The organism is Pseudomonas sp. EU05-FHT14B02 (assembly GCF_058791055.1).
In genome coordinates this window covers 1-42,633 of sequence record NZ_JBYTDD010000041.1, presented here as the reverse complement: position 1 = coordinate 42,633, position 42,633 = coordinate 1, and the positions used below count along the sequence as shown (strand labels likewise).

The 42,633-nt window shown below is 60.4% G+C and carries 34 protein-coding genes; 20 read left to right on the top strand and 14 right to left on the bottom strand.

Annotated elements, in window-relative coordinates; all coding sequences use genetic code 11:
• Positions 1 to 371: 371 nt before the first annotated feature.
• Positions 372 to 638 carry a hypothetical protein gene (locus AC3WTM_RS27760; protein ID WP_007995656.1) on the top strand — a complete coding sequence of 89 codons (267 nt, stop codon included), beginning with the start codon at positions 372 to 374 and terminating at the stop codon, positions 636 to 638.
• Positions 639 to 750: 112 nt separating this feature from the next.
• Here the strand turns inward: AC3WTM_RS27760 and gbdR are convergent, their stop codons facing one another.
• Together gbdR and AC3WTM_RS27750 are read right to left on the bottom strand one after the other, a co-directional pair.
• Entirely contained in the window at positions 751 to 1,854 is a 1,104-nt protein-coding gene (gbdR, locus tag AC3WTM_RS27755) for a choline metabolism transcriptional regulator GbdR (RefSeq protein WP_007975492.1), read from the bottom strand.
• Between the two features lie 538 nt (positions 1,855 to 2,392).
• Positions 2,393 to 3,769, bottom strand: coding sequence for an L-serine ammonia-lyase (locus tag AC3WTM_RS27750; RefSeq protein WP_102672293.1), 1,377 nt, complete (start codon positions 3,767 to 3,769; stop codon positions 2,393 to 2,395).
• 435 nt (positions 3,770 to 4,204) lie between these two features.
• Between AC3WTM_RS27750 and AC3WTM_RS27745 the strand changes: the two genes are divergently transcribed.
• From AC3WTM_RS27745 to choV, 3 genes are all read left to right on the top strand, one after another.
• On the top strand, positions 4,205 to 5,152 hold the full coding sequence (locus tag AC3WTM_RS27745) for a choline ABC transporter substrate-binding protein (protein ID WP_057712981.1): 948 nt from the start codon (positions 4,205 to 4,207) through the stop codon (positions 5,150 to 5,152).
• A gap of 66 nt (positions 5,153 to 5,218) precedes the next feature.
• Positions 5,219 to 6,064, top strand: coding sequence for a choline ABC transporter permease subunit (gene choW, locus AC3WTM_RS27740; RefSeq protein ID WP_102672295.1), 846 nt, complete (start codon positions 5,219 to 5,221; stop codon positions 6,062 to 6,064).
• The gene (gene choV / locus AC3WTM_RS27735; protein WP_047534342.1) at positions 6,061 to 7,239 is read left to right on the top strand and encodes a choline ABC transporter ATP-binding protein; all 1,179 of its coding nucleotides are present in this window, start codon (positions 6,061 to 6,063) and stop codon (positions 7,237 to 7,239) included. Before choW ends, choV begins: the two co-directional genes overlap by 4 nt.
• Before the next feature lie 259 nt (positions 7,240 to 7,498).
• Here the strand turns inward: choV and AC3WTM_RS27730 are convergent, their stop codons facing one another.
• A complete protein-coding gene (locus AC3WTM_RS27730; protein WP_256586137.1) occupies positions 7,499 to 9,439 on the bottom strand; it encodes a BCCT family transporter in 1,941 nt (646 codons plus the stop codon).
• A gap of 381 nt (positions 9,440 to 9,820) precedes the next feature.
• On the opposite strand from AC3WTM_RS27730, the gene betI reads away from it, so the two are divergent.
• The 9 genes from betI (at position 9,821) to yccS (ending at position 23,566) form a co-directional block, all read left to right on the top strand.
• Complete coding sequence (gene betI, locus AC3WTM_RS27725; RefSeq protein ID WP_007985937.1) at positions 9,821 to 10,414, top strand: transcriptional regulator BetI; 594 nt, start codon at positions 9,821 to 9,823, stop codon at positions 10,412 to 10,414.
• Positions 10,415 to 10,476: 62 nt separating this feature from the next.
• On the top strand, positions 10,477 to 11,949 hold the full coding sequence (betB, locus tag AC3WTM_RS27720) for a betaine-aldehyde dehydrogenase (RefSeq protein ID WP_057712979.1): 1,473 nt from the start codon (positions 10,477 to 10,479) through the stop codon (positions 11,947 to 11,949).
• A 165-nt stretch (positions 11,950 to 12,114) separates the two neighbouring features.
• Positions 12,115 to 13,815 (top strand): choline dehydrogenase, encoded by a 1,701-nt coding sequence (gene betA, locus AC3WTM_RS27715; RefSeq protein ID WP_102672291.1) that lies wholly within the window; start codon positions 12,115 to 12,117, stop codon positions 13,813 to 13,815.
• A 214-nt stretch (positions 13,816 to 14,029) separates the two neighbouring features.
• Positions 14,030 to 15,472 carry a TldD/PmbA family protein gene (locus AC3WTM_RS27710; RefSeq protein WP_102672290.1) on the top strand — a complete coding sequence of 481 codons (1,443 nt, stop codon included), beginning with the start codon at positions 14,030 to 14,032 and terminating at the stop codon, positions 15,470 to 15,472.
• Positions 15,472 to 16,809, top strand: a complete 1,338-nt coding sequence (locus tag AC3WTM_RS27705) for a TldD/PmbA family protein (RefSeq protein WP_102672289.1) — start codon at positions 15,472 to 15,474, stop codon at positions 16,807 to 16,809. The genes AC3WTM_RS27710 and AC3WTM_RS27705 overlap by 1 nt, the downstream gene beginning before the upstream one ends.
• 148 nt (positions 16,810 to 16,957) lie before the next feature.
• The gene (gene mdtD / locus AC3WTM_RS27700) at positions 16,958 to 18,385 is read left to right on the top strand and encodes a multidrug transporter subunit MdtD (protein WP_102672288.1); all 1,428 of its coding nucleotides are present in this window, start codon (positions 16,958 to 16,960) and stop codon (positions 18,383 to 18,385) included.
• A gap of 105 nt (positions 18,386 to 18,490) precedes the next feature.
• On the top strand, positions 18,491 to 19,828 hold the full coding sequence (gene dbpA, locus AC3WTM_RS27695) for an ATP-dependent RNA helicase DbpA (RefSeq protein ID WP_235863953.1): 1,338 nt from the start codon (positions 18,491 to 18,493) through the stop codon (positions 19,826 to 19,828).
• A 146-nt stretch (positions 19,829 to 19,974) separates the two neighbouring features.
• Positions 19,975 to 21,153 carry a BaiN/RdsA family NAD(P)/FAD-dependent oxidoreductase gene (locus tag AC3WTM_RS27690; protein WP_102672287.1) on the top strand — a complete coding sequence of 393 codons (1,179 nt, stop codon included), beginning with the start codon at positions 19,975 to 19,977 and terminating at the stop codon, positions 21,151 to 21,153.
• Positions 21,154 to 21,382: 229 nt separating this feature from the next.
• Positions 21,383 to 23,566, top strand: a complete 2,184-nt coding sequence (gene yccS, locus AC3WTM_RS27685; protein WP_102672286.1) for a YccS family putative transporter — start codon at positions 21,383 to 21,385, stop codon at positions 23,564 to 23,566.
• Between the two features lie 139 nt (positions 23,567 to 23,705).
• Here yccS and AC3WTM_RS27680 read toward each other — a convergent pair whose 3' ends face one another.
• Complete coding sequence (locus tag AC3WTM_RS27680; protein WP_102672285.1) at positions 23,706 to 24,443, bottom strand: substrate-binding periplasmic protein; 738 nt, start codon at positions 24,441 to 24,443, stop codon at positions 23,706 to 23,708.
• 258 nt (positions 24,444 to 24,701) lie between these two features.
• Between AC3WTM_RS27680 and AC3WTM_RS27675 the strand changes: the two genes are divergently transcribed.
• Entirely contained in the window at positions 24,702 to 25,154 is a 453-nt protein-coding gene (locus AC3WTM_RS27675; RefSeq protein ID WP_057712970.1) for a GNAT family N-acetyltransferase, read from the top strand.
• A gap of 108 nt (positions 25,155 to 25,262) precedes the next feature.
• Here AC3WTM_RS27675 and AC3WTM_RS27670 read toward each other — a convergent pair whose 3' ends face one another.
• The 3 genes from AC3WTM_RS27670 to AC3WTM_RS27660 are packed head-to-tail and all read right to left on the bottom strand — an operon-like array spanning position 25,263 to position 28,254.
• Positions 25,263 to 25,559 (bottom strand): winged helix-turn-helix domain-containing protein, encoded by a 297-nt coding sequence (locus tag AC3WTM_RS27670; protein ID WP_102672284.1) that lies wholly within the window; start codon positions 25,557 to 25,559, stop codon positions 25,263 to 25,265.
• A gap of 37 nt (positions 25,560 to 25,596) precedes the next feature.
• Entirely contained in the window at positions 25,597 to 26,085 is a 489-nt protein-coding gene (locus AC3WTM_RS27665) for a YgjP-like metallopeptidase domain-containing protein (protein WP_057712969.1), read from the bottom strand.
• Between the two features lie 45 nt (positions 26,086 to 26,130).
• A complete protein-coding gene (locus tag AC3WTM_RS27660) occupies positions 26,131 to 28,254 on the bottom strand; it encodes a putative bifunctional diguanylate cyclase/phosphodiesterase (protein ID WP_102672283.1) in 2,124 nt (707 codons plus the stop codon).
• Between the two features lie 323 nt (positions 28,255 to 28,577).
• Here AC3WTM_RS27660 and AC3WTM_RS27655 point away from each other — a divergent pair, with 323 nt between their 5' ends.
• Positions 28,578 to 29,246, top strand: a complete 669-nt coding sequence (locus AC3WTM_RS27655) for a polysaccharide lyase family 7 protein (protein ID WP_102672282.1) — start codon at positions 28,578 to 28,580, stop codon at positions 29,244 to 29,246.
• Positions 29,247 to 29,350: 104 nt separating this feature from the next.
• Here the strand turns inward: AC3WTM_RS27655 and fba are convergent, their stop codons facing one another.
• The 6 genes from fba to tkt form a co-directional block, all read right to left on the bottom strand.
• Positions 29,351 to 30,415: a class II fructose-bisphosphate aldolase gene (fba, locus tag AC3WTM_RS27650; RefSeq protein ID WP_007981624.1), complete on the bottom strand. Its 1,065-nt coding sequence runs from the start codon at positions 30,413 to 30,415 to the stop codon at positions 29,351 to 29,353.
• 251 nt (positions 30,416 to 30,666) lie between these two features.
• The gene (locus tag AC3WTM_RS27645) at positions 30,667 to 30,999 is read right to left on the bottom strand and encodes an MliC family protein (protein ID WP_102672281.1); all 333 of its coding nucleotides are present in this window, start codon (positions 30,997 to 30,999) and stop codon (positions 30,667 to 30,669) included.
• A 56-nt stretch (positions 31,000 to 31,055) separates the two neighbouring features.
• Complete coding sequence (locus AC3WTM_RS27640) at positions 31,056 to 31,277, bottom strand: hypothetical protein (RefSeq protein WP_102672280.1); 222 nt, start codon at positions 31,275 to 31,277, stop codon at positions 31,056 to 31,058.
• Between the two features lie 35 nt (positions 31,278 to 31,312).
• Positions 31,313 to 32,476 carry a phosphoglycerate kinase gene (locus tag AC3WTM_RS27635; protein ID WP_102672279.1) on the bottom strand — a complete coding sequence of 388 codons (1,164 nt, stop codon included), beginning with the start codon at positions 32,474 to 32,476 and terminating at the stop codon, positions 31,313 to 31,315.
• Between the two features lie 12 nt (positions 32,477 to 32,488).
• Positions 32,489 to 33,541 carry an erythrose-4-phosphate dehydrogenase gene (epd, locus tag AC3WTM_RS27630; RefSeq protein ID WP_057716543.1) on the bottom strand — a complete coding sequence of 351 codons (1,053 nt, stop codon included), beginning with the start codon at positions 33,539 to 33,541 and terminating at the stop codon, positions 32,489 to 32,491.
• A 185-nt stretch (positions 33,542 to 33,726) separates the two neighbouring features.
• Entirely contained in the window at positions 33,727 to 35,724 is a 1,998-nt protein-coding gene (gene tkt / locus AC3WTM_RS27625; RefSeq protein WP_102672278.1) for a transketolase, read from the bottom strand.
• A 261-nt stretch (positions 35,725 to 35,985) separates the two neighbouring features.
• Between tkt and AC3WTM_RS27620 the strand changes: the two genes are divergently transcribed.
• The 4 genes from AC3WTM_RS27620 to AC3WTM_RS27605 all read left to right on the top strand — a co-directional run bounded on the left by AC3WTM_RS27620 (position 35,986) and on the right by AC3WTM_RS27605 (position 40,640).
• A complete protein-coding gene (locus AC3WTM_RS27620) occupies positions 35,986 to 36,981 on the top strand; it encodes an ArsR/SmtB family transcription factor (RefSeq protein ID WP_057712962.1) in 996 nt (331 codons plus the stop codon).
• An 18-nt stretch (positions 36,982 to 36,999) separates the two neighbouring features.
• A complete protein-coding gene (metK, locus tag AC3WTM_RS27615; protein ID WP_008050251.1) occupies positions 37,000 to 38,190 on the top strand; it encodes a methionine adenosyltransferase in 1,191 nt (396 codons plus the stop codon).
• A 278-nt stretch (positions 38,191 to 38,468) separates the two neighbouring features.
• Positions 38,469 to 40,148 (top strand): NAD-dependent DNA ligase LigB, encoded by a 1,680-nt coding sequence (gene ligB, locus AC3WTM_RS27610; RefSeq protein ID WP_102672277.1) that lies wholly within the window; start codon positions 38,469 to 38,471, stop codon positions 40,146 to 40,148.
• A 96-nt stretch (positions 40,149 to 40,244) separates the two neighbouring features.
• Positions 40,245 to 40,640, top strand: coding sequence for a DUF1090 domain-containing protein (locus tag AC3WTM_RS27605; RefSeq protein WP_102672276.1), 396 nt, complete (start codon positions 40,245 to 40,247; stop codon positions 40,638 to 40,640).
• A 90-nt stretch (positions 40,641 to 40,730) separates the two neighbouring features.
• Here AC3WTM_RS27605 and AC3WTM_RS27600 read toward each other — a convergent pair whose 3' ends face one another.
• Positions 40,731 to 41,180 (bottom strand): c-type cytochrome, encoded by a 450-nt coding sequence (locus AC3WTM_RS27600; protein WP_102672275.1) that lies wholly within the window; start codon positions 41,178 to 41,180, stop codon positions 40,731 to 40,733.
• Positions 41,181 to 41,308: 128 nt separating this feature from the next.
• Between AC3WTM_RS27600 and mltA the strand changes: the two genes are divergently transcribed.
• Positions 41,309 to 42,493 carry a murein transglycosylase A gene (gene mltA, locus AC3WTM_RS27595; protein WP_102672274.1) on the top strand — a complete coding sequence of 395 codons (1,185 nt, stop codon included), beginning with the start codon at positions 41,309 to 41,311 and terminating at the stop codon, positions 42,491 to 42,493.
• Positions 42,494 to 42,633 lie beyond the last annotated feature (140 nt).

The window sequence follows — 42,633 nt, the reverse complement described above, 5'->3', positions numbered from 1 at the left end:
CCGGATAGATGAAAGCAAGCCAAACACGCATCAAAACCAGTATTGCAGAAATGGGGGGATCCATAGATGTGGGAGCGGGCTTGCCCGCGATGGCGTCGGGACAGACAACACAGAAACCACGAGCAAAAAAAACCCCGATCAAGCCGTGACAGGATCGAGGCAGAGGGTACTGTTGAGGAGCTGCCGTGCGAGGGTGACCAAACCTTCGTGAAGCGAGCTGAGTCCAGTGTGCCCCCTCCTTTGGCCGGCAAGTTGCTCGAAAACGACCTGTTCATAGCCAATGCTGCCATTGCGACAATTCGCCCTTGCCGACACCCGGCACCCCTACCAGAATCGAACCAAGACACCGTTCCCTGAAGAAGGATTGCGTCATGATGCACGCCGATTTGATAGACCAGGAAGACCTGTTGGGCCAGCTCAAGTCGTTGGGCTTCGAGGTGCCCACCGGCGCCACCGCCGAGCAAGCCTGCGAGTGTGCGGTACGAGGTTTGAACGATGTACGGGCGATGACCCTGCGGACCATGGTCAAACAGATGTACACCAGCAGCGCGACCATCCTGCCGGCGGTACGCCAGGCGATCGACAAGCAGTTGTTGCCGGCGCTGGCGGAGTATCAGCAGAGCCATACAGGCCGATAAACAGCCTTCGCGAGCAAGCCCGCTCCCACAGGAAATCGGGGTTGAACACAAAATGTGTGAACAATCCGAAAACCTGTGGGAGCGAGCTTGCTCGCGATGAAGGCGCCTCGGTCTAGAGCCTTACACTGGCAAACGTCGACTCGTTACGCGCCTGGCTCAGCGCCGACAACGGCCCGGACAACGGCGACAGCACCAGCGCTTGAGGCAACGGCATCATCGCCACCTGCTGGGTGGTGTTGGACCCTACACGCTCGTCACGTGGCGGAATGCCGAAGTATTCGCGGTAGCACTTGGAGAAGTGCGGCGTGGACACAAACCCGCAAACCGACGCCACTTCGATGATCGACATCGGCGTTTGCTTGAGCAGCTGGCGCGCGCGGATCAGGCGCAGCTTGAGGTAGTAACGCGACGGCGAGCAGTGCAGGTACTTCTGGAACAGCCGCTCGAGCTGACGACGGGACACCGCGACATACACCGCCAGTTCGTCGAGGTCGATCGGCTCTTCGAGGTTGGCTTCCATCAGCGCAACGATTTCCTGCAATTTTGGCTGGTTGGTGCCGAGCATGTGCTTGAGCGGCACACGCTGGTGATCCTGTTCGTTGCGGATGCGCTCGTAGACGAACATTTCCGAAATGGCCGCCGACAGTTCACGACCGTGATCGCGACTGATCAGGTGCAGCATCATGTCCAGCGGCGCGGTGCCGCCGGAGCTGGTGAAACGGTTACGGTCGAGGGTGAACAAGCGGGTGCTCATCGCTACGCGCGGGAAAGCTTCCTGCATCGCCGCCAGGCATTCCCAGTGCACGCTGCAATCGAAACCATCGAGCAGGCCGGCGCAAGCCAGGGCCCAGCTGCCGGTGCACACCGCGCCGAGTCGGCGGGACTGGCGAGCCTGGCTTTGCAGCCAGGACACGTGTTCCCGGGTAACAGTGCGCTGAATACCGATACCGCCGCAGACGATGACCGTGTCCATTGGCGGGGCTTTGTGCATGGAGGCGTCGGGGGTGATTTGCAGGCCGTCACTGGCCCAGACCTGGCCGCCATCGACGGTGAGGGTGGTCCAGCGATAAAGCTCGCGACCGGACAACTGGTTGGCCATGCGCAGCGGTTCTACAGCGGACGCCAGAGAAATCAGCGTGAAATTGTCCAGCAGCAGAAAGCCGATGGATTGAGGCGCACGGTTCTGGGGTTGGGCCCCGGAGTTGAACGTCGTCATCGCGGTATCTCCTCACACAAAGCGGGTGATGGCCTCAGGCGGAGGCTCTTTTTATTGCCATCGTTCTCGCGTGGGAGACGGGCTTTGTAATGACAGAGCAATTGCCATGCCTAAATTTGAATGCGCGTTCAATAACTCCTAAAAACGACGTCGGAATGTGTCTATGTATGTCTTGCAAGGCGTGGGGATTTAAGTGGCCATCAGGACTGGCAAGCGCCCCAGCCCACAAGCTGTGAGCAATTCGGTAGCACTTGTGGGAACGGCGTTTCGCCGCATCGCAGAGGAGTGTCACCGCAAGCACGGGTGACGAATGGTCGAAGCCTTGAATGACCCCGACCGCTGGCAAGACGATTTATCTGTAAGCGACGCACTAAAAGATGGCGCGACTTCGAGCGGGTGTTCACTTGGCGCGCAGTTTTGACTGGTCTGCCGCCTTCGCGAGCAAGCACGCTCCCACAGGGATCGAGGTGAACACAACTTTTGTGACCGACGCAAAACCTGTGGGAGCGAGCTTGCTCGCGATGGGGTCAACGCGGACTCAACACTCCACCGCACTCACCGCCAACCCACCCCGCGATGTTTCCTTATATTTGTCATGCATGTCGGCACCGGTATCGCGCATGGTGCGGATCACCCGATCCAGCGAAATGAAGTGCTGACCATCACCGCGCAATGCCATTTGCGCAGCGTTGATCGCCTTCACCGCGGCAATTGCGTTGCGCTCGATGCACGGCACCTGGACCAGCCCACCCACCGGGTCACAGGTCAGGCCGAGGTTGTGCTCCAGACCGATCTCTGCCGCGTTGCACAGTTGCTCTGGCGTGGCGCCAAGGATTTCCGCCAGCCCCGCCGCCGCCATGGCGCAGGCCGAACCGACTTCGCCCTGGCAACCGACTTCGGCACCGGAGATCGAGGCGTTCTTCTTACACAGGATTCCCACCGCCGCCGCGCCGAGGAAGTAGTCGACGACATTGGCGTCGGTCACGGCCTCGCTGAATTTCATGAAGTAGTGCAGCACCGCCGGAATGATCCCCGCCGCGCCGTTGGTCGGTGCCGTGACCATGCGCCCGCCGGCGGCGTTTTCTTCGTTGACCGCCAGGGCGAACAGGTTGACCCATTCCATGGCGCTCAAGGTCGAGCCGATCACGTTGGGTTTATTCAGTTCCTGCAGGCTGCGATGCAGCTTGGCCGCGCGGCGACGCACGTTCAACCCGCCGGGCAGGATGCCTTCGTGTTTGAGGCCCTGTTCAACGCAATCCTGCATGGCGCGCCAGAGCTTCATCAGGCCGCTGCGGATTTCATCCTCGCTGCGCCACACCCTCTCGTTGGCCATCATTAACTCAGCCACGCGCAGGTTGTGTTTTTTACACAGTTCCAGCAGTTCGGCGGCGCTGGAAAAATCATAAGGCAACACAGTGCTGTCGAGGTCGACGACACCGCTGGAGGCCTGCGCTTCATCAACGACAAAACCGCCGCCGACCGAATAGTAGGTGTCGCGATGCAACTCGCCGTCATCACCCTCGACAATCAGGGTCATGGCGTTGGGATGGAATGGCAGGTTCTCGTCGATCAGGCGCATGTCCCGGCCCCAGATGAAGGGCACCGGCAGGCGACCGTCGAGCAGCAGCGTATCGGTCTCGCGCAGGTTGGCGATACGGATGCCGATTTGCGACGGATCAATCGCATCCGGCCACTCGCCCATCAGCCCCATGATCACTGCATTGTCGCTGCCGTGGCCGATTCCGGTGGCCGACAACGAGCCGAACAGCTGGACTTCGACACGACGCACCTGCTCAAGCAATCCACGCTCGCGAAGGCCCTGCACAAACAACGCCGCCGCCCGCATGGGCCCCACGGTGTGCGAACTGGAAGGACCGATGCCGATTTTGAACAGGTCGAAAACACTGATAGCCATTACTGCCGAACTCCTGGATGGGCCCACTGCGCACGCAAAAACGCACGGTGACGGAGCTGCTACGCTCAAGCTGCAATCCGCCGAGATGACCGCATCATCAAGCTTTTATCGTGTTGTTCGACGTCTCTAACCGACGCACTCATGCCCACCAGCGCCGCGTGTCTTTTACGCCGTGTTTTCGCCGTTTTTTTGCGGTTCAGAAGGCGAATAGGGCCTGAAAAAATCTGTAAACGACGTCACCGACACTGGATGCGACCATCCCTGTACTGGATACGACGCACCCTGTAGGCGTCAGATTTTCACTGGTACATGATCATATCGACTCGATTGCAAGGCGCTGCGGTAGAGCTGTCTCCAGAACGCCATCCAACCGCAACCTATAAGTGCGGTGGTCCAGTCGGAACACTGCCAAAAAAAACACCAAGGAGTCCATCCATGAAAGGTTCCCCGTCGTTGTTGTTGGCCGCCATGCTTAGTCTGCCGGTTCTGGCGCAAGCCGCAGAACCGGCGCAGTGCAGTACCGTAAACTTCTCCGATGTCGGCTGGACCGACATCACCGCCACTACCGCGACCACCAGCGTCGTGCTCAACGCCCTCGGCTACAAGACCAAGACCACCATGATTTCCGTGCCCGTGACCTACAAGTCCCTGGCCGACGGCAAGAACATGGACGTGTTTCTGGGCAACTGGATGCCGACCATGGAAAACGACATCAAGGCCTACCGCGATGCCGGCACCGTGGAAACCGTACGCACCAACCTCAAGGGCGCCAAGTACACCCTCGCCGTCCCTCAGGCGCTGTACGACAAAGGCCTGCATGACTTCGCCGACATCGCCAAATTCAAGAAAGAACTCGACGGCAAGATCTACGGCATCGAGCCTGGCAACGACGGTAATCGTCTGATCCAGAGCATGATCGACAAGGATGCCTTCGGCCTGAAGACCGCCGGTTTCAAAGTCGTCGAATCCTCCGAAGCAGGCATGCTGTCGCAGGTCGACCGCGCACAGAAACGCGACACCGCCGTGGTGTTCCTCGGCTGGGCGCCGCACCCGATGAACAAGCGCTTCAAAATTCAATACCTGACCGGTGGCGATGACTTCTTCGGCCCCGACTTCGGTGCCGCCACCGTGGCGACCAACACCCGCAAGGGTTACGCGCAGGAGTGCAGCAACGTTGGTCAGTTGCTGAAAAACCTGGAGTTCACCGTCGACATGGAAAGCGAACTGATGGGCAACATCCTGGACGACAAGATGAAGCCTGACGCGGCCGCCAAGGCCTGGCTGAAAAACAATCCACAGGTGCTCGATACCTGGCTCGCTGGCGTGACCACCATTGACGGTAAACCAGGCCTGGAGGCCGTGAAAGCCAAACTGGCCAAGTAATCGCTTATGCCGGGCGGCCTCGGCCGTCCGGGCTGTTTATTTCCTTGCATGCGGACGTTCACTACCATGCTGATTGATCAGAAAATCCCCTTAGGCCAGTACATCGCGGGCTTCGTTGAATGGTTGACGCAACACGGCGCCAACACCTTCGACGCCATCGCCGTGTCACTGGAAACGATGATCCACGGCGTGACGTTTGCGCTGACCTGGTTCAACCCGCTGGTACTGATCGGCGTAATCGCACTACTGGCACACTTCATTCAACGTAAATGGGGCCTGACAGCGTTTGTCGTTGCCTCCTTTCTGCTGATCCTCAATCTGGGGTACTGGCAGGAGACCATGGAAACCCTCGCCCAGGTGATGTTTGCCACCCTGGTCTGCGTGGTCATCGGCGTGCCGCTGGGCATCGTCGCCGCGCACAAACCGATGTTCTATACTTTAATGCGTCCGGTACTCGATCTGATGCAGACCGTACCGACGTTCGTGTACCTCATTCCTACCCTGACCCTCTTCGGGCTGGGTGTGGTCCCGGGTCTGATCTCCACGGTGGTGTTCGCGATTGCCGCGCCCATCCGCCTGACCTACCTGGGTATCCGCGATGTCCCGGAAGAATTGATGGACGCCGGCAAGGCCTTTGGCTGCTCGCGCCGTCAATTGCTCTCGCGAATTGAACTGCCTCATGCCATGCCAAGCATCGCGGCCGGCATCACCCAGTGCATCATGCTGTCGTTGTCGATGGTGGTGATCGCGGCACTGGTTGGCGCCGACGGCTTAGGCAAACCCGTGGTCAACGCACTGAATACCGCTGATATCGCCCTGGGCTTCGAAGCAGGTCTGGCGATCGTACTGCTGGCGATCATGCTCGACCGTATCTGCAAACAACCCGACGCCAAAGTAGGGGGTGACGCATGAGCATTATTCGCTTCGATAACGTTGACGTTATCTTCTCCAAGGATCCACGCGAGGCACTCAAGCTGCTGGATCAAGGCATGACCCGTAACGAGATCCTGAAAAAGACCGGGCAGATTGTTGGTGTTGAAAAAGCCAGCCTGGACATCGAAAAAGGTGAGATCTGCGTACTGATGGGCCTGTCCGGCTCCGGTAAATCCAGCCTGTTGCGTTGCATCAACGGCCTCAACACCGTCAGCCGCGGCAAGCTGTTCGTCGAGCACGAAGGCAAGCAGATCGACATTGCCTCCTGCACCCCGGCAGAACTGAAAATGATGCGCACCAAGCGCATTGCGATGGTGTTCCAGAAGTTCGCCCTGATGCCCTGGCTGACCGTTCGCGAGAACATCAGCTTCGGTCTGGAGATGCAGGGTCGTCCCGAGAAGGAACGCCGCAAGCTGGTGGACGACAAGCTGGAGCTGGTGGGCCTGACCCAGTGGCGCAACAAGAAACCCAACGAGCTATCCGGTGGTATGCAACAACGCGTGGGCCTGGCCCGTGCGTTGGCGATGGACGCCGACATTCTGTTGATGGACGAACCGTTCTCGGCGCTCGACCCACTGATCCGCCAGGGCCTGCAAGACGAGCTGTTGGAACTGCAACGCAAGCTGAGCAAGACCATCGTATTCGTAAGCCACGACCTCGATGAAGCCCTGAAACTTGGCAGCCGTATCGCGATCATGAAAGACGGCCGGATCATCCAGTACAGTGTGCCGGAAGAGATCGTGCTGAACCCGGCGGACGACTACGTGCGGACCTTCGTGGCCCACACCAACCCGCTGAACGTACTGTGCGGTCGCAGCCTGATGCGCACCCTGGACAACTGCAAACGCATCAACGGTTCGGTATGCCTCGATCCGGGCGGCGATTCGTGGCTGGACCTGGCGGAAGGCAACACGATCAAAGGTGCGCGTCAAAACGGTTCTGCTCTGGATCTGCAGAACTGGGTACCAGGTCAAGCTGTTGAAGGTCTGGGTCGTCGACCAACCCTGGTGGACTCGAACATCGGCATGCGCGATGCGCTGCAGATTCGTTATCAGACCGGCAACAAACTGGTGCTGCACGATAACAACCATGTAGTGGGGATTCTTGGCGACAGCGAGCTGTATCACGCACTGCTCGGCAAGAACCTGGGGTAAGGCAACAGATGCAAAAACGCCGCGAGAGTATCGCGGCGTTTTTGTTTGTGGGGATATCGGGTGATGCAGCTTTGCGGCTGATGACCCCATCGCGGGCAAGCCCGTTCTCACATGGACGGAGAACAACCTGTGGGAGCGAGCTTGCTCGCGATGAGGGCTTAACATTCAACATGAGTGTTGACTGTCCCTCCGCTATCGCGAGCAAGCTCGCTCCCACAGGGGATTGCGGAGCATTCACTGCACCGCAGTTCCTCACACCTTAGCTATAAACCCGGCCAAGGAGCTGCCGATGGCTTTCAAACTGATCGAGCACGTCACGGGTGATCTGATCCTGGGTGAAGCCCATCAAGTCGTAGTCCTGGCTGCCGTTGTGCAGATACACCTCGGCGCGGTAATAACGCTGACGCGCCTCATCGGATTGAGCCGATTCGGTTGGCGTGGCCAGGTAGCCATCCAGGCTGACTTCGTAGACAAACGGGTTGCCCTCTTCCATCTCGACCCGTACGCCCATGCAACGCTTGGACTTGCCCAGCAGCGTCTGAACCTCCAGACCTTGAGCACGCATTTGCGCCGTCGCATCTTCCAGCGCCGGAGTCACGTGCTTGTCCATGAAGCGCTGCACCACCGACTGGCTCGGTTGCAGGTCCAGCTGGGTCAAGCGCTCAGTGAAACCACGGCGACCACGTGCCGCCAGCTCCGCTTGCTCCTGTTCGATCTGCACGTCCTGGCGCATGGCCTTGTGCAAGCCGAACATGAAGAACACCAGCACCACCGAGAACGGCAGACCGGCCAGCACCACCATGGTTTGCATGGCTTCGAAGTTGCCGGCGAACAGCAGGCCGATGGTCACCAGGGTGATCACCGCCGACCAGAAGATCCGTAACCAGTGCGGCGCGTCTTCATCGACATTGCCGCCCTTGCACGAAAGGTTGGCCATCATCACCGCGCCGGAGTCCGCCGGGGTCAGGAACAGCACGAAACCGACAAAGATCGACACGCCGATCACAACCTTCGACGCCGGGTAATGCTCAAGCAACTGGTAGATCGCCATGGACGGCTGTTCCAGCGCCGTCTTCCCGAGCTCCACCGCCCCATGGTTCATCACCAGGTCCAGGGCAGAGTTACCGAAGATCGACAGCCACGCCAGGGTGAAGCCCAGCGGAATCAGCAGCACGCCGGCCACCAGTTCGCGCACGGTGCGACCACGGGAAATACGCGCGATGAACATGCCCACGAATGGCGCCCAGGAAATCCACCAGGCCCAATAGAACAGGGTCCACAGGCCCAGCCAGCGGTCGGACTTCTCACTGTCGCCTTCGTACACATACAGATCGAAAGTCTTCAGCACCACGCCGTTCAGGTAGTCACCGACGTTCTGTACGAAACCGTTGAGCAGGTGCAAGGTCGGGCCGAACAACAGGACGAAAATCAGCAGGCCGCTGAACAGCACGATGTTGAGGTTGGACAGACGGCGGATGCCGTTTTCCACGCCCGACACGGCAGCGATGGTCGCCACGGTGCTCATCACGATGATCACGATCAGCAGGTTGGTGTTGCTGTGCTCCATGCCGAACAGGTTTTCCAGCCCCGACGACACTTGCAGCGAACCGATCCCCAGGTTCGTCACCAGCCCCAGCAGGGTCACGAACATGCCGAAGCCGTCCACCGCGTGCCCGGCCGCGCCCTTGACCCAACGCTCTCCCACCAGCGGATACAACGCCGAACGCAACGCCAGCGGCTGGTTGTGCCGGTAGGCAAAGTACGCCACGGCCAGGCCGACCAGCGCGTAGATCGCCCAGCCATGCAAGCCCCAGTGCAGGAAGGTCAGTTGCACCGCCTGACGGGCCGCCAGGTTGCTGCCAGCCACGCCTTCCGGTGGGTTGAAGTAATGGTCCAGCGGCTCGGACGCGCCGAAGTACAGCAGCGAAATACCGATACCCGAGGAGAACAGCATCCCCGCCCAGGCACCGTAGCTGAAGTCCGGGGTGTCGTCCTTGCTGCCCAGTTTCAATTTGCCGTAGGACGAAAACGCCAGACCAACGACAAAAAGCAGGTAGGCGGCGATCACCACCATGTAGTACCAGCCGAAGCTGCGGGACAACCAGGCTTGCGCCGTACCCAGCATTCTGCCGGCCTCTTGCGGGGCGATGATCAGAATGGCGGTCAACAACAGAATCAACGCGGTAGAGGTGTAGAACACCCAACCGTTGACCGTCACCTTCTCGGGTGGGGTCTTTATTAGCGAGGCAGAACTCATGGCACAGATGCTCCGGGCAGTGCGAGAGAAGAACGCAAGACAAACGAGTTACCCGACCAATCGGTTAGTGGGCAGCCGACCGGTGGGTGATATAAAGACAGCCCGAAAAAAGCCCGAAACCCCTGGAGCGCCGCAGCGCGTAGGTTTCGAGCAGTTTCGGAAGTCGTTTTTTCCGCCGCTACATGTAGGAAAAATCTGTAGGCAGCGACGATTTGTCGCAGATCTTATTCTTTGTTGATTGAACGTTCAATCAAAACAAAATAGACTGGCCTTCAACCCGGTAGCCGTCATACGTCCACCGGAAGGCCTAAGGAGATGTGCAAGATGCCCAAGGTCGGTATGCAACCCATCCGCCGCCAGCAATTGATCGAAGCCACTTTGCAGGCCGTCGATCAGGTCGGAATGGGGGACGCCAGCATTGCGCTGATCGCCCGTTTGGCCGGTGTCTCGAATGGCATCATCAGTCACTACTTTCAGGACAAGAATGGCCTGATCGCCGCCACCATGGGGTACCTGATGACTGTCCTGAGCGAGAACGTCACCCTGCGCCGACAGGCGCTGACAGATGACAGCCCGAGGGCTCATCTGCAGGTGATCATCGAAGGCAACTTCGACGCCAGCCAGGTCAATGGCCCGGCAATGAAAACCTGGCTGGCCTTCTGGGCCACCAGCATGCACCAGCCGTCTTTGCACAGGTTGCAGCGGATCAACGATCACCGTCTGTATTCCAACCTGTGCTGCCAGTTTCGCCGCGTGCTGCCGCTCAATGATGCGCGCAGTGCCGCCCGAGGCCTGGCAGCGTTGATCGACGGCCTGTGGTTGCGCGGCGCGTTGTCGGGAGATGCTTTCGACACCGAGCAGGCGCAACAGATTGCTTACGAATACATGGATACCCAACTGGCCAAGCGGGTGAGTTAGAGCACACATAAACGCTCAACCACCGAACCGCGCCAGCCACTTAATGCTCTTGCGAGGACTTTATGGCCCGTTTCGAACTGCAAAAACTCTACATCGATGGCGCGTACAGCGACGCCAGCAGCGACGCCACTTTCGAAGCCATCAACCCGGCTAACGGTGAAGTCCTCGCAAAAGTGCAACGTGCTACCAAGGAAGACGTCGAACGCGCCGTCGTCAGCGCCGAAAAAGGCCAGAAAATCTGGGCCGCCATGACCGCCATGGAGCGTTCGCGCATCCTGCGTCGTGCCGTGGAAATCCTGCGCGAGCGCAACGACGAACTGGCCGCCCTGGAAACCCTGGACACCGGCAAGGCCTACTCCGAAACCCGCTACGTCGACATCGTCACCGGCGCTGACGTGCTGGAGTACTACGCAGGCCTGGTACCGGCCATCGAAGGCGAGCAGATTCCGCTGCGCACCACTTCGTTCGTCTACACCCGTCGCGAGCCGCTGGGCGTTGTGGCCGGTATCGGCGCGTGGAACTACCCGATCCAGATCGCCCTGTGGAAATCCGCACCAGCCCTGGCGGCCGGTAACGCGATGATCTTCAAGCCAAGCGAAGTCACCTCGCTGACCACCCTGAAACTGGCCGAGATCTACACCGAAGCCGGCGTACCAAATGGCGTGTTCAACGTCCTGACCGGCAGCGGCCGTGAAGTCGGCACCTGGCTGACCGAACACCCGCGCATCGAGAAAGTCTCGTTCACCGGCGGCACCGATACCGGCAAGAAAGTCATGGCCAGCGCTTCGAGCTCTTCGCTCAAGGACGTGACCATGGAACTGGGTGGCAAGTCGCCGCTGATCATCTGCGACGACGCCGACCTCGATCGCGCCGCCGACACCGCGATGATGGCCAACTTCTACAGCTCCGGCCAGGTTTGCACCAACGGCACTCGCGTGTTCGTACCGGCTCACCTGAAGGCCGCTTTCGAAGCCAAGATCGCTGAGCGCGTTGCGCGCATCCGCATCGGCAACCCGGAAGACGAAAACACCAACTTCGGTCCGCTGGTCAGCTTTGCGCACATGGAAAGCGTGCTGGGCTACATCGCCAAGGGCAAGGAAGAAGGTGCCCGCCTGCTGTGCGGCGGTGAGCGCCTGACCGACGGTGAATTCGCCAAGGGTGCGTTCGTGGCGCCGACCGTGTTCACCGACTGCACCGACGACATGACCATCGTCCGCGAAGAAATCTTTGGCCCGGTGATGGCGATCCTCTCCTACGAAACCGAAGAAGAAGTGATCCGCCGCGCCAACGACACCGACTTCGGCCTGGCCGCCGGTATCGTCACCAAGGACCTGAACCGCGCCCACCGCGTGATTCATCAGCTGGAAGCCGGTATCTGCTGGATCAACGCCTGGGGCGAATCCGACGCGAAGATGCCGGTCGGTGGCTACAAGCAGTCGGGTGTCGGCCGTGAGAACGGCATCAGTTCGCTGAACAACTTCACCCGCATCAAATCGGTACAGGTCGAGCTGGGCGATTACGTCTCGGTGTTCTAAGGCGACATTCTCTTCGCCTGCGAGACCGCTATCGCAGGCAAGCCAGCTCCCACAGGTTTGGTGTCGACCACCAAATCTGTGGTCACCCCGATCCTGTGGGAGCGTGGCTTGCCCGCGATCGAGTGCGAAGCACTCGCCTGACCATTTTCAAAGAGGGTGCATTCAATGTCCCAAGAATTCGACTACATCATCATCGGTGCCGGCTCTGCCGGTAACACCCTGGCGACCCGTCTGACCGAAGACGCAGGCGTCACCGTCCTGCTGCTCGAAGCCGGCGGCCCCGACTACCGCATGGACTTCCGCACGCAGATGCCGGCCGCCCTGGCGTTCCCGCTGCAAGGCCGTCGCTACAACTGGGCCTACGAAACCGATCCGGAACCACACATGGACGGTCGTCGCATGGAGTGCGGTCGCGGCAAGGGCCTGGGCGGTTCCTCGCTGATCAACGGCATGTGCTACATCCGCGGCAACGCCATGGACTACGACGGCTGGGCAAAATTGCCAGGCCTTGAGGACTGGTCGTACCTGGACTGCCTGCCGTATTTCCGTAAAGCGGAAACCCGCGACATCGGCCCTAACGACTACCACGGTGGCGACGGCCCGGTCAGCGTGACCACGCCGAAAGCCGGCAACAACCCGCTGTTCCACGCCATGGTTGAAGCCGGCGTGCAGGCCGGTTACCCGCGCACCGAAGACTTGAACGGCTACCAGCAGGAAGGCTTCGGCCCGATGGACCGCACCGTGACGCCGAAAGGTCGTCGTGCCTCCACCGCCCGCGGCTACCTGGACGTCGCCAAGAAGCGTTCGACCCTGACCATCGTCACCCACGCCCTGACCGACAAGATCCTGTTCGAAGGCAAGCGTGCAGTCGGCGTGCGCTATCTGGTCGGCGCTGCCGAAGAACGCGTTGAGGTCAAGGCGCGCAAGGAAGTGCTGCTGTGCTCCGGCGCCATCGCTTCGCCGCAGATCCTGCAACGCTCCGGCGTCGGCCCGGCCGAACTGCTGAACAAACTCGACATTCCGGTGGTCCACGACCTGCCGGGCGTTGGTGAAAACCTGCAGGATCACCTTGAGCTGTACCTGCAATACGCTTGCACCCAACCGGTCTCGCTGTACCCGTCGCTGCTCTGGTACAACCAGCCGGCCATCGGTGCCGAGTGGCTGTTCAACGGCACCGGCATCGGCGCCAGCAACCAGTTCGAAGCCGGCGGTTTCATCCGTACCCGTCCGGAGTTCGAATGGCCGAACATCCAGTACCACTTCCTGCCGGTAGCGATTAACTACAACGGCAGCAACGGTGTGAAAGAGCACGGCTTCCAGGCGCACATGGGCTCCATGCGCTCGCCTAGCCGTGGTCGCATCCAGGTCAAGTCCAAGGACCCGCGCCAGCACCCGAGCATCCTGTTCAACTACATGGCCACCGAGCAGGACTGGCAAGAATTCCGCGACGGCATCCGCCTGACCCGGGAAATCATGCAGCAACCTGCACTGGACGCCTTCCGCGGTCGCGAGATCAGCCCGGGCATCGAGGTGCAAACCGACGAGCAACTGGACAAGTTCATCCGCGAACACGCCGAAACCGCGTTTCACCCGTCCTGCTCGTGCAAGATGGGCACCGACGAAATGGCGGTAGTCGATGGCGAAGGCCGCGTGCATGGCATGCAAGGCCTGCGTGTGGTCGATGCGTCGATCATGCCGATCATCACCACCGGCAACCTCAATGCACCGACGATCATGATGGCCGAGAAAATCGCCGACAAGATCCGTGGCCGCCAGCCGTTGCCGCGCAGCAAGGCCGCCTACTATGTGGCCGGTGATGCGCCGGTAAAGGGCAAGCCTATGCGTGAAGTGAGCCAGACGGCGTAAGGCATTACACCGCGTCACGCCCCATCGCGAGCAAGCTCGCGATGGGGCCCTGACAACCAACACACATCTTCCCGCCGAACCCGATAATCCCTCCCTACACCGCTCCTCCCTTGATCCTCCCCCCTTGCAGGCCTAATCTAGCGCCACGCAAACGTCTCACATCTTCCCCTCGCAACACCGCTGCGCCGCCACTCCATACCCAGGAGGTTCACGAATGTTCGATTTCTACCCCCAGCTCAAGCAGCGCTTCGCTGCCTTGCGCACGGGTGCTGAATTCTTTTCCCTGCGTTATGTGCGCGAATCCGGGCAGTACCTGTCGGTGCGCAAGAACGTCGCCGAACCACCGAGCCTGAGCCGCGACGAAGGGGCGATGCTGACCGTGCGGGTCAATGGCGTCGAGGCCTATGCGGCCACTAACGACCTGTCGCAACAGGGCCTGCAAGCCGCCCTCGAACGCGCCGAATTCCAGGCCCGTCGACTCAAGCCCCACGCCTTGCTGGACCTGCGCGAGCAGGCTGTTTCCAGCGACCGCGCCGATTACTTTTCACCCAACCTCAACCAGGCCTTCCCGTCCCTGAGCGACTGCTTCCAACTGCTTGGCACCGAGTCGGCCGCCGTGCCCAAGGACGAGCGCCTGGTGAACTGGCAGGTCAGCCTGGGTATCACCCACGTCGAGCAGATCTACCTCAACAGCGCCGGTGCCGAACTGCGCCAGGCCCAACGCTTTGTGTACCCCGGCCTGGACGTCACGGCCTACGACGGCAACGACAGCCAGACCCGCAGCCTTGGCCGCGAGAACTTCGGCCAGCAAGGCGCGGCGGACGTCATCAGCCGCTGCGGGCTGATCGGTGCCGGTGCCCAGGTGGCCGATCAGGCCTTGCAATTGCTCCTGGCGCCAAACACCCCGCAAGGCAAGCGCGACCTGCTGCTGATGCCCGACCAGATGATGCTGCAAATCCACGAGTCCATCGGCCATCCGCTGGAGCTGGACCGCATCCTCGGTGACGAGCGCAATTACGCCGGCACCAGTTTCGTCAAAGCCAGCGATTTCGGCCGCCTGCAATACGGTTCCGGCCTGCTCAACGTGACCTTCGATCCCGATATCCCCGAAGAACTCGCCAGTTACGCTCATGACGACGACGGTACGCCCGCCAGCAAACAGTTCCTGATCCGCGAAGGCTTGTTGCTGCGTCCGCTGGGCGGCGCGCTTTCGCAATTCCGTGCCGGCATGGACGGCGTCGCCAACAGCCGTGCCTGCGGCTGGAACCGCCCCCCCATCGACCGCATGGCCAACCTCAATATCGAGCCCGGCGATCAGTCCATCGAACAACTGATCGGTGGCATCGAACACGGCGTGCTGATGTCGACCAACCGTTCGTGGTCGATCGACGATGCACGCAACAAATTCCAGTTCGGCTGCGAATGGGGCCAACTGATCGAAAACGGCGAACTCAAGGGCGTGGTGAAAAATCCCAACTATAGGGGCATCTCCGCGCAGTTCTGGAAAAGCCTCAGCGCCGTCGGCGATGCCGGCACCCTCAAGGTCCTCGGCACACCAAACTGCGGCAAGGGCGAACCGAACCAGGTGATCCGCGTCGGCCACGCGTCACCGGCCTGTGTGTTCAGCAACGTTGATGTATTCGGAGGAGACGCCTGATGAATCCTTCAAACAGCCAGTCCGCGTCGTTCAAGGCGCTGGTCAATAGCCTGCGTGCAGCCCTGCGCGAGCCCGAGCAGTTCACTCTCAGCTACGCCGCCGAGTCGTCGGCCTTCGTGCGTTTCAACCACGCCAAGGTGCGTCAGGCCGGTCAGGTGCAACAGGCGAGTATCGGCCTGAAGCTGATCAACGAAGGCCGCCACGCCGACCTGAACATCACCCTCGCCGGCGACCCTCAGGTTGATCTGCGACGTTTGACCGAAGGCCTGCAACAGCTGCGGGAAACCTTGCCGCTGCTGCCTCCGGATCCTTATCTGCTGCTCAACCACAATGGCTGGCAGAGCAACAACGTGCAGTCGCATCCACTGCCGGACACCGAACAGGTGGTCGCACAAATCACCCAGGCTGCCGATGGCCTGGATCTTGTCGGTTTCTACGCTGCCGGACCGATCAGCCGAGGCTTTGCCAGTTCTTCGGGTGCCTTCGGCTGGCATCAGGCCAACAGTTTCAATTTCGACTTCAGCCTGTTCCACGAGAACGGCCAGGCCGTGAAAGCCAGCTACGCAGGGCACGACTGGAGCAGCGAAGGCTTTGCCAAACGCTTCCGGCAAGCCCGCGAGCAGCTTGAATTTCTGGGCCGGCCGCTACGCACTTTGGCGCCCGGCCAATACCGCGCTTACCTGGCACCGGCGGCGCTGGAAGAAATCATGGGCATGCTGTGCTGGGGTGGTTTCTCGGCACAGTCGATTGCCAGCAAAAGCAGCCCGCTGCAAAAGCTCTACGGTGGCGACAGCGCTTTCAGCCCGCTGGTCTCGCTGAATGAAAAAGTCAGCGGCTCGCTGAGCCCGGCGTTTTCCGATGAAGGTTATCCACGCAGCGACCTGGGGTTGATCGTGGACGGCAAGGCCGGGGCACAACTGGTCAGCTCGCGCAGCGCGGCGGAATACGGTTTGACTGCCAACGGCGCCAGCGGTGGTGAATCACCGAGCGCGCTGAACATGAAAGCCGGGGCATTGCCTGACGCGGACATCCTCAAGCAACTGGGCACCGGGTTGTACATCAGCAACCTGTGGTACCTGAACTTCTCGGATCAACCGGCCGCACGCCTGACCGGCATGACCCGGTTTGCCACGTTCTGGGTCGAAAACGGCGTGATTCAGGCACCGGTCAGCACCATGCGTTTTGATGACAGTGCTTTCAGCCTGCTCGGTTCGCAACTGGAAGCGTTGACCGCTGAGCGGGAGTTGTTGCTGTCGGCGAGTACATATAGCCAGCGGGCGACGGCTTCGTCGCTGTTGCCGGGGGCGCTCGTGAGCCGGTTGACCCTGACACTGTAAACACGCATACCCCTGTAGGAGCGAGCTTGCTCGCGATGGTCGTGAACGATGACGCGTGCTACATGGAAAAATGCGCCGTCTCTACATTCATCGCGAGCAAGCTCGCTCCTACAGGAACGGTATAAAGCTCACACGGACAAGAGATCCCATGCCCAACCGCCCGCCTCTCGACGCCGTCACCGCCCGCTGGGTGCCGTGGGTCGTCGCCATCGCGTTTTTCATGCAGTCCCTCGACGGGACGATCCTCAACACCGCCCTGCCCGCCATGGCCCGGGACCTGGCCGAAGATCCACTGCGCATGCAAGGTGTGATCATCGCCTACATGCTCACGGTCGCCTTGCTGATTCCCGCATCCGGCTGGATCGCTGATCGCTTCGGCACCAGGAAAATCTTCTTCAGTGCGATTTTGCTGTTCAGCCTCGGCTCGCTGCTCTGCGCATTGTCGATCAACCTGACCCAGTTAATCGGCTCCCGAGTGATCCAGGGCTTGGGCGGCGCGCTGATGCTGCCGGTCGGGCGGCTGGTGGTGTTGCGGGCCTACCCGCGCTCGGAGCTGGTGCGGATCATGGGTTTCATCACCATTCCCGGGCTGCTCGGCCCGTTGATCGGCCCGACCATGGGTGGCTGGATGGTGCAATACCTGACCTGGCACTGGATATTCCTGATCAACCTGCCGGTGGGGCTGGTTGGTTGCTACGCCGTGTGGAAATTCATCCCGGACCTGCGCGGTTCCGAGCGCACCCGTTTCGATAGCCTGGGCTTCGTGCTGTTCGGCGCGGCGATGATTCTGATCACCATCGCCATGGAAGGCCTGGGCGAATTGCACCTGCCGCACCTGCGGGTGATGTTGCTGCTGTTCGGCGGCATGGCTTGCCTGGCGGCGTACTGGCTGCGCGCCGGGCATGTCGAGAATCCGTTGTTTGCGCCGTCGCTGTTCAAGACCCGGACCTTTGCCGTGGGCATTCTCGGCAACCTGTTCGCCCGCCTCGGCAGCGGCGCCCTGCCCTTTCTGGTGCCGTTGTTGCTGCAAGTGGCGCTGGGTTACTCGCCGTCCCAGGCCGGGATGAGCATGCTGCCGCTGGCGGCAGCAGCGATGATCGCCAAGTGGGTCGCGCGGCCACTGATCGAACGCCTGGGTTATCGCATCGTGCTCACCGGCAACACCCTGGCGCTGGGGATCATGCTGGCGAGCATGGGCCTGGTCAGCGAGCAGACGCCGTACTGGCTGCTGCTGTGCCAGCTGGCGATCCTTGGCGCGATCAACTCCTTGCAGTTCACCGCAATGAACACCGTGACCCTGATCGACCTCGACGATGCCAGCGCCAGCAGCGGCAACAGCCTGCTGTCGGTGGTCGCGCAATTGTCCCTGAGCCTGGGGGTTGCGTGTGCGGGCGCGCTGCTCGGTGGCTTTACGGCGGAGATTGGTAATGATGGCGTGGACACGGTTCTGGGGGCATTCCAATTGACCTTCGTGACCGTGGGAATCATGGCGATGCTGGCCGCAACGATCTTCTCGCAACTGTCAAAGAATGACGGACGGCGAGTCAAACGTCCGGAAGAACACATAGAGCCTTAGGGCGAATGGCCATCGGACTGGTACACTGCGCGACATTTTGTTTTGCAGGCCAGTCCCGTGACCACCATCGCCACCGAATTTAATACTTTGCCGCTGTCCGCCGCCATGCTGGCTAACCTCGACTCCCTCGGTTATGCCCAGATGACGCCGATCCAGGCGCAAAGCTTGCCGGTGATCCTCAAGGGGATGGACCTGATCGCCCAGGCCAAGACCGGCAGCGGCAAGACCGCCGCGTTCGGCATCGGCCTGCTGAACCCGATCAATCCACGCTACTTCGGTTGCCAGGCGCTGATCCTGTGCCCGACCCGCGAACTGGCTGACCAGGTCGCCAAGGAAATCCGTCGCCTGGCCCGTGCCGAAGACAACATCAAGGTCCTGACCCTGTGTGGCGGCGTGTCCCTCGGCCCGCAGATCGCTTCGCTGGAACACGGCGCGCACATCATCGTCGGCACCCCGGGGCGTATTCAACAGCACCTGCGCAAGGGTTCGCTGGTGCTCCACGGCCTCAACACGCTGATCCTCGACGAAGCCGACCGCATGCTCGACATGGGTTTCTACGATTCCATCGAAGAAATCATCATGCAGGCTCCGGAGCGTCGCCAAACCCTGCTGTTCTCCGCCACCTACCCGGTCGGCATCAAGCAGCTGGCCTCGAAATTCATGCGCAACCCGCAGCAGGTCAAGGCCGAAGCGTTCCACGACGACACGCAGATCGAGCAGCGCTTCTACGAAATTTCCCCGGACGATCGCATGAGTGCGGTGACCAAGGTGCTTGGTCACTTCCGCCCGGCGTCCTGCGTAGCCTTCTGCTTCACCAAGCAACAGGTTCAGGAAACCGTCGATCACCTGACCGCCAAAGGCATTTCCGCCGTCGGCCTGCACGGCGATCTGGAACAGCGTGACCGCGACCAGGTGCTGGCGATGTTCGCCAACCGCAGTACGTCGGTACTGGTGGCTACTGACGTCGCCGCCCGCGGCCTCGACATCGACTCGCTGGACATGGTGATCAACGTCGAGCTGGCCCGTGATTCGGAAATCCATATCCACCGCGTCGGCCGTACTGGCCGCGCCGGTGAGAAAGGCCTCGCGATCAGCCTGGTGGCGCCGTCCGAAGCACAGCGCGCCCAGGCTATCGAGCAATTGCAGAAGACACCATTGACCTGGGATCAGGTGGACAACCTCACCTCCAAGGGTGGTGGTCCGCTGTTGCCGCAGATGAGCACCCTGTGCATCGCTGGCGGCCGTAAGGACAAGGTTCGTCCGGGCGACATTCTTGGCGCACTGACCGGTGACGCCGGCATCCCCGGTGCCCAGGTCGGCAAGATCGCGATTTTCGACTTCCAGGCCTACGTGGCTGTGGAGCGCGGCGTCGCCAAGCAGGCCTTGCAGCGTTTGAACGACGGCAAGATCAAGGGCCGTTCGTTGCGCGTGCGCATCCTGTAACAACACGCCCCCCTGTAGGAGCGAGCATGCTCGCGAAAACCCTGAGCTCACCGCGGTGAGCCAGACTGCCAGCGTTATCGTTCACGCCCATCGCGAGCAAGCTCGCTCCTACAGGGACCGCAATAGTTTTTTGTGAGGACACCGTTTTGCGCTCTACCGAAGTCGTGATCATTGGCGCTGGCGCCGCAGGGTTGATGTGTGCACTGACCGCCGCCGGGCGCGGGCGCAAGGTGTTGCTGCTCGACCATGCCAACAAGGCCGGCAAGAAAATCCTGATGTCGGGCGGTGGCCGCTGCAATTTCACCAACATGTACACCGAGCCAGGCAATTTCCTCTCGCAAAACGCGCACTTCTGTAAATCCGCTCTGGCCCGCTATACCCAGTGGGATTTCATTGGCATGGTGGCCAAGCATGGCGTGCCGTACCACGAGAAAAAACTCGGCCAATTGTTCTGCGATAACAAATCCAGTGACATTCTCGAAATGCTGCTCAACGAGTGCGATCAGGTCGGCGTCAGTCTGCACCTGGACACTTCGATCCAGACCATTGAGAGACTTGAAAAAGGCTACTTGCTGGACACGACGCTTGACCAAATCACCTGCGAATCCCTGGTGATCGCCACCGGCGGCCTGTCGATCCCGACCCTGGGCGCCACCGGTTTCGGCTATCAAGTGGCCAAGCAGTTCGGCCACGAACTGCTGCCGACCCGCGCCGGCCTGGTGCCGTTCACCATTACCGATCAGCTCAAAGCCTTGTGCACCGAGTTGTCCGGCACGTCGGTGGATTGCCTGGTGAGCTGCAACGACCAGAGCTTCCGCGAGAACATCCTGTTCACCCACCGCGGCCTCAGCGGTCCGGCGATTTTGCAGATCTCGTCGTTCTGGGAATCCGGCGATACCGTCGAGATCAACCTTCTGCCAGATCACGACGTACCGAACTGGCTGCAACAGCAACAGGCCGAACGTCCCAACAGCGAGCTGAAAACCCTGCTCGGGGAGATCTTCACCAAGAAGATGGCCAACCTGCTGGCGGACAACTGGTTCGTCTCCAAACCGATGAAGCAGTACACCCACGCGGAACTGGCCGATATCGCGGAAAAACTGGCGAGCTGGAAAGTCGTGCCGGCGGGCACCGAAGGCTATCGCACCGCCGAGGTGACCCTAGGCGGCGTCAACACCAATGAAGTGTCGTCAAAGACCATGGAATCGCTGAAGAGCCCTGGGCTGTACTTCGTCGGCGAAGTGCTCGACGTGACCGGGCATCTGGGCGGGTTCAACTTCCAGTGGGCGTGGGCATCGGGTTACGCAGCTGCGCAGTACGTCTGATTCAAAAATCAACACCATCCCCTGTGGGAGCGAGCTTGCTCGCGATGAGGCCATAACATTCAACAGAGACGTTGACTGACAGGTCGCCATCGCGAGCAAGCTCGCTCCCACAGTAGTTTGTAGTACCTGACAAGGAACAGATTTTGCTGTCTGATGTGATCGACGCCATTGCGTCGGCGTCATTAGTGGCTCAATTTAGCGTCATTGCCTCGGAAGGCCTTCGCATTTCATGTCATCGACTTCGTTCCGCCACTCTCTGCGCCGCCTTTGGGCGCTGGATAAATTCAGCTACAGCGTGCGTGTATTCATTGCCCTGACCGGCACCATGGCGCTGTGTTGGTATCAGGATGAAATGGGCCTTCTGATCCCGTTGTTTCTGGGGATCATCGCCAGTGCCCTGGCCGAGACCGACGACAGCTGGCAAGGCCGTCTCAACGCATTGGCGGTGACGCTGGTGTGTTTCGCAGTCGCCGCCCTCTCCGTCGAACTGCTCTTCCCCTACCCCCCGCTGTTTATCATCGCCTTCGCCCTGGCCGCGTTTTGCCTGACCATGCTCGGCGCCCTCGGCGAGCGCTATGGTGCGATTGCCTCGGCGACGTTGATCCTGTCGGTCTACACCATGATCGGCGTGGACCAGCGTGGAGGTACGGTCACCGACGTCTGGCACGAGCCAATGCTGCTGGTGGCCGGTGCTGCCTGGTACGGCTTGCTGTCAGTGTTGTGGCAGGCGCTGTTTTCCAACCAGCCGGTGCAGCAGAGCCTGGCGCGGCTGTTCCGCGAGCTGGGCTTTTACCTGAAGCTCAAATCCTCACTGTTCGAGCCGATCCGGCAGATGGACGTGGAGGCGCGGCGCCTGGAGTTGGCCCAACAGAACGGTCGGGTGGTGGCGGCACTGAACGCCGCCAAGGAGATCATCCTGCACCGGGTCGGCAACGGGCGCCCGGGGTCGAAAGTCAGCCGCTACCTCAAACTGTACTTCCTCGCCCAGGACATCCACGAACGTGCCAGTTCGTCGCACTACCCGTACAACGCCCTGGCCGACGCCTTCTTCCACAGCGACGTGCTGTTCCGCTGCCAACGCCTGTTGCGCCAGCAAGGCAAGGCCTGCCGGGCACTGGCCGAATCGATCCAGATGCGCCAGCCGTTTACCTATGACGCCAGTTTCGCCGAGGCTCTGAGCGACCTGGATGCCTCTCTCGAACACCTGCGCATCCAGAGCAACCCGGCCTGGCGCGGCTTGCTGCGTTCACTGCGGGCACTGGCGGCCAACCTCGGCACCCTCGACCACCTGCTCAGCGATGCCAGTAACCCCGACGCCCTGGCCGACGCCACCGACAGCAGCCTGCTCGACCGTTCGCCGCGCAGCCTCAAGGACGTGTGGCTTCGCTTGCGCACGCAGCTGACGCCGACCTCGCTGCTGTTCCGCCATGCCCTGCGATTGCCCCTGGCCTTGAGCATTGGCTACGCCATGGTGCATTTGATTCACCCGTCCCAAGGCTACTGGATCATCCTCACTACGCTATTCGTCTGCCAACCGAACTACGGCGCCACTCGCCGCAAACTCGGTCAACGGATCATCGGTACCGCCATTGGCCTGACACTGGCTTGGGCGTTGTTCGACCTGTTCCCGAACCCGCTGATCCAGTCCTCTTTCGCCATCGCCGCCGGGGTGGTGTTCTTTACCAACCGCACCACCCGCTACACCCTGGCGACGGCGGCAATCACCCTGATGGTGCTGTTCTGCTTCAACCAGGTAGGTGACGGTTACGGACTGTTCCTGCCACGCTTGTTCGATACCTTGCTCGGCAGCCTGATCGCCGGGCTGGCGGTGTTCCTGTTCCTGCCGGACTGGCAGGGGCGGCGCCTGAACAAAGTGCTGGCCAACACCCTGGCCTGCAACAGCATTTACCTGCGCCAGATCATGCAGCAATACGCTGCGGGTAAAAGCGACGACCTGGCTTACCGCCTGGCCCGCCGCAACGCGCACAACGCCGACGCGGCACTGTCGACCACACTGGCCAACATGCTGATGGAGCCGGGGCATTTCCGAAAGGAGGCGGATGTGGGCTTCCGCTTCCTGGTGCTGTCACACACACTACTCAGTTACCTGTCGGGACTGGGCGCGCACCGGGAAACCCAACTGCCGACGGACGTGCGTGAACATTTGATCGAAGGGGCCGGAGTGAAACTGGCCGCCAGCATCGACGAGATCGCCCAAGGGTTGGCGAGCAAATCTTCGATTGAAATTCAGAGCGATGAAGAAGAAGCACTGGCCAATGAACTGGAACAGATGCCTGATGAAATCGATGAGGGACAGCGGTTGGTGCAGACGCAACTGGCGCTGATCTGCCGGCAGTTGGGGCCGCTGAGGACGTTGGCGGCGCATCTGATCAAGGACACCAGTGAGAATTGAGATCTATGGTGTCTGGGCGGGCCTCATCGCGAGCAAGCTCGCTCCCACATTGGTTTTGTGAACGACGTAAATCTTGTGTGGGAGCGAGCTTGCTCGCGATGAGGCCATCAGCAACAACACAGAAACTGGCTCAACCCACTCACATCCCATGCCGTTTCATCAACTTGTCATAGCTCCCGTCTGCCTTCATCGCCGCTATCTCGCGGTCGAAACCGGCGACGATCCGTGCATGCTCGGGATTCTTCAGGCTGACCATGATATGCAGGCTGTTCTCGCTTAATGGCGTGGGCAGGAACTCCACGGCGTTCCGCACCTTGGGTGACTCACGGGCCAGGTAGTAGCGGGCGACGAACTCATCTTCCAGCGTCAACTTGACCCGGTCAGCCGCGAGCATGCGTACCGCCATGGCGAAACTGTGCACAGGGACTTTCTGCAACGACTCGTCGTTGTCGAACGAGGGCGAATAGGCATATCCACGCACGACGGCAATCGGATAGGTGTGCAATTGCTGCAGGTTGTTGAATTCGATGGACGCGTCTTTGCGCTTGAGAAAGCGCACGCGATTGAGCAGGTACTCGCCGGAGAACTGGCCAAGCCTGGTCCGCTCCTCCGAGTACCACGCGTTGACCAGCACGTCGTATCGCCCCTCGCCCAATCCCATCAAGGCCCGTGCCCAGGGCACCTGTTCGAAATCACTGGCGTAGCCAGCCCTGGCGAGCGCGGTACTGACAATATCCGTCGCCAGACCACCGTTGACGAGCGTGGAATCGGTAAAGGGGGGCCAGGCATCAGCGACCAACCGCAGTTTTTCTGCTGCCGCCCCCTGAACCAGCAACAGCAATCCAATCAAGGCCAAAGCTCGATGCAATCGCGACATGCCAGAAAATCCTTAGCGGGCGGCTTGCCCGACGTGTTTTCAGCCAAAACCCCAAGCCCCCTGTACCGGCAAGGCCCGGGTACTCAACATTCGCTCATCGAAGCCACAGCACAGCGCTTCGATCCAGATTACACAAAGAAGCCATCCGCGCGAAAAATGAATGATGGCATTTTGGCCTTTATCACAGATTCTTCCGCCATAAAGACTTCTGGCGTGAGTGCGCTTAGTATCGGAACGACGTTTTCAAGGAATCAAACCATGACAGTCGACTGGATCTGCAAACACCACAGCGACCTGGGCAAGGAGCAGTTGTATGCCATTTTGCAGCTGCGTGCAGAAGTGTTCGTCGTAGAACAGAAATGCGTTTACCAGGATATCGATGGCCAGGATCTGGAAGGTGACACACTCCACGTGATGGCCTGGGACGGTAATCGGCTGGTGGCCTACCTGCGCCTGCTTGACCCGCAATCACAGGGCGGCGACGTCGTGATCGGGCGGGTGATCATTGCACCCCAGGCACGCGGTGCCGGGCTGGGGCATGAGCTGATGGAACAGGCACTCAAACAGATCGAAAAATACTGGCCCGGTTTGCCGGTCTACCTCTCGGCCCAGGCGCATTTGCAGGGGTATTACGGGCGGTACGGGTTTGTCGTGGCGGGTGAGGAATATGTCGAGGATGGCATTCCACACATCGGGATGCGCCGCCCCTGAAGGCCCTATCGCGAGCAAGCTCGCTCCCACACTGGATTGGGTTCACAACTCAAATCAACTGTGGGAGCGAGCTTGCTCGCGATGGCGTCAGCTCAGGCACCGCAAATCTCAGGGATACTCCAACACCGCCTTGATCTGCCGCAGATTGCGCTCGATCCACCCGCGATCGATCGCACCCCACTCGCGAATCCGATAGCGCCCCGCATGGTTGCGCGCGCCCTCTTCCTGCTCGAACTCACAAATGATATCCAGATCCGCCAACGCCGCGATGGTGTCCTGTGCCGTGCGCCGGGGCATGCCGGTGACGTCGGTCAGCGCCGGAACACTGCTGGCCAGCCCGCTGTCGATCAGGTACGCCACGTACAACCGGCGATAGAAGCTGCTCTTGGTCTTGCTCACGTCCATCCAATGCTCCTTAAAAGGTCGCAGCCTGCGGCAGCTCCTACAGATCCCGCCACGTCAGGTACACCCGCACATCAAATTCCACCTGGTGATAACCCGGCAGCATGTGTTCGCACAGTTTGTAGAATGCCTTGTTGTGGTCCGATTCCTTGAAGTGCGCCAACTCATGCACCACGATCATTTTCAGGAACTCGCAAGGCGCTTCCTTGAACAGTGAAGCGATGCGGATTTCCTTCTTGGCCTTGAGCTTGCCACCCTGTACCCGTGAAATCGTGGTGTGCAGACCAAGGGCACGGTGGGTCAGGTCCAAACGGTTGTCGAACAGCACCTTGTCGATGGCCGGAGCGTTACGCAAGTACTCCTGCTTGAGGTCCAGAGCATAGGTGTACAGCGCCTTGTCGCTCTGCACCCCGTGCTTTTGTGGGTAACGCTGGTTCAGGTAATCGCCCAGCCGACCGTCGGCGATCAGCTGGCGCACCTGATCCTGCAAGGTGGCGGGATAGGCCTGGAGATATTTCAACACGGTCATCGGGGCGGCAATACAGGTCACTAAAAGGTCGCCAGTGTAGCGAATTCAGCGGGGCAGCGCGCCCCAGTCAAACGGCTGGACAAAGACCCCGGTGTCTTCGGCCATCATCGGCCGGGCCACCAGAAAACCTTGCACATATTCACAGCTGTTGGCTTGCAGCCATTCAAACTGAGCGACGGTTTCCACCCCTTCGGCAATCACCAACATCCCGAACTGCTTGCACAGGTCGATCACACTTCGCACCAGCGCCGCATCCTTTGCCGAATCCGGTAACCGGGCGATCAAATGGCGGTCGATCTTGAGGGTATCCAGTTCCAGGTCGCGCAAGTGCGTCAGGGAGCAGGGTCCGGCCCCGAAGTCATCCAATGCCACGCGTACGCCCAGGTTGTGCAGCAGGCGCAATTGCTTGCGGGTTTCTTCAGGGTTGTGCATCAAGGCCTCTTCCGTAACCTCGACTTCCAGGTGACGCGGTTGCAGGCCATGTCGCTCCAGCACCTGGCGCAACTCGGCGACCAGGTTGGGCATGCCGAACTGCGTACTGCTCAAGCTGACGCCGAGCACCAGGTCCTCGGCAAACAGGGACTCCCAGGCTTTGCGTTGCCCGGCGCCGCGATGGTAAATCCAGCTGCCCAGACGACTGATCAGCCGCGCCTCCTCCAGCAATGGCAAAAACAGCCCCGGAGGGACATCGCCAACGCTCGGATGCTGCCAGCGCAACAAGGCCTCGAAACCACGAATCCGCCCGTCGGCAATCGCAACCTGAGGCTGATACACCAGATTGAAATCCCGGTTCTCGATGGCCGTGCGCACACTTTCTTCCAGCATCAGCCGCGTGCGCGCCCGGCCGTTCATGTCGTGATCGTAGAAGCGATATTGCTGGCGACCGGCACGCTTGGCTTCGTACATGGCTATGTCGGCCGCCCGCATCATCCCGTCGAGATTGGCGCCACAATCAGGGAACGTGGCAATGCCGATGCTGGCACCCAGAGCGATATCGAGGCCGTCGATCTGCTGACAGATCGACACTCGCTCGATGAGCTTCTCGGCAATCTTCGCCGCCTGCTCGGGGAACTCCAGATCCAGCAACGCGGTGAACTCGTCGCCGCCCATCCGCGCCAGAATGTCGAAAGGCCGCAGGCAAGCCTTCAACTGTTCGGAAACCCAGCGCAGCACCCGATCGCCGGCATCGTGCCCGAGCGAATCATTGACGCGCTTGAAGCCGTCGAGGTCCAGATACATCAAGACCCATGCACTGTCGGAACGCTCGCCGCGCAACAGCAGGTTCTCTACGGTCTGGTAGAAACCCCGGCGATTGAGCAACCCGGTCAGCGGATCGGTGACCGCCTGAAACTCCAGCTGCTGATGCAGATGACGCACCACCGACATGTCCAGCACGGTCACTACCATCGCATGTTGTTCGACAGGCAATGGCGCGCAGGACAAGGCCACTGGCACCTGTTGGCCGGGCGCCGTACGCAGCAGGGCATCGTGCAGGCGCAGGGTTTCACCGCGTTTGTATCCGGCCAGCAACTCGGAGTCGGCCCAGATCGGGATATGCGGTTTTTGCAGGTAGTCCAGAAACTCCTTGCCTTGCAGTTCCTGCACCGTGGCATTGAGCAACCGCGACATTGCCGGATTGGAAAAACGAATCACACCGTCCTCACCCAACACCAGAATGCCTTCGGCTGCGTTTTCCAGCACCGACGCATTAAAGGCACGAGCCGCTTCCAGATCAAGACTCAGGCGCTGCAAGGCCCGGCGGTTACGCTGGTGCTCGAGCAACGCCTGGATCTTGGGCGTAAAAACCTGCGGGTCGAACGGTTTGAACAGATAATCCACCGCACCACTGGCATAGCCCTTGATCACGGCATCCTGGGACTGTTCGTTGGCGGTCAGGAAAATGATCGGCGTCAGACGGGTCCGCTGGCTACCGCGCATCAGGCGCGCCACTTCATAACCGTCCATGTCCGGCATCTGCACGTCCAGCAGCACCAGGTCGATATCGTGTTCAAGTAACAAGCCAAGGGCCTCGAAACCCGAGGTGGCAGTAATGACCCGCCAGCCCTGGCGCTGTAACAACGCGCGCATGCTGATCAGGTTTTCGGGGTAATCATCGACGACTAAAAGAGTTGAGCCGCCTTCTACTGGCGTGGGTTGCGCGCATTCCATGCTGCTTCTCTAATTGCGGGGTGTCAGGCCGGTTTCTCGTGAAAACCGGACAAGTACTGCGCCTTCACTCTAGACCCGGTTCTGCAAAAGCAGAAGGTGTCAGTAGGCCATCATTTAATCATAGTGTCTTTTTACCGACTAACGGTCGATGACTCAGGCGATGGAAACCGGAAAAGATGTCGCCTCGACAGAATGTTGACGTCATCCACCCGTCAGACGGGCATTAACAAATTCTCCCGCTACGCTTATAAAGGCCGCCCCCGAAGGTGCGGGCTAGAGCTTCTGGTACGTCCGTACAGCATGAATCAAGTGGAAGAACCGACATGATCGATCTTGCAACCTGGAACCTCAGCGTCCCCGTTGGCAGCCCGCCGTACACCGTCGAAACCGCCAAGTTGGTGGATGGTTTCAAGGATCAATACTTCCATTCAGACACAGGCACATTGTTTTTTTGGACGCCCGTAACCGGTTCCCGTACCGAAAACGCGATTTATCCGCGCACCGAATTGCGTGAAACCTATAGCAACGGCACGTTAAAAAACTGGTATTACCCGGAAGCCGACAATTTGTTGTATGCCACTCTGGCAGTGAACCAGGTGCCAAGTTCCGGAAAAATCGTCATCGGACAGATCCATGCCTTTCAAAGCCAGAAACCTCTGGTGAAGGTTGAATACCAATACAAAACCAGCACAGCCACCGGCAATATCGTCGCCAAGGTCCGGATGCATCCCGATGACGATACAGGCCGGGTGATCGTCGTTGCGACCGGGGTGAAACTCGATCAGGAGTTCAACTACCTCATTCACCTCAGCCCCGGTGGCTCCTTGGGCATCAGCGCGGCAGGTTATCAATGGGAAACGCAAATCAGCACAACCTGGCGTGAAAAACCGTTGTATTTCAAGGCCGGGGTCTATGTACAGGACAACACCGGGTACACCACTGAAGGCGGCAAAGTGACCTTCAGCAAGCTGGATATCGATCACAACAATTGATATCGAGGCACTGTTGATCTTGTGGGAGCGTCGATCCTGGATCATCGCCCATAAAAAACCCGCCTGTCTCGGCGGGTTTTTTATGGGGCTCAAACGCGAAAGGCTTAGTTGACCTTGGCGTTCAACTCACCTTTGAGGTAACGCTGATACATGCCTTCCAGCGAGATCGCCTTGATCTTCGAAGCGTTGCCGGCAGTACCGAAGGCTTCGTAGCGAGCGATACACACGTCGCGCATGGCGGTGACGGTGGCACCGAAGAATTTACGTGGGTCGAATTCGCTCGGGTTGGTGGCCATCAGGCGACGCATTGCGCCAGTGGATGCCAGGCGCAGGTCGGTGTCGATGTTGACCTTGCGCACGCCGTGCTTGATGCCTTCGACGATTTCTTCAACCGGTACGCCGTAGGTTTCCTTGATGTCGCCGCCGTACTGGTTGATGATCGCCAGCCACTCTTGCGGAACCGAAGACGAACCGTGCATCACCAGGTGAGTGTTCGGAATGCGCTTGTGGATTTCCTTGATGCGGTCGATCGCCAGTACGTCGCCGGTAGGTGGCTTGGTGAACTTGTAGGCGCCGTGGCTGGTGCCGATGGCGATGGCCAGGGCATCCACCTGAGTGCGTTTTACGAAGTCAGCGGCTTCTTCCGGGTCGGTCAGCATCTGGCTGTGATCCAGGACGCCTTCGGCGCCGATGCCGTCTTCTTCACCGGCCATGCCGGTTTCCAGCGAACCCAGGCAACCCAGTTCGCCTTCTACCGAAACGCCGCAGGCGTGAGCCATGGCTACGGTTTGTTGGGTCACACGCACGTTGTAGTCGTAGTCGGTCGGGGTCTTGCCGTCTTCACCCAGGGAACCGTCCATCATCACCGAGCTGAAGCCCAGCTGGATGGAGCGCTGGCAGACGTCAGGGCTGGTGCCGTGGTCCTGGTGCATGCACACCGGGATGTGCGGGAATTCTTCGATGGCTGCCAGGATCAGGTGACGCAGGAACGGTGCGCCGGCGTATTTGCGAGCACCGGCCGAAGCCTGGACGATCACCGGGGAGTCAGTCTTGTCAGCGGCTTCCATGATGGCGCGCATCTGCTCAAGGTTGTTGACGTTGAAGGCTGGAACGCCGTAGCCGAACTCGGCTGCGTGGTCCAGCATCTGGCGCATGCTGATAAGTGCCATTGTATGTATCTCTCCCGGTTGAGGGTCGTTAATCGTGCCAGCCTGCCGTAGCGGCGGCGGCTATTCAAGTTATTGCAGATCGGGGGTTAAGCCCGGGCTGCGAATTCGGTGTTGCATCAGTTCCGACGCGGCCCCTGTAGGAGCGAGCATGCTCGCGATGGTGGCCCAGACAACGCGGGCATTCAGGCGCCCAGCGTTATCGTTAACGACCATCGCGAGCATGCTCGCTCCTACAGGTACAGCGCTGCCGTTTATTGCGCTTTACAACCGCGGCCAATCAAATCATTGGTGGCGACCCAGTAAACCAGGCCTTCCTCACCTTTTATGTGAAACGCCAGCATGTCATTGCTGTACAGCGAGCCCGATGCACCCGGCTCCTGTTTCAAGCGGTAGACCTGATCGGCACCGCCCAGACGCACGTCGACTTCCCTGAGGCTGTCGTCGGTGTAACGCCACAGCACTTTGGCCTGGCTGTCGCAGGTCCAGGTGGTCCAGCTATCCACAGGTGCGGACGACTGGAACAGGTTCAACTGAGAACAACCAGCCAACAGCGCCAGCGCCGTAACGGCGATAAAACCTTTCATCCATGTCCCTCGACTGACGGCGCACGCCGTCAGCCCTGAGTAAAGAGTCAGACCCGTCAAGGGCAGCCATGTTCCTTGGCGGGTGCCCGGGTCTCGTATTTGTCCAGGCCCTCGGGCCCGGAGCGCTTGTTGAGCACCGGGTTGGTTTCCGCCTGCCAGTCGGCCTGATAACAGCCGTTGCGTGACGCAGGCGCCTCGGATTCCGGCGTGGCTTTCGGGCTGCTCCCGCAAGCCGCCAGCGAACCCGCGACGATCAACAGCGCTAACGTCTTGACCATGTCAACACTCCCTTGCCTGGTCAAACGGGCAACCCTCAGGCCTTGGCCCGGCTTTCCAGGACTTCGACGGCTGGCAGGACCTTGCCTTCGACGAACTCGAGGAACGCACCACCACCGGTAGAAATGTAGGAGATCTGCTCCGCCACGCCATACTTGTCGATGGCCGCCAGGGTGTCACCACCGCCAGCAATGGAGAACGCCGCGCTGTCCGCGATAGCCTGGGCCAGCACTTTGGTGCCGTTACCGAACTGATCGAATTCGAATACGCCAACCGGGCCGTTCCACAAGATGGTCTTGGACGACTTCAGCAGCTCGGCGAAATTCGCCGCGGTCTGTGGGCCGATATCGAGGATCATGTCGTCGGCAGCGACGTCAGCGATCAGCTTGACGGTTGCAGCGGCACTTTCAGCGAACTCCTTGGCAACCACCACGTCCACTGGCAGCGGTACGCTGACTTTGGCGGCGATGGCGCGAGCAGTGTCGAGCAGGTCAGGCTCGTACAGGGACTTGCCGACCGGGTGACCGGCAGCGGCCAGGAAGGTGTTGGCAATGCCGCCGCCAACGATCAACTGGTCGCAGATCTGGCTCAGGCTGTTCAGTACGTCGAGTTTGGTCGACACCTTGGAACCGGCAACAATGGCAGCCATCGGCTTGGCCGGTGCGCCCAGGGCCTTGCCCAGTGCATCCAGTTCAGCAGCCAGCAGTGGGCCGGCGGCAGCGATCTTGGCAAACTTGGCCACGCCGTGGGTAGAACCCTCGGCGCGGTGAGCGGTGCCGAAGGCGTCCATCACGAACACGTCGCACAGGGCGGCGTATTGCTTGGCCAGTTCGTCGGCGTTCTTCTTCTCGCCCTTGTTGAAGCGTACGTTTTCGAACAGCACGATGTCGCCGGCCTTGACGTCAACGCCGCCCAGGTAGTCGGCCACCAGTGGCACTTCACGGCCCAGGGCGCGGCTCAGGTAGTCGGCGACTGGCTTGAGGCTGTTCTCGGCTGAGAACTCGCCTTCGGTCGGACGGCCAAGGTGCGAGCAGACCATCACGGCCGCGCCTTTTTCCAGGGCCAGCTTGATGGTCGGCAGCGAGGCCAGGATACGCGCATCGCTGGTGACAACACCGTCCTTGACTGGGACGTTGAGGTCTTCGCGGATCAATACGCGCTTACCTTGCAGATCGAGGTCGGACATCTTCAACACGGTCATGGGTCGCACTTCCTACGGTTTTTTTGAAGTTGCTGTTTGCAGATAGTGTTCTGCAACGTCCAGCATTCGGTTGGCAAAACCCCATTCATTGTCGAACCAGGCCAGGATGTTCACCAGCCGAGGGCCGGAAACGCGGGTCTGACTGGCATCGACGATCGCCGAATGTGGGTCATGGTTGAAATCACAGCTTGCATGAGGCAACTCGGTATAGGCCAGCAGGCCTTTGAGCGGGCCGCTGGTGGCGGCTTCGCGCAGTATCCGGTTGACCTCGGTGGCGTCGGTCGCAGTAGCGGTCTGCATCGTGATATCGAGGCAGGACACGTTGACCGTCGGCACCCGCACGGCTTTGGCCTGAATTCGTCCGGCAAGTTCCGGCAGCAGGCGTTCGATACCTCGCGCCAGACCGGTGGACACCGGAATCACCGACTGGAACGCCGAACGGGTACGGCGCAGGTCTTCGTGGTGATAGGCATCGATGACCGGCTGATCGTTCATGGCCGAGTGAATGGTGGTGATCGACACGTAATCCAGGCCAATGGCCTGATTCAGCAGGCGCAACAGCGGCACGCCGCAGTTGGTGGTGCAGGACGCGTTGGACACCAGCAATTCGTCGCCGGTCAGGCAGTCTTGGTTCACGCCGTAGACGATGGTCGCATCTACGTCCGTCTCGCTGGCCATCGGCTGGGAAAACAACACACGCGGGGCGCCGGCGTCGAGGAAACGCTGGCCGTCTTCGCGAGTGTGGTAAGCGCCGGAGCACTCCAGCACCAGATCGACGCCCAGGGACGCCCAATCGATGCCTTCGGGGGTGGCACTGCGCAGGACCTTCACGCAGTCGCCATTAATATGCAGACAATCGCCCTCGACCTTCACTTCGCCGGGGAACCGGCCATGGGTGGAGTCAAAGCGTGTCAGGTATTCGATACTGGCCATGTCCGCCAGATCGTTGATCGCGACAATCTCGAACCCGGCCTTTTCGCCTCGCTCGAACAACGCACGCAAGACGCAACGACCAATCCGGCCGTAGCCGTTGAGTGCAACTTTGTAGGGACGCGGTTGAGGCATGGGGTTCTCGATAGACGCAGTCAGACGAAATCTCGTTAACAACACACCCTTGTAGGAGCGAGCTTGCTCGCGATGGACTTCAAGACAACGCATTTATCCAGACACTCAGCGTTATCGTTAACGACCATCGCGAGCAAGCTCGCTCCTACAGGGTTCGCGGTGATCATGAAACCACCGCGTTGTGCTTAGTCTTCCAGCAGCTCTTCAGCCTGACCCAGGATGTTTTCCAGGGTGAAGCCGAACTCTTCGAACAAGGCTGGCGCAGGCGCCGACTCGCCGTAGGTGGTCATGCCGATCACGCGGCCTTCCAGGCCCACGTACTTGTACCAGTAGTCGGCGTGGGAAGCTTCAATGGCGATACGGGCGCTGACCTGCAACGGCAGCACCGATTGCTTGTAGCCGGCGTCCTGGGCATCGAACACGCTGGTGCACGGCATGGAAACCACGCGCACCTTGCGGCCCTGCTCGGTCAGTTTGTCGAAGGCCTGAACGGCCAGGCCGACTTCCGAGCCGGTGGCGATCAGGATCAGCTCAGGCTCGCCTGCACAGTCCTTCAACACGTAACCGCCACGCGCGATCTCTTCGATCTGAATCGCATTGCGGGTTTGGTGCTGCAGGTTCTGACGCGAGAAGATCAGGGCCGAAGGACCGTCCTTGCGCTCCAGTGCGTACTTCCAGCTCACCGCCGATTCAACGGCGTCGGCTGGGCGCCAGGTATCGAGGTTCGGCGTGCAGCGCAGGCTGGCCAGTTGCTCGATTGGCTGGTGAGTCGGGCCGTCTTCGCCCAGACCGATGGAGTCGTGGGTGTAGACGTGGATCACCCGCTGCTTCATCAGCGCCGACATGCGCACCGCATTGCGGGCGTATTCCATGAACATCAGGAAGGTCGCGCCATAAGGCACCAGGCCGCCGTGCAGGGCAACGCCGTTCATGATCGCGGTCATGCCGAACTCGCGCACGCCGTAGTACATGTAGTTGCCGCTGGCGTCTTCGGCGGTAACACCTTTGCAACCTTTCCACAGGGTCAGGTTGGAACCGGCCAGGTCAGCCGAACCGCCGAGGAACTCAGGCAGCAGCGGGCCGAATGCGTTCAGGGCATTCTGGCTGGCTTTACGACTGGCGATGGTTTCGCCCTTGGCAGCGACTTCGGCGATGTAGGCATCGGCCTTTTCGCTGAAGTCTGCCGGCAGATCGCCGCTCAGACGACGAACCAGTTCGTTGGCCTCGGCAGGGAATGCTGCGGAGTAGGCAGCGAAACGCTGGTCCCACTCGGCTTCCACAGCGCGACCGGCTTCCTTGGCGTCCCACTCGGCATAAATATCGGCCGGGATTTCGAACGGGCCGTGGTTCCATTTCAGCGCCGCACGGGTCATGGCGATTTCCGCGTCACCCAGCGGAGCGCCGTGGCAATCTTCCTTGCCTTGCTTGTTCGGAGAACCGAAACCGATGGTGGTCTTGCAGCAGATCAGGGTTGGCTGCTCGCTTTTACGTGCAGTGTCGATCGCCGTCTTGATCTCTTCCGGGTCGTGACCGTCGACATTGCGGATCACTTGCCAGTTGTAGGACTCAAAACGCTTCGGGGTGTCGTCGGTGAACCAGCCTTCGACTTCACCATCGATGGAGATGCCGTTGTCATCGTAGAAGGCGATCAGCTTGCCCAGGCCCAGGGTACCGGCCAGGGAAGCGACTTCGTGGGAAATGCCTTCCATCATGCAGCCATCACCCAGGAACACATAGGTGTGGTGATCGACGATGTTGTGGCCAGGACGGTTGAACTGCGCCGCCATGACTTTTTCAGCCAGGGCAAAACCCACGGCGTTGGCCAGGCCCTGGCCCAGTGGACCGGTGGTGGTTTCTACGCCCGGGGTGTAGCCGAGTTCCGGGTGGCCCGGGGTGCGGCTGTGCAGTTGACGGAACTGCTTGAGGTCATCGATCGACAGGTCGTAGCCGGTCAGGTGCAGCAGTGAGTAGATCAGCATCGAGCCGTGGCCGTTGGACAGCACGAAGCGGTCACGGTCGGCAAACGATGGATTGCTCGGGTTGTGCTTGAGGTAGTCGCGCCAAAGTACTTCGGCGATATCTGCCATACCCATAGGGGCACCGGGATGGCCGCTGTTGGCTTTTTGCACGGCATCCATGCTGAGGGCACGAATGGCGTTGGCACGCTCACGACGGCTAGGCATCGCTGTTCTCCTGGGGGCTTGATTAAAACGAAACGGAAAAAAGGCGAGCATTTTCCCTCACCGGGCCGCCTCGGGGCAATGACAGATAGTCATCTGAAGGCGTTTTTCCAATGGATAACGACGTATTCGCCTGGTGAAACCTTTCCGCCGTCCGATTGTTGACAAAAGCTAACGTCGAGAAGTGCCATCTATCGAGCAATATCAAAACTTTTTGATATTGCTCTTGCGATACCTTCGACCCGTGACTAGACTGCCGGCCTTATGAATTTACGCGTGCCCTCCATTCAACATGACGATTGCGATGAACTGGCGGCCTTGTGCAAGGCTGGCGGCGATCCCCTGCGGTTGAATGTCTTGCGCGCACTGGCCAATGACTCGTTCGGTGTACTGGAACTGGCGCAGATCTTCGGCATCGGCCAGTCAGGCATGAGCCACCACCTCAAGGTACTGGCACAGGCCGACCTGGTGGCAACGCGCCGCGAAGGCAACGCGATTTTCTACCGTCGCGCGCTGCCCCACACCGAACTGCTGGGCGGCAAACTGCACGCAGCATTGCTCGAAGAAGTGGACAACCTGACGCTGCCGACCGACGTACAGTCGCGCATCACCCAGGTCCATGGGCAACGTGCGGCGGCCAGCCAGGATTTTTTCTCAAGGGTTGCGGAGAAGTTTCGCGCCCAGCAAGACTTGATCGCCGGCCTGCCGCAATACCGCGAAAGCGTGGTGGCCCTGCTCGACAAGCTGAGCTTCGACAAAGACGCCACGGCCATTGAAGTCGGCCCCGGCGATGGCGCATTCCTGCCGGACCTGGCGCGCCGCTTCGCGCAAGTCACGGCGCTGGATAACAGCAGCGCGATGCTCGAACTGGCGCGCCAGGTCTGCGAACGCGACAAGCTGACTAACGTTAGCCTGCAACTGGCCGATGCATTGAACGGCGTCAGCCTCAAGGCCGATTGCGTGGTACTGAACATGGTGCTGCACCATTTTGCCGCACCGGCCGATGCACTCAAGCACATGGCCCATTTGCTGCAACCAGGCGGTAGCCTGTTAGTGACAGAGTTATGTAGCCACAACCAGAGTTGGGCCAAGGAGGCCTGCGGTGATCTCTGGCTGGGGTTTGAACAGGACGATCTGGCCCGTTGGGCCACCGCTGCGGGACTCGTTCCCGGGGAAAGCCTCTATGTAGGCTTACGTAATGGTTTCCAGATCCAGGTCCGCCATTTTCAGCGACCGGCTGGCGACACTCACCATCGGTAATTTCAGGAAAACATCGAGATGAGCGAATACTCCCTTTTCACCTCCGAGTCCGTGTCTGAAGGGCATCCGGACAAAATCGCCGACCAGATTTCTGATGCGGTGCTGGACGCCATCATTGCTGAAGACAAGTTCGCCCGTGTGGCGTGCGAGACTCTGGTGAAAACGGGCGTAGCGATCATCGCCGGCGAAGTCACCACTTCCGCCTGGGTTGATCTGGAGCAGATCGTTCGTGACGTGATCACCAACATCGGCTACACCAGCTCCGACGTTGGCTTCGACGGCGCGACCTGCGGCGTGATGAACATCATCGGCAAGCAGTCCCCTGACATCAACCAGGGTGTCGACCGCGCCAAGCCTGAAGATCAGGGTGCCGGCGACCAGGGCCTGATGTTCGGCTACGCCAGCAATGAAACCGACGTGCTGATGCCTGCACCGATCACCTTCTCGCACCAACTGGTGCAGCGCCAGGCTGAAGCCCGTAAATCCGGCCTGCTGCCTTGGCTGCGCCCGGACGCCAAGTCGCAAGTGACCTGCCGCTACGAAAACGGCAAGGTTGTCGGTATCGACGCTGTTGTTCTGTCGACCCAGCACAACCCGGAAGTGTCGTACAACGACCTGCGCGAAGGCGTGATGGAGCTGATCGTCAAGCACGTGCTGCCTGCCGAACTGCTGAGCAAGGACACCCAGTTCCACATCAACCCGACCGGCCAGTTCATCATTGGTGGCCCAGTGGGTGACTGCGGTCTGACCGGTCGCAAAATCATCGTCGACAGCTACGGCGGCATGGCCCGTCACGGCGGTGGCGCGTTCTCCGGTAAAGATCCATCGAAGGTTGACCGTTCGGCGGCCTACGCCGGTCGTTACGTGGCCAAGAACATCGTTGCCGCCGGCCTGGCCGAGCGCTGCGAGATCCAGGTGTCCTACGCCATCGGTGTTGCCCAGCCGACTTCGATCTCGCTGAACACCTTCGGTACCGGCAAGATCAGCGATGACAAGATCGTCAAACTGGTCCGCGAAGTGTTCGACCTGCGTCCATACGCGATCACCACCATGCTTGACCTGCTGCACCCGATGTATCAGGAAACCGCTGCGTACGGCCACTTCGGTCGCACCCCGGCGACCAAGACCGTTGGTGACGACACCTTCACCACGTTCACCTGGGAAAAAACCGACCGCGCCGACGCCCTGCGTTCTGCTGCCGGCCTGTAAGACTCCCCCCGCAACACCCGAAGCCCCGCACGGTTCGCGCCCTGCGGGGCTTTTTATTACCTTGTGCTTGATACCGCGTGTCCGCCTTCGCGAGCAGGCTCGCACACAGTTGATCTTTGGTGTGACAAAGCCCCGTGGGCAAACGCAATTCCCTGTGGGAGCGGGCGCTCGCGATGAGGCCAGCACAACCACCAGAAATACTCGGTAAAACACCCCCTCGCTGCGCCAACTGATACTGACCTAGCCTTCACGCACCTCACCGAGCAAGGACGCTCAAGATGCTTCCCGACCTGCGCCTGTTTTTCGCCGCTCTACTGACCTTTGCCTACCTGACCGCCAGCGCCGCCGAGTGCCCGAAATGGCCAGCCGAACGCGCCCGGAACGAAGTCGGCAAACTGCAACAACAAATAGACCTCTGGGACGACAGCTATCACCGCCAGGGACGCTCACTGGTCGCCGATGAACTCTACGACCAGTCCCGTGCGCGACTCACCCAATGGCGCCACTGCTTTAACCTGAGCCCACCTGCAGACCCCTTGCGCACTGCGCGCGGCACGCTGCCCCACCCCATCGCCCACACCGGCCTGAACAAACTGCACGATCAGCCCGCTGTGGAAAAATGGCTGCGTGACCGGGTGGATGTCTGGGTCCAGCCTAAAATCGATGGCGTGGCGGTGACCCTGGTTTACCGCAGCGGCCTGCTGGCCCAGGCAATCAGCCGCGGTGACGGCGAAAGCGGCCAGGACTGGACGGTTCCTGCGCGGCAGATTCCGGCCATCCCGCAACGGCTATCGCAGGCCCGGGACTTGATCGTGCAAGGCGAACTGTATTGGCGCCTGACCGATCATGTTCAGGCCCGGGCCGGTAGCCTCAATGCTCGTGCCTCGGTGGCCGGCCTGATGGCACGCAAGGTCTTGAGTGCCGAACAGGCCGCCGGCATCGACCTGTTTGTCTGGGACTGGCCCCAAGGACCGGCGAGCGTGCCCGAGCGTGCCGCGGCGCTGACTGCACTGGGCTTCCCGAGTACCACTGCATACAGCCAGCCCATTGCCTCCGTCATTGATGCCGAACGCTGGCGCGAGCACTGGTATCGTTTCCCCTTGCCCTTTGCCAGCGACGGCATCGTCTTGCGCCAGAATCAGCGCCCAGCCGCCGAACGCTGGCAGGCCAGGTCACCCTACTGGGCCATCGCCTGGAAATACCCATTCGCCCAGGCACTGGCCGAAGTCCGCCAGGTTCACTTCAAAATCGGCCGGACCGGGCGAATCACTCCGGTTCTTGAACTGGCCCCGGTAAAGCTTGATGACCGGCAGATCAAGCACGTCAGCGTCGGTTCGTTGCAGCGCTGGCAGACGCTGGACATCCGCCCAGGTGATCAGGTCGCCATCAGCCTGGCCGGGCTGACCATTCCCAGGCTCGATAGGGTTGTATTGCGCAGCAGCGAACGCGCCGAATTGAACGCGCCGCGGGCAGAAGACTTTCATTCATTGAGTTGCTGGCAACCGACTCCGGGCTGTGAGAGCCAGTTTCTCGCGCGCCTGACCTGGCTCAGCAGCAAACAAGGCCTGGCGATGCCCAATGTGGGTCCGGGCACCTGGGGAAAACTTCTTGCAACAGGTCGGCTGAATGGACTGCTGGATTGGTTGACCCTCGATGCCCAAGAGCTTGCTACCATTGACGGTTTCGGCGAGCGCAGCGCAGCTCGTCTTGCAGACAGCTTCAACCAGGCCCGACAACGCCCGTTCGCGCACTGGCTCAAAGCCTTGGGATTGCCGCCGACAGGTGAGGCGCATCTCGGCGATTCATGGCTGGTACTGGCCCAGCGAGACACTGAACAATGGCGGGCCGAAGCCGATATCGGACCAGGGCGCGCGGCGCAACTGAGCGCTTTTTTCCGCGATCCGCAGGTACTGGGCTTGAGTGAAACTTTACGTGATGCGGGGATTGACGGCTTTTAGCTGCCGACCCTGCGCCCACCGGGAACCCCAGGGGACCGCTGGGCTCCAACAAGCCATTGCCACAGTGGCCTGCTTGCTTTCCTACATGGAGCTTTTATGAAATTTCTTTCACCGCTCGCCCTGTTGACCCTTTGCAGCGTGCTGGCCACCCCGTTGATGGCGGACGAGGAAGCGCCGGGGCTGACCGGTTGCGCCGCCAAGAAGCAAGGCATCGTCAACCAGATCGAATTGGCCAAGGTCCACGGCAACGCCGACCAGCAGGCAGGCCTGGAAAAGGCCTTGAGCGAAGTCGAAGCGAACTGCACCGACACCTCGCTGAAGAAGGAACGGGAAAACAAGGTGCTCGACGCCAAGCACGAAGTCAGCAAGCGTCAGGCAGACCTCGACAAGGCCATGAGCAAAGGCGATCCCGACAAAATCAACAAGCGCAAAGACAAACTCGCCGATGCCCGCAAGGAATTGCAGAACGCACTGGATGAGCTGGATAAGTAATCACTGGTAACAAACAGAGATCTTCGGTGTTGCCGAAGCAGCCTTCGCGAGCGAGCCTGCTCGCGAAGACGTCAGACCGGGCAACGCCAATCAATGATCCCGAAACGCCTTATGACAAGCACTGCAAGCATCTTCGACTTTCTGTACCGCCGGCCCCAGGTTGCTGGCCTTGTAGGGTTGGACCTGGCTGGCGATCACCAATTCACCGGTGGCGCTTTCAAGGTCGCGGGCCATTGCCTGAAAGCGTGTCTGTTGCTCCCAGACATCGCTTTTGGCGCTGGTGCGATCCTCCTCGCGCACTTGTGGAAAATGCTGCCACGGCTCACGGGACAACGCATCGAGCTTCACCGCACCTTCGGCGAACTTCGGGCCATCGAAGGCAATGCGCCCACGCAACATACCGCCCAGGTCTTCGCCAGTCTTGAGCATCTGCTTGAAAATGGCCTTGCGCTGACCGAGCGGCGAGTTGGGGTCGATACCGCCGCAAGCGGACAGCGTCAGGCAGGCCAGCAATACAACAGAAAGTCTTTTAAGAGTCATGGTGGCTTCAGGTCACGGGAAACGGCGGCCAGTATCCTCGCGTCATCGGCAAAGACCAATAGCCCTATTATCAACAAGGGTTGCTTGAGCGCATGGAGCGCTCAGGCAACCGGCAAAGGAACCACTCCATGAACAGCCGTTTCAAGGCATGGCGTCACAGCCTGGCCTGGACCCTGCCGATGGTGGCCCTGCTTGCAGGTTGCACCGGTGGCGACAACCAACAACCGAAAACCCACGCCCTGGCCACCTACTCCAGCGCCACATGGGAAGCGCTGCCGGCGGTGTCCGACAGCGACCTGGTCGCCGGTTTCGGTTCCTGGCGCAGCGCCTGTACCCGACTCAAGGCCGATCCGGTCTGGGGGGGGACCTGCGCAGCGGCTGTCAACGTGCCGCAAACCGCCAGCGACATTCGCGGCTTTCTCAAACAGAACCTCGATGTCTATGGCCTGCGCGCCGCCAACGACAACCCCAACGGCCTGATCACCGGCTACTACGAACCGGTCTACCCCGGGAGCCTGACCCAGACCAGCGCTGCCAATGTGCCGGTCTATGGCGTCCCCGAGGACATGATCATCGTCGCCCTCGACAGCATTTACCCGGAACTCAAGGGCAAGCGCCTGCGCGGTCGGCTCGAAGGTCGCGTGCTCAAGCCATACGACGATGCGGCAGCCATCGAAAGCAAAGGGGTCAATGCGCCGGTCGTGGCCTGGCTGACCGATCCGATGAACCTGCAGTTCCTGCAAATCCAGGGTTCGGGTCGTATCCAGCTCGACAATGGTCGCCAGTTGCGCATTGCCTACGCCGATCAGAACGGCCACCCGTATCGACCGATCGGCCGCTGGCTGGTGGAACAGGGCGAACTGAAAAAAGAAGACGTGACCATGGGCGCCATCAGCACCTGGGCCAAGGCCAATCCATCGCGGATTCCCGAGCTGCTCGGCAGCAACCCCAGCTATGTGTTCTTCACCCGCAACCCGGACAGCAACGAAGGTCCGCGCGGCTCGCTGAACGTACCGTTGACCGCCGGTTACAGCGCGGCAGTGGATCGCAAGGTGATTCCGCTGGGCAGCCTGTTGTGGCTGTCCACCACCAGACCGGACGGCACGGCCCTGGTTCGCCCCGTGGCAGCACAGGACACCGGCGGCGCCATTGCCGGCGAGGTTCGGGCGGATCTGTTCTGGGGCACCGGGGATGCGGCCGGGCAACTGGCCGGGGACATGAAACAGCAGGGGCAGATCTGGATGCTCTGGCCCAAAGGCGCGACGTTGCCGCAAGTGCCGCAGGTGGCGGATGCCGAGAAGACCAAGCCCTGAGGCGAGTGTTGACCGTTAGATAGCTCTCGCGAGCAGGCTCGCTCCTACACTGGAACGCACACTCCTAATGAAATGGCTCCCCCCTCACACCCTGTGATCACTCTCTAAGCTTTCACAGGGTGTCTTTCGGAGGCTATTGC

Coding starts and splice junctions, on each gene's coding strand:
- AC3WTM_RS27665 (WP_057712969.1), bottom strand. CDS start 26,085: ATGACCGTGTTGAAATATCTCCAGGCCTATCCCGCCACCTTGCAGGAT.
- betB (WP_057712979.1), top strand. CDS start 10,477: ATGGCCCGTTTCGAACTGCAAAAACTCTACATCGATGGCGCGTACAGC.
- dbpA (WP_235863953.1), top strand. CDS start 18,491: ATGCTGGCTAACCTCGACTCCCTCGGTTATGCCCAGATGACGCCGATC.
- fba (WP_007981624.1), bottom strand. CDS start 30,415: ATGGCACTTATCAGCATGCGCCAGATGCTGGACCACGCAGCCGAGTTC.
- AC3WTM_RS27605 (WP_102672276.1), top strand. CDS start 40,245: ATGAAATTTCTTTCACCGCTCGCCCTGTTGACCCTTTGCAGCGTGCTG.
- choW (WP_102672295.1), top strand. CDS start 5,219: ATGCTGATTGATCAGAAAATCCCCTTAGGCCAGTACATCGCGGGCTTC.
- AC3WTM_RS27670 (WP_102672284.1), bottom strand. CDS start 25,559: ATGGACGTGAGCAAGACCAAGAGCAGCTTCTATCGCCGGTTGTACGTG.
- tkt (WP_102672278.1), bottom strand. CDS start 35,724: ATGCCTAGCCGTCGTGAGCGTGCCAACGCCATTCGTGCCCTCAGCATG.
- betA (WP_102672291.1), top strand. CDS start 12,115: ATGTCCCAAGAATTCGACTACATCATCATCGGTGCCGGCTCTGCCGGT.
- choV (WP_047534342.1), top strand. CDS start 6,061: ATGAGCATTATTCGCTTCGATAACGTTGACGTTATCTTCTCCAAGGAT.
- AC3WTM_RS27675 (WP_057712970.1), top strand. CDS start 24,702: ATGACAGTCGACTGGATCTGCAAACACCACAGCGACCTGGGCAAGGAG.
- betI (WP_007985937.1), top strand. CDS start 9,821: ATGCCCAAGGTCGGTATGCAACCCATCCGCCGCCAGCAATTGATCGAA.
- AC3WTM_RS27635 (WP_102672279.1), bottom strand. CDS start 32,476: ATGACCGTGTTGAAGATGTCCGACCTCGATCTGCAAGGTAAGCGCGTA.
- epd (WP_057716543.1), bottom strand. CDS start 33,541: ATGCCTCAACCGCGTCCCTACAAAGTTGCACTCAACGGCTACGGCCGG.
- AC3WTM_RS27760 (WP_007995656.1), top strand. CDS start 372: ATGATGCACGCCGATTTGATAGACCAGGAAGACCTGTTGGGCCAGCTC.
- AC3WTM_RS27640 (WP_102672280.1), bottom strand. CDS start 31,277: ATGGTCAAGACGTTAGCGCTGTTGATCGTCGCGGGTTCGCTGGCGGCT.
- AC3WTM_RS27710 (WP_102672290.1), top strand. CDS start 14,030: ATGTTCGATTTCTACCCCCAGCTCAAGCAGCGCTTCGCTGCCTTGCGC.
- AC3WTM_RS27680 (WP_102672285.1), bottom strand. CDS start 24,443: ATGTCGCGATTGCATCGAGCTTTGGCCTTGATTGGATTGCTGTTGCTG.
- metK (WP_008050251.1), top strand. CDS start 37,000: ATGAGCGAATACTCCCTTTTCACCTCCGAGTCCGTGTCTGAAGGGCAT.
- AC3WTM_RS27745 (WP_057712981.1), top strand. CDS start 4,205: ATGAAAGGTTCCCCGTCGTTGTTGTTGGCCGCCATGCTTAGTCTGCCG.
- AC3WTM_RS27620 (WP_057712962.1), top strand. CDS start 35,986: ATGAATTTACGCGTGCCCTCCATTCAACATGACGATTGCGATGAACTG.
- mltA (WP_102672274.1), top strand. CDS start 41,309: ATGAACAGCCGTTTCAAGGCATGGCGTCACAGCCTGGCCTGGACCCTG.
- AC3WTM_RS27645 (WP_102672281.1), bottom strand. CDS start 30,999: ATGAAAGGTTTTATCGCCGTTACGGCGCTGGCGCTGTTGGCTGGTTGT.
- AC3WTM_RS27705 (WP_102672289.1), top strand. CDS start 15,472: ATGAATCCTTCAAACAGCCAGTCCGCGTCGTTCAAGGCGCTGGTCAAT.
- gbdR (WP_007975492.1), bottom strand. CDS start 1,854: ATGACGACGTTCAACTCCGGGGCCCAACCCCAGAACCGTGCGCCTCAA.
- AC3WTM_RS27655 (WP_102672282.1), top strand. CDS start 28,578: ATGATCGATCTTGCAACCTGGAACCTCAGCGTCCCCGTTGGCAGCCCG.
- mdtD (WP_102672288.1), top strand. CDS start 16,958: ATGCCCAACCGCCCGCCTCTCGACGCCGTCACCGCCCGCTGGGTGCCG.
- ligB (WP_102672277.1), top strand. CDS start 38,469: ATGCTTCCCGACCTGCGCCTGTTTTTCGCCGCTCTACTGACCTTTGCC.
- AC3WTM_RS27750 (WP_102672293.1), bottom strand. CDS start 3,769: ATGGCTATCAGTGTTTTCGACCTGTTCAAAATCGGCATCGGTCCTTCC.
- AC3WTM_RS27600 (WP_102672275.1), bottom strand. CDS start 41,180: ATGACTCTTAAAAGACTTTCTGTTGTATTGCTGGCCTGCCTGACGCTG.
- yccS (WP_102672286.1), top strand. CDS start 21,383: ATGTCATCGACTTCGTTCCGCCACTCTCTGCGCCGCCTTTGGGCGCTG.
- AC3WTM_RS27660 (WP_102672283.1), bottom strand. CDS start 28,254: ATGGAATGCGCGCAACCCACGCCAGTAGAAGGCGGCTCAACTCTTTTA.